The sequence below is a fragment of the Rhizobium sp. BK456 genome, assembly GCF_014194045.1.
Lineage (GTDB): Bacteria > Pseudomonadota > Alphaproteobacteria > Rhizobiales > Rhizobiaceae > Rhizobium > Rhizobium redzepovicii.
On sequence record NZ_JACIAO010000004.1, the window covers coordinates 172,054 to 229,020 of the forward strand.

The 56,967-nt window shown below is 60.7% G+C and carries 55 protein-coding genes (2 of these 55 cut by a window edge); 39 read left to right on the forward strand and 16 right to left on the reverse strand.

Annotated features, from left to right (window positions below):
- From FHX03_RS13635 to FHX03_RS13660, 6 genes are all read left to right on the forward strand, one after another.
- Positions 1-801, forward strand: partial view of an ABC transporter substrate-binding protein gene (locus tag FHX03_RS13635; protein WP_097628011.1) — the 3' end only. It extends 1,137 nt beyond the left edge of the window; the window shows 801 of its 1,938 coding nt (coding positions 1,138-1,938); the start codon falls outside the window, past its left edge; the stop codon is at positions 799-801.
- A gap of 122 nt (positions 802-923) precedes the next feature.
- On the forward strand, positions 924-1,910 hold the full coding sequence (locus FHX03_RS13640) for an ABC transporter permease (RefSeq protein WP_097628136.1): 987 nt from the start codon (positions 924-926) through the stop codon (positions 1,908-1,910).
- 9 nt (positions 1,911-1,919) lie between these two features.
- Positions 1,920-3,041 (forward strand): ABC transporter permease, encoded by a 1,122-nt coding sequence (locus FHX03_RS13645; RefSeq protein ID WP_097628010.1) that lies wholly within the window; start codon positions 1,920-1,922, stop codon positions 3,039-3,041.
- A gap of 7 nt (positions 3,042-3,048) precedes the next feature.
- Positions 3,049-4,800, forward strand: a complete 1,752-nt coding sequence (locus tag FHX03_RS13650) for an ABC transporter ATP-binding protein (protein WP_183854095.1) — start codon at positions 3,049-3,051, stop codon at positions 4,798-4,800.
- Positions 4,797-6,008, forward strand: a complete 1,212-nt coding sequence (locus tag FHX03_RS13655; RefSeq protein WP_097628008.1) for a mandelate racemase/muconate lactonizing enzyme family protein — start codon at positions 4,797-4,799, stop codon at positions 6,006-6,008. Before FHX03_RS13650 ends, FHX03_RS13655 begins: the two co-directional genes overlap by 4 nt.
- Before the next feature lie 12 nt (positions 6,009-6,020).
- Entirely contained in the window at positions 6,021-7,208 is a 1,188-nt protein-coding gene (locus FHX03_RS13660; protein ID WP_183854401.1) for a galactarate dehydratase, read from the forward strand.
- 68 nt (positions 7,209-7,276) lie between these two features.
- On the opposite strand, the gene FHX03_RS13665 is transcribed toward FHX03_RS13660, so the two are convergent.
- From FHX03_RS13665 to FHX03_RS13695, 7 genes are all read right to left on the reverse strand, one after another.
- Complete coding sequence (locus tag FHX03_RS13665; protein ID WP_012556237.1) at positions 7,277-7,849, reverse strand: NADPH-dependent FMN reductase; 573 nt, start codon at positions 7,847-7,849, stop codon at positions 7,277-7,279.
- An 82-nt stretch (positions 7,850-7,931) separates the two neighbouring features.
- On the reverse strand, positions 7,932-8,597 hold the full coding sequence (locus FHX03_RS13670; RefSeq protein WP_097628007.1) for a nitroreductase: 666 nt from the start codon (positions 8,595-8,597) through the stop codon (positions 7,932-7,934).
- A 191-nt stretch (positions 8,598-8,788) separates the two neighbouring features.
- Positions 8,789-9,148, reverse strand: a complete 360-nt coding sequence (locus FHX03_RS13675) for an ArsR/SmtB family transcription factor (RefSeq protein ID WP_097628006.1) — start codon at positions 9,146-9,148, stop codon at positions 8,789-8,791.
- Positions 9,149-9,358: 210 nt separating this feature from the next.
- A complete protein-coding gene (locus tag FHX03_RS13680; protein WP_183854097.1) occupies positions 9,359-10,051 on the reverse strand; it encodes a response regulator transcription factor in 693 nt (230 codons plus the stop codon).
- A 1-nt stretch (position 10,052) separates the two neighbouring features.
- The gene (locus FHX03_RS13685) at positions 10,053-10,430 is read right to left on the reverse strand and encodes a response regulator (protein WP_131710541.1); all 378 of its coding nucleotides are present in this window, start codon (positions 10,428-10,430) and stop codon (positions 10,053-10,055) included.
- A gap of 2 nt (positions 10,431-10,432) precedes the next feature.
- Positions 10,433-11,074 (reverse strand): response regulator transcription factor, encoded by a 642-nt coding sequence (locus FHX03_RS13690; RefSeq protein ID WP_097628003.1) that lies wholly within the window; start codon positions 11,072-11,074, stop codon positions 10,433-10,435.
- Positions 11,071-14,706 carry a PAS domain-containing protein gene (locus FHX03_RS13695; RefSeq protein ID WP_183854099.1) on the reverse strand — a complete coding sequence of 1,212 codons (3,636 nt, stop codon included), beginning with the start codon at positions 14,704-14,706 and terminating at the stop codon, positions 11,071-11,073. Before FHX03_RS13695 ends, FHX03_RS13690 begins: the two co-directional genes overlap by 4 nt.
- Positions 14,707-15,048: 342 nt before the next feature.
- Between FHX03_RS13695 and FHX03_RS13700 the strand changes: the two genes are divergently transcribed.
- The 13 genes from FHX03_RS13700 (at position 15,049) to FHX03_RS13760 (ending at position 27,657) form a co-directional block, all read left to right on the forward strand.
- On the forward strand, positions 15,049-15,801 hold the full coding sequence (locus FHX03_RS13700; RefSeq protein WP_097628001.1) for an SDR family oxidoreductase: 753 nt from the start codon (positions 15,049-15,051) through the stop codon (positions 15,799-15,801).
- 68 nt (positions 15,802-15,869) lie between these two features.
- Positions 15,870-16,103, forward strand: coding sequence for an AbrB/MazE/SpoVT family DNA-binding domain-containing protein (locus FHX03_RS13705; protein WP_097628000.1), 234 nt, complete (start codon positions 15,870-15,872; stop codon positions 16,101-16,103).
- Positions 16,100-16,504 (forward strand): type II toxin-antitoxin system VapC family toxin, encoded by a 405-nt coding sequence (locus FHX03_RS13710; protein WP_097627999.1) that lies wholly within the window; start codon positions 16,100-16,102, stop codon positions 16,502-16,504. Before FHX03_RS13705 ends, FHX03_RS13710 begins: the two co-directional genes overlap by 4 nt.
- A gap of 121 nt (positions 16,505-16,625) precedes the next feature.
- Positions 16,626-17,933 (forward strand): hypothetical protein, encoded by a 1,308-nt coding sequence (locus FHX03_RS13715; RefSeq protein WP_183854101.1) that lies wholly within the window; start codon positions 16,626-16,628, stop codon positions 17,931-17,933.
- 276 nt (positions 17,934-18,209) lie between these two features.
- The gene (gene repA / locus FHX03_RS13720; RefSeq protein ID WP_003591382.1) at positions 18,210-19,403 is read left to right on the forward strand and encodes a plasmid partitioning protein RepA; all 1,194 of its coding nucleotides are present in this window, start codon (positions 18,210-18,212) and stop codon (positions 19,401-19,403) included.
- 4 nt (positions 19,404-19,407) lie between these two features.
- Positions 19,408-20,409 (forward strand): plasmid partitioning protein RepB, encoded by a 1,002-nt coding sequence (gene repB, locus FHX03_RS13725; protein ID WP_183854103.1) that lies wholly within the window; start codon positions 19,408-19,410, stop codon positions 20,407-20,409.
- Positions 20,410-20,563: 154 nt separating this feature from the next.
- Complete coding sequence (repC, locus tag FHX03_RS13730; RefSeq protein ID WP_183854105.1) at positions 20,564-21,856, forward strand: plasmid replication protein RepC; 1,293 nt, start codon at positions 20,564-20,566, stop codon at positions 21,854-21,856.
- A gap of 105 nt (positions 21,857-21,961) precedes the next feature.
- A complete protein-coding gene (locus tag FHX03_RS13735) occupies positions 21,962-22,846 on the forward strand; it encodes a dihydrodipicolinate synthase family protein (protein WP_097627995.1) in 885 nt (294 codons plus the stop codon).
- Between the two features lie 6 nt (positions 22,847-22,852).
- Complete coding sequence (locus tag FHX03_RS13740; protein ID WP_375166017.1) at positions 22,853-23,530, forward strand: GntR family transcriptional regulator; 678 nt, start codon at positions 22,853-22,855, stop codon at positions 23,528-23,530.
- 55 nt (positions 23,531-23,585) lie between these two features.
- Positions 23,586-24,914, forward strand: coding sequence for an ABC transporter substrate-binding protein (locus FHX03_RS13745; RefSeq protein WP_183779695.1), 1,329 nt, complete (start codon positions 23,586-23,588; stop codon positions 24,912-24,914).
- On the forward strand, positions 24,914-25,855 hold the full coding sequence (locus FHX03_RS13750; RefSeq protein ID WP_097627992.1) for a carbohydrate ABC transporter permease: 942 nt from the start codon (positions 24,914-24,916) through the stop codon (positions 25,853-25,855). The genes FHX03_RS13745 and FHX03_RS13750 overlap by 1 nt, the downstream gene beginning before the upstream one ends.
- Positions 25,855-26,670: a carbohydrate ABC transporter permease gene (locus tag FHX03_RS13755; protein ID WP_003591396.1), complete on the forward strand. Its 816-nt coding sequence runs from the start codon at positions 25,855-25,857 to the stop codon at positions 26,668-26,670. Before FHX03_RS13750 ends, FHX03_RS13755 begins: the two co-directional genes overlap by 1 nt.
- An 18-nt stretch (positions 26,671-26,688) precedes the next feature.
- Positions 26,689-27,657 (forward strand): sugar kinase, encoded by a 969-nt coding sequence (locus FHX03_RS13760; RefSeq protein WP_097627991.1) that lies wholly within the window; start codon positions 26,689-26,691, stop codon positions 27,655-27,657.
- 47 nt (positions 27,658-27,704) lie between these two features.
- Here FHX03_RS13760 and FHX03_RS13765 read toward each other — a convergent pair whose 3' ends face one another.
- Both FHX03_RS13765 and FHX03_RS13770 read right to left on the reverse strand, forming a co-directional pair.
- On the reverse strand, positions 27,705-28,706 hold the full coding sequence (locus tag FHX03_RS13765; protein WP_097627990.1) for an inorganic phosphate transporter: 1,002 nt from the start codon (positions 28,704-28,706) through the stop codon (positions 27,705-27,707).
- Positions 28,706-29,347, reverse strand: a complete 642-nt coding sequence (locus FHX03_RS13770; RefSeq protein ID WP_064844982.1) for a DUF47 family protein — start codon at positions 29,345-29,347, stop codon at positions 28,706-28,708. Before FHX03_RS13770 ends, FHX03_RS13765 begins: the two co-directional genes overlap by 1 nt.
- Positions 29,348-29,581: 234 nt before the next feature.
- Here FHX03_RS13770 and ugpB point away from each other — a divergent pair, with 234 nt between their 5' ends.
- The 7 genes from ugpB (at position 29,582) to FHX03_RS13805 (ending at position 36,154) form a co-directional block, all read left to right on the forward strand.
- Positions 29,582-30,904 (forward strand): sn-glycerol-3-phosphate ABC transporter substrate-binding protein UgpB, encoded by a 1,323-nt coding sequence (gene ugpB, locus FHX03_RS13775; protein WP_097628135.1) that lies wholly within the window; start codon positions 29,582-29,584, stop codon positions 30,902-30,904.
- A gap of 65 nt (positions 30,905-30,969) precedes the next feature.
- Positions 30,970-31,854, forward strand: a complete 885-nt coding sequence (ugpA, locus tag FHX03_RS13780; protein ID WP_097627989.1) for a sn-glycerol-3-phosphate ABC transporter permease UgpA — start codon at positions 30,970-30,972, stop codon at positions 31,852-31,854.
- 12 nt (positions 31,855-31,866) lie between these two features.
- Positions 31,867-32,715, forward strand: a complete 849-nt coding sequence (gene ugpE / locus FHX03_RS13785; RefSeq protein WP_097627988.1) for a sn-glycerol-3-phosphate ABC transporter permease UgpE — start codon at positions 31,867-31,869, stop codon at positions 32,713-32,715.
- Between the two features lies 1 nt (position 32,716).
- Positions 32,717-33,763 (forward strand): sn-glycerol-3-phosphate import ATP-binding protein UgpC, encoded by a 1,047-nt coding sequence (locus tag FHX03_RS13790; protein ID WP_064844152.1) that lies wholly within the window; start codon positions 32,717-32,719, stop codon positions 33,761-33,763.
- Between the two features lie 52 nt (positions 33,764-33,815).
- Positions 33,816-34,565 carry a glycerophosphoryl diester phosphodiesterase gene (locus tag FHX03_RS13795; RefSeq protein WP_097627987.1) on the forward strand — a complete coding sequence of 250 codons (750 nt, stop codon included), beginning with the start codon at positions 33,816-33,818 and terminating at the stop codon, positions 34,563-34,565.
- 9 nt (positions 34,566-34,574) lie between these two features.
- Complete coding sequence (locus FHX03_RS13800; protein ID WP_088935962.1) at positions 34,575-35,360, forward strand: DeoR/GlpR family DNA-binding transcription regulator; 786 nt, start codon at positions 34,575-34,577, stop codon at positions 35,358-35,360.
- On the forward strand, positions 35,357-36,154 hold the full coding sequence (locus tag FHX03_RS13805; protein ID WP_097627986.1) for an HAD-IIB family hydrolase: 798 nt from the start codon (positions 35,357-35,359) through the stop codon (positions 36,152-36,154). Before FHX03_RS13800 ends, FHX03_RS13805 begins: the two co-directional genes overlap by 4 nt.
- Positions 36,155-36,195: 41 nt before the next feature.
- On the opposite strand, the gene FHX03_RS13810 is transcribed toward FHX03_RS13805, so the two are convergent.
- From FHX03_RS13810 to FHX03_RS13820, 3 genes are all read right to left on the reverse strand, one after another.
- A complete protein-coding gene (locus FHX03_RS13810; RefSeq protein ID WP_097627985.1) occupies positions 36,196-37,041 on the reverse strand; it encodes a carbohydrate ABC transporter permease in 846 nt (281 codons plus the stop codon).
- Between the two features lie 5 nt (positions 37,042-37,046).
- Positions 37,047-37,985, reverse strand: a complete 939-nt coding sequence (locus FHX03_RS13815) for a carbohydrate ABC transporter permease (protein ID WP_097627984.1) — start codon at positions 37,983-37,985, stop codon at positions 37,047-37,049.
- Positions 37,986-38,137: 152 nt separating this feature from the next.
- A complete protein-coding gene (locus tag FHX03_RS13820; RefSeq protein WP_097627983.1) occupies positions 38,138-39,385 on the reverse strand; it encodes an ABC transporter substrate-binding protein in 1,248 nt (415 codons plus the stop codon).
- Between the two features lie 373 nt (positions 39,386-39,758).
- Here FHX03_RS13820 and FHX03_RS13825 point away from each other — a divergent pair, with 373 nt between their 5' ends.
- Positions 39,759-40,793: a LacI family DNA-binding transcriptional regulator gene (locus FHX03_RS13825; RefSeq protein WP_054185277.1), complete on the forward strand. Its 1,035-nt coding sequence runs from the start codon at positions 39,759-39,761 to the stop codon at positions 40,791-40,793.
- 2 nt (positions 40,794-40,795) lie between these two features.
- On the opposite strand, the gene FHX03_RS13830 is transcribed toward FHX03_RS13825, so the two are convergent.
- Both FHX03_RS13830 and FHX03_RS13835 read right to left on the reverse strand, forming a co-directional pair.
- Entirely contained in the window at positions 40,796-41,749 is a 954-nt protein-coding gene (locus FHX03_RS13830) for an alpha/beta hydrolase (RefSeq protein WP_183854107.1), read from the reverse strand.
- Positions 41,746-42,882 carry a Gfo/Idh/MocA family protein gene (locus FHX03_RS13835; RefSeq protein ID WP_183854108.1) on the reverse strand — a complete coding sequence of 379 codons (1,137 nt, stop codon included), beginning with the start codon at positions 42,880-42,882 and terminating at the stop codon, positions 41,746-41,748. The genes FHX03_RS13830 and FHX03_RS13835 overlap by 4 nt, the downstream gene beginning before the upstream one ends.
- A 227-nt stretch (positions 42,883-43,109) precedes the next feature.
- Here FHX03_RS13835 and FHX03_RS13840 point away from each other — a divergent pair, with 227 nt between their 5' ends.
- Positions 43,110-43,928: a sugar phosphate isomerase/epimerase family protein gene (locus tag FHX03_RS13840; protein WP_097627980.1), complete on the forward strand. Its 819-nt coding sequence runs from the start codon at positions 43,110-43,112 to the stop codon at positions 43,926-43,928.
- Positions 43,929-44,016: 88 nt separating this feature from the next.
- Here the strand turns inward: FHX03_RS13840 and FHX03_RS13845 are convergent, their stop codons facing one another.
- Entirely contained in the window at positions 44,017-44,778 is a 762-nt protein-coding gene (locus FHX03_RS13845; protein ID WP_097628134.1) for a DeoR/GlpR family DNA-binding transcription regulator, read from the reverse strand.
- A gap of 247 nt (positions 44,779-45,025) precedes the next feature.
- Between FHX03_RS13845 and FHX03_RS13850 the strand changes: the two genes are divergently transcribed.
- The 8 genes from FHX03_RS13850 (at position 45,026) to FHX03_RS13885 (ending at position 52,711) form a co-directional block, all read left to right on the forward strand.
- Positions 45,026-45,826 (forward strand): class I fructose-bisphosphate aldolase, encoded by an 801-nt coding sequence (locus FHX03_RS13850; RefSeq protein WP_064844122.1) that lies wholly within the window; start codon positions 45,026-45,028, stop codon positions 45,824-45,826.
- A 3-nt stretch (positions 45,827-45,829) separates the two neighbouring features.
- Positions 45,830-46,771 carry a PfkB family carbohydrate kinase gene (locus tag FHX03_RS13855; RefSeq protein ID WP_183779697.1) on the forward strand — a complete coding sequence of 314 codons (942 nt, stop codon included), beginning with the start codon at positions 45,830-45,832 and terminating at the stop codon, positions 46,769-46,771.
- A gap of 328 nt (positions 46,772-47,099) precedes the next feature.
- Positions 47,100-48,245: an ABC transporter ATP-binding protein gene (locus FHX03_RS13860; RefSeq protein WP_183854110.1), complete on the forward strand. Its 1,146-nt coding sequence runs from the start codon at positions 47,100-47,102 to the stop codon at positions 48,243-48,245.
- Positions 48,246-48,299: 54 nt separating this feature from the next.
- Positions 48,300-49,376, forward strand: coding sequence for a Gfo/Idh/MocA family protein (locus FHX03_RS13865; protein ID WP_097627977.1), 1,077 nt, complete (start codon positions 48,300-48,302; stop codon positions 49,374-49,376).
- The gene (locus FHX03_RS13870) at positions 49,376-50,221 is read left to right on the forward strand and encodes a sugar phosphate isomerase/epimerase family protein (protein WP_183854111.1); all 846 of its coding nucleotides are present in this window, start codon (positions 49,376-49,378) and stop codon (positions 50,219-50,221) included. Before FHX03_RS13865 ends, FHX03_RS13870 begins: the two co-directional genes overlap by 1 nt.
- Positions 50,218-51,027, forward strand: a complete 810-nt coding sequence (locus tag FHX03_RS13875; RefSeq protein ID WP_097627975.1) for an alpha/beta fold hydrolase — start codon at positions 50,218-50,220, stop codon at positions 51,025-51,027. The genes FHX03_RS13870 and FHX03_RS13875 overlap by 4 nt, the downstream gene beginning before the upstream one ends.
- A gap of 4 nt (positions 51,028-51,031) precedes the next feature.
- A complete protein-coding gene (locus FHX03_RS13880) occupies positions 51,032-51,733 on the forward strand; it encodes a ribulose-phosphate 3-epimerase (protein WP_097627974.1) in 702 nt (233 codons plus the stop codon).
- Positions 51,734-51,745: 12 nt separating this feature from the next.
- Positions 51,746-52,711 carry an ROK family protein gene (locus FHX03_RS13885; RefSeq protein ID WP_183779701.1) on the forward strand — a complete coding sequence of 322 codons (966 nt, stop codon included), beginning with the start codon at positions 51,746-51,748 and terminating at the stop codon, positions 52,709-52,711.
- Between the two features lie 39 nt (positions 52,712-52,750).
- On the opposite strand, the gene FHX03_RS13890 is transcribed toward FHX03_RS13885, so the two are convergent.
- A complete protein-coding gene (locus FHX03_RS13890) occupies positions 52,751-53,764 on the reverse strand; it encodes a substrate-binding domain-containing protein (RefSeq protein WP_054185265.1) in 1,014 nt (337 codons plus the stop codon).
- A 269-nt stretch (positions 53,765-54,033) separates the two neighbouring features.
- On the opposite strand from FHX03_RS13890, the gene FHX03_RS13895 reads away from it, so the two are divergent.
- The 3 genes from FHX03_RS13895 to FHX03_RS13905 all read left to right on the forward strand — a co-directional run.
- Positions 54,034-55,293 carry an ABC transporter substrate-binding protein gene (locus FHX03_RS13895; protein WP_097627972.1) on the forward strand — a complete coding sequence of 420 codons (1,260 nt, stop codon included), beginning with the start codon at positions 54,034-54,036 and terminating at the stop codon, positions 55,291-55,293.
- A 69-nt stretch (positions 55,294-55,362) separates the two neighbouring features.
- Positions 55,363-56,349, forward strand: a complete 987-nt coding sequence (locus tag FHX03_RS13900) for a carbohydrate ABC transporter permease (RefSeq protein ID WP_183854112.1) — start codon at positions 55,363-55,365, stop codon at positions 56,347-56,349.
- Positions 56,349-56,967 carry the 5' portion of a carbohydrate ABC transporter permease gene (locus FHX03_RS13905; protein ID WP_003591439.1) on the forward strand. It continues 212 nt past the right edge of the window, so the window shows 619 of its 831 coding nt (coding positions 1-619); its start codon is at positions 56,349-56,351; its stop codon lies off the right edge, out of view. Before FHX03_RS13900 ends, FHX03_RS13905 begins: the two co-directional genes overlap by 1 nt.

A 56,967-nucleotide genomic window follows, 5' to 3' on the forward strand; every position in this document is an offset into this window, starting at 1 on the left:
GCGGATAAATCGTTCCGGCAGGCGCTATCGATCGGCATCAATCGTCCGGAGCTCATCGATATCGTCTATTTCGGACAGAGCGAGCCTTACCAGGCCGGACCGCGTCCGACCCATCCCTGGTACAACGAGAAATACGCGCGCCAGTTCACCGAATTTGACGCCGACAAGGCAGGCGCGATGCTCGATCAGGCCGGCTACAAGAAGGGCGGCGACGGTTTCCGCCTCCGGCCGGACGGCCAGAAGGTGTTCTTCTCGATCGACGTCATTCCGACGCTCTATCCCGACCTCGTCGACGCACTCGAGCTGGTCAAGACGCATTGGGCCCAGATCGGCATCGACATGAAGGTCAACACCATCGAACGGGCGCTTTATTACACCCGCGGCGACGACAATGCCCACGATGCGCAGGTATGGCCGGGCCCCGGCGGTCTCGATCCGATGCTCGATCCGCGCGATTTCTTCGCCTTCCATCCGCAAGGCTCGCGTTACGCCATTCCGTGGACGCTGTGGTACACCTCCAACGGTGCACGCGGCGAAGAACCGCCGGAGAGCCAGAAGAAGCGCATGAAGCTTTTCGACGAGGCGCGTTCGACGGCCGATCTCGACAAGCGCGGTGCGGTCATGAAGCAGATCTTCGATATCGCCGCGGAGGAATTCGAGACCGTCGGGCTTTGCCTTGCCGTCGGTGGCTTCGGCATCATCCGCAACAACCTGCGCAATGTTCCCGAAAAGGAGCCGGACAGCTGGTCCTGGCCCAATCCGGGGCCCGCGCTGCCGCAGCAGTTCACCTTCACGAGCTGATTTGGATCTCCGGCGCCGTGCCTGACGGTACGGCGCCTTCTTTCGGTTCGCCCTCCGAGATGCCTTGCCGGCCCTGACAGCCGGCAAGGCACGGAAGGCAGCGTTCAATGCAAGAGGCGCCCATGCTGGTCTTCATCGCCAAACGCTTGCTATGGATGATTCCATCGCTTTTTGCCGTCAGCTTCCTGGCTTTCGTGCTGATCCAGCTGCCGCCCGGCGACTATGTCACCACCTATATCGCGACGCTGGCAGCCTCCAACGAGATCGTCGATCAGAATACGGCGGCGCAATTGCGTGAGCGTTTCGGCCTCGACGATCCGATGCTCATCCAATATTTCAAATGGATATGGGGCATCCTCTCGCGCGGTGATTTCGGCATCTCCTTCGAATGGCAGCAGCCGGTCTCGGATCTCATCTGGGAGCGCATGGCGCTGACGCTTATTCTGGCTCTGTCGACATTGATCGCCACCTGGGCGATTGCGCTGCCGATCGGCGTCTATTCCGCCGTGCGCAAATATTCGATAGGCGACTATTTCTTCACCGCCTTCACCTTCTTCGGCCTGGCCGTTCCGTCCTTCCTACTGGCGCTGGTGCTGATGTATATCGCGGCGGTCGAATTCGGACAGGATGTCGGCGGGCTGTTTTCGCCGGAATACGAGAACGCGTCCTGGAGCTTCGCCAAGATGGTAGACCTCTTCTCGCATCTTTGGCTTCCCGTCATCATTCTTGCCGTCTCGTCGACAGCAAGCCTCATCCGCGTCATGCGCGCCAACATGCTCGATGAACTGCCGAAGCCTTACGTGACCACCGCACGGGCAAAAGGTCTGTCGGAATTCCGGCTGCTGATGAAATACCCCATGATGATCGCGCTCAACCCGTTCATCTCGACCATTGCCTGGCTGCTGCCCAACCTCATCTCCGGCTCGGTCGTCGTCGCGATCGTCCTCAACCTGCCGACGGCCGCACCCCTGCTGCTGCAGGCGCTGATGGCCCAGGACATGTATCTGGCGGGTGCCTTCGTTCTGCTGATCTGTGCGCTGACGCTGATAGGCTCTCTGATCAGCGATATCCTGCTTGCGCTGGTCGATCCCCGCATCCGGTTGGAATAGGAGCCTCACGTGGCCGACATTGCCGTTACAAATATTCAGCCGGATCGCGCCGCCGTCGCATCGCAATGGCAGCTGATCTGGTGGGCTTTCCGCCGGCACCGGCTGGCCATGGTGGCGCTCGTCGTCACCGTGATGATGTATATCGTTGCCCTGGTGCCCGGCTTCTTCGCCATCAACGATCCGAACCTGCAAAATGCGCGGGCGACCTTTCACCCGCCGCAGAAACTGCATCTGATCGATACCGAGAACGGGTTCTCTTTCGGTCCGCATTATTATCCGATGAAGCTGACCCGCGATCCGGAAACGCTGGCCGCCATCTTCAAGGAAGACACGACAAAGCGTGTCGACGTCCAGTTCTTCGGGCGCGGCTATGAATATTCCGTGTTTGGCCTCTTCAACACAAACATCCATCTGATCGCCTCGCCCGACAAGACCACGCCGCTGCTTCTCTTCGGCGCCGACCGGCTAGGGCGCGACGTCTTCAGCCGAACGGTGCAAGGCTCGCAGGTTTCGCTGTCGATCGGTCTCGTCGGCGTCTTCCTGTCGTTGATGCTCGGCATCGTGATCGGCGGCATCTCGGGATATTACGGCGGCCGCATCGATTTCTTCATGCAGCGGCTAATCGATTTCGTGCTGTCGCTGCCGACGATCCCGATCTGGCTGGCGATGGCCGCGGCCCTGCCGCAGGATTGGCCGGCGACGCTGCAATATATGATGATCACGATCATCCTGTCGCTGACCGGCTGGGCGCAGCTCGCCCGCGTCGTTCGCGGCCGCTTCCTGTCCCTGCGCACCGAGGAATTCGTCGCTGCCGCCAGGCTCGACGGCGTTCGTGAAGGACGCATCATCTTCCGCCATATGCTGCCGAGCTTCGCGAGCCACATCATCGCGTCGATCACCCTTGCCGTGCCGGCGATGATCCTGGCCGAGACCTCGCTTTCGTTCCTGGGGCTCGGTCTGCAGCCGCCGACCATCTCCTGGGGCGTGCTGCTGCGCGAGGCCCAGAACATTCGTTCGATCGCCACGGCACCCTGGCTCTTCATGCCGGGCTGCGCCGTCGTCGTTGCCGTGATGGCGCTCAACCTTCTCGGCGACGGCCTGCGCGATGCGGCCGATCCCTACAATAAATGAGGCCGGCATGACCGATATCGTTCCCATTGCCGGCAGGCCGCTGCTCCAGGTGAAAAACCTGACCGTCGAATTTCCGCTGCGCACCGGCGTCTTTTGCGCCGTCAGCGATCTGTCTTTCTCGATCGAACCGGGCAAGACGCTCTGTGTCGTCGGCGAAAGCGGATCCGGCAAGTCGGTGACGGCGCGTTCGATCCTGCAGATCGTCGACGCACCCGGCCGGATTGCGGCCGGATCGATCATCCTGAACGACCAGAACGGCGGCTCGACCAATCTGACCAGCCTCAATCCGCGCGGACGCCAGATCCGGGCGATCCGCGGCCGCGACATCGCCATGATCTTTCAGGAGCCGATGTCGTCGCTATCGCCGATCCACACCGTCGGCAACCAGATCGTCGAGGCGCTTCGCCTGCACACGCGGATGAGCAAGGCGGAGGCGCGCACCGAGGCCATATCGCTGCTCAAGCAGGTCGAGATTCCCTTTCCGGAAAAAGCCCTGGATCGCTATGCCTTCCAATATTCGGGCGGCATGCGCCAGCGCGCGATGATCGCCATGGCGCTCGCCTGCAAACCGCAGCTATTGATCGCCGACGAGCCGACCACGGCGCTCGACGTGACAACGCAGGCCGAAATTCTCGACCTGATCGCCCGCCTGCAGAAGGCCAACGGCATGGCCGTTCTGTTCATCACGCACGACATGGGTGTGGTGGCGCAGATCGCCGACGATGTGCTGGTGATGCATAACGGCGTCGCCAAGGAATATGGGCCGGTCGAGCAAATCTTTCATGCGCCGCAAGACGACTATACCCGCATGCTGATCGGCTCGGTGCTGAAGCTCGAGCAGAAGGCCGAAATCCGCCTCGCACGCCCCCCTCTCGACAGGACAAAAGCGCCGATCCTCGAACTGCGCAGCGTCTCGATGGATTTCGGTGAAGTGAAAGCGCTGGACGATGTTTCCATTTCGCTTCTGCCGGGCGAGACGCTCGGCATCGTCGGCGAAAGCGGGTCCGGCAAGACGACGATGGGCCGCTCGATCATGCGCCTGATCGATCCGACTGCTGGCGAAATCCTTTATCGCAATGCCGGCGGGGACATCATCGATCTGGCAACGGCAAAGGGTCCCACACTGGCCGCCGCGCGCCGCGAATTGCGCATGGTGTTTCAGGATCCGTTCGGCTCCCTCAATCCGCGCATGACCGTCTCCCAGATCATCGGCGAGCCGCTGCTCGTCAATGGCGTCGCCAAGGGGAAAGCGCTGGAAGAGCGGGTCTGCCACCTCATGGAGCAGGTGGGCCTCGATCCGAGGGCGCGCGAACGCTACCCGCACGCATTCTCCGGCGGCCAGCGCCAGCGCATCGGCATTGCCCGCGCCATTACGCTCAATCCGCGTGTGATCGTCGCCGACGAGGCGACCTCGGCGCTCGACGTCTCGGTGCGCTCGCAGGTGCTCGACCTCCTGATGCGGCTGCAGGACGAGCTCGGCCTCGCCTATATCTTCATCAGCCACGACATCGGCGTCATCCGCTACATGTGCGACCGTGTCGGCGTCATGTACAAAGGCCAGCTCGTCGAAATCGGCGAGGCGGAGCAGGTCTGCCGCACACCCGAGCATGCCTACACGCAGGCGCTGATATCGGCGATCCCACGCCCCGATCCGCGCGATCGCGATCATTCCAGGCGTTTCCGCTACGTCGCGCCCGTCAATTTGGAGCCCGGCAATCTGAAGCCAGACCATCTGAAAAATGGAAGTTCTCAGAGATGAAAATCACCGGAATCCGCACATTTCTCATGCAAGTCGGTCAGCCCGACCCTTCCAACTGGGCTTCCGATCATCGTCCCGGCGGCGCTACCTCTAAGCAATTCGGAGGCACCCGGAACTGGCTTTTTCTGAAAATCGATACCGATGAGGGCATTACCGGCATCGGCGAATGCTCGGGCTGGCCGCGTGTCGTCGAGACGGCGATCCACGACCTTGCGCCTCTCCTCATCGGGGAGGATCCGGCTCATATCGAACGGCTTTGGCAGAAGATGCACATCACCATGATGGGGCACGGCATGCTTGGAACGGTCGGCGGCGGTGCAATGACCGGGATCGATATGGCGTTGTGGGACATCAAGGGCAAGGCGCTTGGCGTGCCGGTCTGGATGCTGCTCGGCGGCAAGGTGCGCGACCGGATCCCGATCTATTCGCATGCCAATACGCCCGAGCGGGCGCTTGCGCTCAAGGCGCGCGGCATCAAGGCAATCAAGTGCGGCGGCGTCGCCGACCCGGTCCGCAAGGTCGCGGCGCTGCGCGATGCCGTCGGCGACGACATGGATATCGCCATCGATCTGCATGGGCCGCCATGGCTGACGCCTGCGGATGCCTGCCGGCTGGTGCGGGCGCTCGAACCCTATGAGCTGATGTGGGTAGAAGATCCGATCGCGCCGGAGAATTTCGACGGCTACCGCCGCATTCGCGACGCAGCGCATGTGCCGCTTGCGGCCGGCGAGCGTTCGGCGACCATCTTCGGCGAGCGCGAGCTTATCGAGAAGGAACTGGTCGACGTGATCCAGCCGGATACCGGGCGGGCCGGCGGCATCACCCAGATGAAGAAGATCGCCGCCATGGCCGAGGCCCATCATATCCAGATGGCGCCGCATTCCGGATCGCTGGGGCCGGTGGCGGAATATGCGGCTCTCCATCTGCTGGCGGCCATTCCGAACGCCCTCATTCTCGAGCGCCTCGACGATGACTGGGACGGCCGACGCCAGACGATCGTGCCGCATCCGCAGCAGGTCGACGGCCTGATCGCCGTTCCTGACGGCCCGGGGCTCGGCTGCGATATCGACGAGGAATTCGTGTCGCGCTTCCCGAGCGGCGGCAACGTCTCGGTGCCGCAAGCTGCCGGCGCCTACAATCCCGGAACCGACAAAGAGCATGTCTACGTGCAGACGCGCGTAGCGCGCCGCAGCTATTTCAATCGCTAGAAGGACAGAATGATGAAGATCGACCGCATGCGGGTTTTCATGACCCGCGACAAGGACCGTCCGCGCGTGATCGTCGCGCTCGATACCGATGACGGGCTGACCGGCTGGGGCGAATGCTACAATCACGGCCCCGACAAGGCACTGCCGCCGCTGCTCGATTACCTCTATGCCTTTGTGGCCGGCCAGGATCCGACACGGGTCGACTATCTCGTCAACTTGCTGGTTCAGCAAAGCCGTTTCCCGCCGGGCGCGCTCGGCCTTGCCGCTATCTCCGCGCTCGATCACTGCCTGTGGGATCTGGCGGCCAAGGCGGCGAACGTCCCGGTCTACAAGCTGCTCGGCGGCGAGGTGCGCGACCGCATCAAGGTCTATGCCGGGGTCTACACCGCGCCGGATGCGCCGGCGGCCCGCGACGAGTTCGATCGCCTGAAGGAGGGATGGGGGTTCACCGCCTTCAAGCTCAGCCCCTGGCGGATCGACATGCACGCCAATCGCTGGGGCAATGTCGTCAAAGCCTCGGCGGATTATTTCCGCTCGCTGCGCGAAACGGTCAACGACGAATACGAGATCGCCTTCGACGCCCATGCCAAGATTTTCGAGCCGATCGCCGCGCGCCAGCTCGGCAACGCGCTGGCGCCCTACGATCCGCTGTTTTTCGAGGAGCCGCTGCGGCCTGAAAACATCGAGGCCTGGGGCGATCTGAAACAGGGGCTCAACTGCGTGCTCGCCACCGGTGAATCGCTTTACAGCAGAAACGAGTTCCTACGGCTGTTGCAGGTCAAGGGCGCCGATCTGATCCAGCCGGATATCTGCGTCGTCGGCGGCATCAGCGAAATGCGCCGCATTGCGACACTTGCCGAAGCCTTCTTCGTCGGCGTGGCGCCGCACAATCCGATGGGGCCGCTGGCAACGGCGGTCAACGTGCATTTTTCGGCCGCGGCGCAGAATTTCCGCATCCTCGAATACCGGCTGCCAAAGGGCCAGGCCTATGTCTATGGCGGCAACGATATCGAGAAGCGGGAAGGGGAAACCCGCTACGTCGTCGATCCCTATCTGCCGAAGGACGGTTACCTCGAACTGCGCCCGGATCGGCCCGGCTGGGGCGTCGAGATGGACGAGAAGGCAATGGAGGAGGAAGGCTACATCCACTGGCAGCGACGGGTGCCGAAGCGGCCAGACGGTTCCTACGCTTTCGCTTAAAGACGTAGCTCGAAAAATGGAAACTGGCTGCTGCCGCATGGGAGCGGCCAGTTCCTTTTAAACGTCGTCTAGGCGTCTTTCGGCAGGACCGAGCGCACCCTTGCGATGAAAACATGGAAATCCTGCATGAATTTGCGAAGGAAATCCGCGGTGGCCTCGTTCGTGACTTCGCCGTCATCGGTGATCAGCCCCGGTGTGAACTGGATGTAGGCTTCCGGGGCATTCATCTGGGGCGAATTGCAGAAGCTGAGCACGCTGCGCAAATTCTGCTGGGCGACTGCTGTGCCTATCGCGCCCGGCGACGTGCCGATAACCGCTGACGGCTTGCGTGTGAACGAGTTGGTGCCGTAGGGGCGGCTTGCCCAGTCGATTGCGTTTTTCAGCCCGCCGGGTATCGATCGATTATATTCGGGCGTGACGAACAGCACGGCGTCGACGGCGGCGATTGCGGCCTTGAATGCCTTGCCGGCCGGAGGGTAGTCGGCGTCATAGTCGTAGCTGTAGAGCGGCAGGTCCTTGAAGGATATCTCCGACATTTCAAGTTCCGGCGGGGCGAACCGCACCAACGCCTTGGCGAGTTTGCGATTGATCGAGCCCTTGGCTAGGCTGCCGATGAGATAGCCGACTTTATGCGTGGTCATGGCGTTCTCCGATATCGCGCGTGATAGGACGTATCATGCGCAGGAAACATGGAAGGGGTCTCTCGTCCTCTGAGCGCAGCAGCTAATCGTCGACGAACGTGACCGTCTCGGCAAGCGGGGCGCGGCCCGTACGGGCAAAACTGACCGCGGCGTCCTCGTACCCGATCGACATGCCGCAGAAGAGGATAAGCCCGTCCGGGGGCGACAGGACCTCCGCGACCGTCTCGCGAACCTGTGACCACGCCATCTGCGGGCAGCTGTGCAGTCCCTCGGCGCGGAGCAGCAGCATGACGGTCTGCAGGTACATGCCGACGTCGGCCCATTGGGGCGGACCCAGCTCACGGTCGATATAGCAGAACAAGGCGGCGGGCGCGCCGAAGCAGTTCCAGTTGGCGATCGCTGCCCGCTGGCGCGCCTCCCAATCCTCGCGCGCAATGCCGAGCGCGCTGTAGCGCTCCTTGCCGAAAGCGGACCGGCGCTCCCCGTAAGGGGACTTCAGCGCCGGAGGATACATCTCGTACTGCCGCTTGTCCCAGGCATCGCCGTGGGCCACGCGCTCGACGGCTGATGTCTTGAGCTCGGCCAGCGGCGCGCCGGTCATCACGTAGGTATTCCATGGCTGGATATTCGATCCCGACGGCGACCAAGCCGCGGCGGACAGCACGCGCTCAAGGATCTCCCTTGCCACAGGCCTGTCTTTGAATCCGCGCACCGACCGCCGGCTGGTGACTGCCTCATATACGTCCATGATCGCCTCTTCCTGACCGTTTCGTTGCTGATGTGATTGATTATCTCCATTCGCAACGGAGGCGTAATCACACCGTGGTCTAGGAGGCGTACATCAAACGTCCATCAGGGCTCGATGTGACCTGATTGGCTGCAAGGTCATCCTATCCTCGATAATTGGCGACCAATCACGAGTGCGGGAGCGAGGCTTGGTCATTTCGTCAGGCGCCCGGCTTGGACGCGTTCTGCTGGGGATCGACGGCGCGATCCGAAGATGTCGGCGAGAGTATCGAGCATCGTCCTCGCCGTGCCGGATTGAAGTGAATAGAAGATCGTCTGGGCAGCCCTTCGCGTCTGCACGAGTCCTTGTTCTCGAAGAATTGCCAGATGCTGGGAAGTCGAAGATTGGCTCAATCCCACTTCCTCGGCCAGGTCGCTCACCGACACTTCTCCTTCGGTCAAGACATGCAGGATGTGAAGCCGTTTGGCGTTCCCCATGGCCGACAAGAAGTCTGCTTCGATGTCGAAGGCGGTGGTTTCTGGGGAAGGTGCGGTTAGCGATCGGTTGTTCAGGCGTGATCTCCTTTATGGAATCTAGGCCGGGCATGAGGTCATGTCCCTGAGCTTTAATTTAGAGATAACGCATGCGGGCGACGGCGAAACCCATTGCCGGCGCCGCGTCGTCTTTTTCAACGCGAATCGGATACGCGGCGCATCAAATGGACAGGCAACTGATGTTCGAGACCGGAATACCTCAACCATTGGAAAGCGCCCGGCAGAAAATTAACGCGAGCCAGCTTGCCGCATTTGCGCCGGCAGCGTCTCCCAGGCTCGGATCAGTTCGCCGATCGAGGCGGCCTCCATCTTGTGCATGACGTTGCTGCGATGCAGCTTGACCGTCACTTCGCTGATGCCGAGATCGAAGGCGATCTGTTTGTTGAGGCGTCCGCGCGCCACTTCGTGCAGAACTTCACGTTCGCGCTGCGTCAGTGTCTCCAGGCGTTTGACATTACGTTTGGCGATTGCGGCTTCGGCCCGTCGTTCTGCATCCATCGCAATGGCCGCAGTGATGGCGTCGAGCAGCGTCTGGTCCCGCACCGGCTTAGTGAGAAAATCCACAGCACCCGCCTTCATCGCCTGGACGGTCATCGGAATATCGCCGTGGCCGGTCAGAAAAATGATCGGCTTGGAAATGCCGTTTTCGGCCAGTTGGCTCTGCAGGTGGAGGCCGCTTGCTCCGGGCATGCGCACATCGAGGATCAGACAGCCGGGGTTTTCCAAGATATCGGCGTCAAGCAATTCACGGGTCGAGGCAAAACTGACCGACTGAAAACCCGCCGACAGGATTAACTCCGACAGCGCTTCGCGAACCGACGCGTCGTCATCGACGATAATGACGAGCGGCTGATCCTCTTCATACCTGCCCTGCAATGATAACGGCGCCGATCTCCGCAGCAACGGCTGGTCAACTCTCATGTTACCCTCCATCTCTCGATTGGTGTAAAGCATTGGCGATAGCCGCCAGCAGGGCCTGGGCATCGAACGGCTTGCGGAAGAAACCGCCGCCTCCCTGAGCGCGGCCCTGATCGGCTATCTCATGGCGGCCCGTAATCAGAAACACCGGCAACTCGGGACGTGATTTTCTCACCAGGTCACGAAGCTCGAAGCCGTCGATGCCGGGCATTCCGATATCGGTGATGAGCAGGTCGAGGTCCGACAGCCCGCTGACGAGCAGCGAGCCCGCCGATGGGAAGCCGCGGGCCACATAACCCGCCGATTCCAGAAGGTCGCCCATCGATTCAAGCAGTCTTGGATCGTCATCGACAACGGCGACGACATGTCTTGTTTCGTTCATGTTCAATTCCCCCCCACCCGGCGCGAGTGGGTAATCGGTATTTCCAGTTTCTCCGCGATCCGCACGAGGTCGGCGAGCGACGCCGCCGCCATTTTTTGCATCACGTTTCTTCTATGGATCTGCAGCGTGACTTCGCTGATTCCGAGTTCGGCTGCCGCCTGCTTGTTGAGAAGACCGCTGACCACGAGCGGTAGCACTTCGCGCTCGCGCGGCGTCAAGTCGAGATAGTGTCGTTTGAGCATGTCGAGCTCGGCGCGTCCCGATCGCTTTTCCCGATCCTCGGCGAGCGCTGCATGGATTGCCGTCAGGAGATCCGCGTCACTGAACGGTTTGGTCAGGAAATCCACGGCGCCGCTTTTGATCGCACGCACGGAGGACGGGATGTCGCCATGTCCGGTAATGAAGACGATCGGCGGATGATCGCCGTCGGCAATCTGCCTCTGCAGATCGAGGCCATTGATGTCGGGCAGCTCGATATCGAGGATAAGGCAGGCGGGCACATCGGGCTTGTCCGCTGTCACGTAATCGCCGGCGGATTCGAAGGCGATGGCGCGCATGCCATGCGCGTCCATGAGCTCGCTGAGCGCCTCCCGGACACGTTGGTCGTCATCGACGATGAAGACAATATGGTCGTCTTCCGTCATGACGCCACCTTCGTTTCTATTGGCAAGGTGAAGATCAACGTCGCGCCGTGCGGATCGTTCTTCTCTGCCCACAATCGTCCGCCGTGCAGCTCGACGATCGAGCGGCAAATCGCCAGACCCATGCCCATGCCATTTTCCTTGGTCGTGAAGAAAGGTTCGAACATCTTCTCGGGGAACTCGATACCCTGACCGCGATCGCTGATTTCGGTCTGAATGGCATTCCCGATATGGCGCACGCGCATCCCGATCACCCTGTCGCCGTCGACCGTGTCCATCGCCTCGATGCCGTTGCGGACGAGATTGATCAGAACTTGCTGGATCTGGATGCGATCGATGGCAATGAGTGGAAGGCTGCCATCAACCTCCACTTCCATACGGGCGCGACGGCGAGCCGCTTCTTCGGCCATGAGGTTGCGTGCTTCACTAACGACGCCTGAAAGCGTCGTATGAACTCTCCTGTCCGCGGATTGTTTGAACAGGGCGCGGATGCGGCTGACGACATCGGCGGCCGAGTTGGCGTCGCGGATGATGCGCTCGACCGTCCTCTGCGCCCGCTCCATATTCGGCGGTTCGGCCATCAGCCAGCGCTGGCAGGCATGCGAGTTGGCGACGACAGCCGCGAGCGGCTGGTTCACCTCGTGAGCGATGGAGGCCGAAAGCTCGGCAAGGCTCGCCACCTGGCTTGCCCGCGCAAGACCCTCGCGCGCCTGGCGTAGATCTTCCTCCGCCCGAACTTCAGCGTCGACATCGAGGCAGATGACGTTCCACTGGACAATGACGCCTTCGGCATTTCGCATCGGCGCAGCGCGCGTCTCGACCCACCGATATTCGCCATCGTAGCGCCGCAGACGATGCCGGCGCGCATAGGGCTCGCCGGTGGACAATGAATGGGCATAATTCTCTTTGACACCCGCCACGTCGTCGGGATGAACGCCGGCGTCGAGCGTGCCGTCCAGCCGGGTTTTCCCCGTTCCATCAAGCTCTTCGAGCTTATATCCGAGAAAGTCGCGGAGCTGGGGGTTGCGATAGACCGGCTCTCCGTCGGGAGCCGCGCAATCGATCATGGCCGGCAGCGTTTCGACGATCTGCCAGAGCGAGCGCTCTCTTTCTCGCAGCGCTTCCTCGACACGCAGCTGATCGTCGATGTCGTGCGAGAGACCGTACCATTGAACAATCCGGCCGCTCTCATCCCGCAGCGGCTCGGCGCTGCCTCTGACCCAGCGATAGATGCCGTCGGCGCGTCGCAGGCGATACTGCTTGGAGAAGCGCTCGCCGGTGGCGAGAGAATGGTTGAGTGCTTGGGCGAGACTGGAGGCATCGTCGGGATGGACGGCGGCCTCGATGAGGTCCGTAAGCCGGCTCAACCTCGGCGTTTCCCTATTAATGATGTCGAGACCAAGAAAATCCTTCAGGCGCTGGTTGAAGAAGGTCGGCGTCCCTTCCGGATCGAGCCGCCAGAGCAGGCTCGGAACCATGTCTACCAGTTGCGAGAGCTCGCGTTCCCGGTCGCGCAATGCTTCCTGGGCGCGCATCTCGTCATCGATATCGACCGAGATGACATACCATTGCGTGATCGTGTCGTTCTGATCCCGCAGCGGCTCGGCGCGGCCGTCGACCCAGCGATAGGCTCCGTCGAAACGGCGCATGCGGTATTTGATCGAGAAGGGATCGCCGCTGGTGAGGGAATGGTGAATCGTCTGGAGCAGTCTCGGTGCGTCGTCGGGATGAACGAGAGTATTGATGACAGCCGACAGGCGGCTGACGCCCGGCTTATCCATGTCGCCGACGTCGAGACCGAAGAAATCGATCAGGCGTTTGTTGAAGAAGACAGGCTCTCCCGTCGGTGTCAGCCGCCGGATCTGGGCCGGGACCATGTCGACGAGCTGCGAGAGCTCGCGCTCGCGCTCACGCAATGCCTCGAGTGCACGCACCTCCTCGTCGATATCGAGAGACACACCGTACCATTGCACGACCCTTCCGTCGTCGTCGCGTCGGGGTTCCACTCGGCATTCCGCCCAGCGGTAGACGTCGTCCTTTTCGCGCCAGCGAAACCGCATGGCGGTACCGCCGCCGCTTTCGAAACAATTGCGCAGCGTGCGCTGGACGTCGGGCGCGTCTTCAGGATGGATCAGCTGCCGCAGCAGGTCTTCGATGCGCGGCTCGCCGAGAGCGTCGAAATCGGCGATGACGGCACGGAAATGATCCTGGTAGCGTTTGTTGAAATAGACCGACCCGCTCGCCGGCTCAACGCTCCAGACGCGAACCGGCACCGCGTCGATCATCTGCTGCAGCGCTCGCTCGCTTTGGCGCACCGCCTCTTCGGCACGGACCTGATCGTCGATGTCGTGGCAGAGGCCGTACCATTGGACGATGATGCCGGTCTGATCCCGCATCGGTTCGGCGCGGCTCGACATCCAGTGATAGACGCCGTCGGCGCGGCGCAGCCGATACCGCAAGGCGAAGTTTTCGCCGGTGACGAGGCAATGATTGAGCGCATCCTGGAAGCCTGCTGCATCATCGGGGTGAATGACGGCCTCGATGACCGCTTCCAGCCGGCTCATGCCGGGCCTGTCCGCATCCGCGACCTCGAGGCCGAGGAAGTCGACCATCCTTCTGTTGAAGAAGGTTGGTTCGCCCTCGGGTGTCAGACGCCAGACGTGGCTCGGAACCATATCGACGAGCTGCGAGAGCTCTTGCTCCCTGTCGCGCAACGTCTCAATGCTTTGACGCAATGTGTGCACGGCCAGCTGATGCTGCCTGGATATGGCAGCGACGATCAGCGCCGAAAATGCCGAGATCGCCAGGAAAAGCTGCAGCATGATCTGCTTGTGTTTCTGGGATTCGGCATCGCCGACAGATTGGCCGGCGCCTGTTATCGTGAAGACGGCCGTGATCAGGGCCAGGAGCACGAGCGATATGGCCGCACCCTTGAATTCGAAGCGGACCGCCGCCCAAAGAAGGGGCGGCATGATGATGTAGGCGAAGGGAAGGTAGCCGCTGAGCGAAAGAGCGGCGACACCGAGAAAAATCAGCCCAAGGACGCAAGCTTCCACCCATTGCGCCGCCGAGAGGCGGGTCTTGCCGCGCCAGTTATGGAAGACGGAGAGCGCCAGCGGCGCGACGATCAGGACACCGGTTGCATCACCGATCCACCAGAGAGGCCAGGCGGTCACGAAGGATTGCGATTGGATGCCGAACCATGCGAGCGTCGCGCTTCCCACGGTCGCGCTGACGATCGGCGCAATTCCGGCGCCCAGGACGACGAATGCGAGAACCTCCTGCAAGGTTTCCAGCTGGGCCGGCCGCGTCAAGGCCCGATTGACCAGCCATGCCGCGACCACTGCTTCAAGAGCGTTGCCGACATATATCAGAAAAGCCGCCGGCAGCGGACTGTAGAACCAGAGGGCATTGCTGAACAGCTCAGCCGCACAGCCTCCCATTATCCACCACGGCCAGCTGCGCCTGGGGGCGAGGATGAGCGTTGCAATGAAAAGCCCGCCCGGAGGCCAGATGGAAATTCCCGTTCCCGGCACGATTGCGAGTGATTGGGCAAAACCGCAGCCGAGCACATACGCGGCGACGAAAAGCCCCAGATACAGGGCGCGGGGGCGGTGCGACCACAGGCTCGTCATCCACCATTCCTGCCGGGCAGACAAGGCCGGGGGATCATTCGCATTTGGTGCAGCACTCGTTCTTGATGTCGGGGCTGGCGAGCTCATGCTGCGAACCGTAGTCCCGTCAAAGCACAGCCGCAACTCATGGAAATCCATACATTGCGCGGAGGGGTAGTGTTGCACCGAGCCCGGATCCTCGGCGCGAAAGAGCAAGTGTGAGATCGCTGCCGTTCCGGTGGGTCATCCTAGACCTTAGGTCTACTCCGCTATACCTAAGGCGAAGGCGCCGAGCCACACGCATGATGGAAGGGTTTTGGGCTTCCGGTCATTGTCGATCCAATCGATCGCGAGGATGCCGACATGAAAATCACCGTGGTGGGAGCAAGCGGCCTCATCGGAACGCGGCTCAGCGAAAGGCTGCGCCGGTCGGGCCACGAGGTTACGGACGCGTCCTTGTCGTTTGGCGTCGATACGGTGACCGGCAAAGGCCTTGACGCGGCTATCGCGGGAACCGACGCGGTCGTGGATGTGACCAACGCCGCATCGTTCGGTGACAGCGCGGCACTGGATTTCTTCAGGGCGTCGACGAAGAATTTGCTTGCCGCCGCCTCCGAGGCAGGCGTCGGGCATTATCTCGCCCTCTCCGTCGTCGGCACGCCCCGGCTCGTGGAAAGCGACTATTTTCGCGCGAAAATGGTGCAGGAAAATCTCATCCGAGCCTCAGATCGCCCCTACACGATTCTCCGCTCCACCCAGTTTTACGAGTTCATAAACGGATTGATCGACATCGGTGCGCAAGGCGACGTCTTTCGGCTGCCTCCTGCCTTGATGAGGCCGGTCGCAGCCGCTGAAGTCGCCGCTTTTCTGGCCGAATTGACCCTCGCAACGCCTTTGGGCAGGATCGTTGAAATCGGCGGCCCGGAACAGTTCGGTATCGATGACGTCGCACGGATCTATCTCGCCGCGAACGAAGACGAGCGGCCGGTGATAACGGACCCGTCGACCCCGTATTTCGGCGTCGAATTGACCGATGACGCATTGCTTCCGGACGCAGCCGCGCGGGTGGCGGCGCAGACGCTAGCTGACTGGCTCTACCAATCGATGGCGGATTAGCGGCAGCCTTGAAATTTGTCGAATGAAGTAATACTTTCTGTCAAAAGAGTATTACAAAGGCGCTCGCTATGGCCACAACCGTTACCGCGAAAGGGCAGGTGACCATTCCCCGGCGCGTGCGGGATATGCTTGGCATCGTTCCAGGCAGCAAGGTCGATTTTCATCGTGCTGCCGACGGCAGTGTGGTTCTGACGCGCGCCGACAAGAAACGGCCGGCCAGCCGCTTCGAGAAGCTGCGCGGTCATGCTGGCGAGGGCCTCGATACGGAAGCCATCATGGCTTTGACACGCGGCAATACGTGACACTCGTCGATACCAATGTGCTCCTGGACCTCGTGACCGACGATCCGAAATGGTCGGATTGGTCTATTGCTCAGCTCGAGGCAGCGAGTATCGAAGGTCCGCTGCTGATCAACGATGTAATCTATGCCGAACTTGCGGTTCGATATGAAAGGATCGAGACGCTGGAGGCTTTTGTGGAAGAGGCTGGCCTCGACATGAGGCCTATACCCAAGCCCGCTTTGTTTCTTGCGGGCAAGGTGTTCACGCAATATCGCAAGGCTGGCGGGACGCGCACCGGCGTGCTTCCCGACTTCTTCATCGGCGCTCACGCTGCCGTGCAACAATTGCCGCTCCTGACGCGGGATGTCGGCGGCTATCGCAGCTATTTCCCCTCGCTGAAATTGATTGCGCCCGGTTCCTGAGTCGGAGGCCTGCATAGTCTATGCGAGAGTTTGAGAAATCTTCATGGAAGCTCCGGGTTGAAAAGCTTTTGCGCGGCTCCAAATCCCGTCGGCGGTAGTCGAAGGAAGAGGAGAGCGGCGCATGGGCTGCGCGCATGTCGATCGAATTGGCAAAGTCAAATCAGCCTTCAGCTTCGTTCTCGTGTTTTTCTGTCTTCTGTCCTCCTCCCAGGCATTGGCAGCGCCTGCCGATATCGGCGGCCTGACGGTGACGCTGCCTGATGCCGGCTGGCGGAAGGCCAGCAAGGGCGATCTCTTCATGCTGCAGAAGGATTTTCCGGAAACGGATGAAGACAAGCGCGGCAGTGCCCTGATCCAGATCACCAAGCCGCTGTCGAGCCCGCGCGCGTCCCTCCCGGCCGGAATGAAGACCTTCGTCGCGACGTTGCCTGACATGGCCAAGGAAGATATCCTCATCAAGCATTACGGGATTACGATAAACGGCCACGACATCCGTGTGGAAGAACGCTGCTGCATCAATCAGAAGAATGTGAGCATCAGCCAGATCGTCGTCGGCGTCGCCAGCGACAAGCGGCAGGTCTATCTGCAGCTCGTGCTCTTGAACCTGAATGGCGACCGAAGCGAAAGTGCCGAAGCCGATTTCGAGGCGCTGGTGCGTTCGGTCAAGCTTGATCCCTCCGATAAGGATTTCGATCTTGTGCCGGCAGGCGGCGACGGCGGGCTCGACGGCGTCTTCACCCATCTCGATACCGGTGTCCGGCCGAATGTCTTCGGCGGCGTGGATTTCTATTCCGATAGCGAGATCACCATGTTCGATCCGAGGGGCCTGTTCAGTACGGAGCTGCCGAAGGACGGCCGGAGCATGGCCGAACACTGCAAGGAAGACCCGGCCGACTGCGGCCTTTACAAGCTCACCGGCGGCGGCTTCTTCTCCTCCGCCGGGTCGATCGAGATGCGCAGCGTCTCCTCTGCCTACGGCACGATCGAGATCGAGACGAAGCCATTTTCGAAAAAGGGCGACGACCTGGTGATCGACGAGGATGACCATCGTGCAGTGCCGCCGTTTGAGGATGGCGCGACGCTCGACGGCGAATGGGTCTCCACCTTCGCCTCGAGCGGCATGACCGCGACCTCGTCGGGATCGGTCGCTTCCAGCCACACGCTGACGCTTCATTCAAACGGCACGTTCGAACGCACGGGCTGGTCCGGCGCCTCGATGACGAACGAAATCGCCGGATCGCGATCGGGCGTCACCACGTCGGGCAACCGGCCGGGCGCCAGCGGACGCTACACGCTTTCCGGCTATCGCCTCGACCTCACCGACGCGAGTGGCAAGACGGAAAGCCTGAGCATATTCGAACCGGACAAAGCCTCCGACGGGCTCCTGGTGATCAACGGCAGCAACTACCTGAAGGATGACGGACAATAGGCAGGCCGAGCCTTTCCGTCCGCCGGCGGCATCACATAAAATTCAATGAATTTCATGTGCATAACGAGAGCGCCGGCCTTGCCCGTCAGCACTGCGGGTGGGTGCGAATCACCCGCCGATTGGCCTGCGAAACCGCCAGATTCGCGCGCTCGTTTGACATGCCTCGAGCCGCCTTTTGGTTAAGCATTTGTAATTCGGTCACGAATCGCGGCATATAGCAACTGCGCAACTGAAGCGCTTTTGTTCAAAATTGCGCAGTTATTTGGGAAACAGATCATGCAGCCGAGTCTTGCTCTTCAGGACGATCAAGAGCATCTCCCGTCGCTTCTGGCAACAGACGCGAAGGAGTTGTCCTATCAACTTCAGCAGCATCAGGCTAAAATCTTCCCGCCGCTATCCCAAAAGACCATCAGAACATTTTCGCCGGCTGAGGCTGCGGCCTTCATCGGCATCGGCGAAGGTTATCTTCGGCAGGTGGCTGCCGACGGCCACGGTCCCGATCCGCTGGCAAACGGACGGCGGCTCTACAGCGCAACCGATATGGATCGGATTCGCCGCGTCCTCGACGAGCGAAATGGAACGCCGAAATATGTCCCGGCCCGCAGGCCGGGGGAAAAGCTCCAGATCGTCTCCGTCATGAACTTCAAGGGCGGTTCCGGCAAGACCACGACCGCGGCCCATCTGGCGCAGTTCATGGCGCTGAGGGGTTACCGCGTGCTGGCCGTCGATCTCGACCCGCAGGCGTCCCTGTCCGCCTTGTTCGGCCATCAGCCGGAATTCGACGTCGGCGAGGGCGAAACGATCTACGGCGCAATCCGCTACGAGCAGCCGCGCCCCATCGCCGACATCGTGCGCGCCACCTACACGCCCAATCTGCATCTCATCCCAGGCAATCTCGAGCTGATGGAATTTGAGCACGAGACGCCGAAGGCGATGTCTTCAGGTAGGGCGGAGACGATGTTCTTTGCCCGCATCGGCGAGGTCTTGACGGAGATCGAAAGCCTTTACGACGTCGTTGTCATCGACTGCCCGCCGCAGTTGGGTTTCCTGACGATGTCGGCGCTCTGCGCAGCGACCTCGGTCCTGATCACGGTTCATCCGCAGATGCTCGATGTAATGTCGATGTCGCAGTTCCTGACGATGACGAGCGAATTGATGTCGGTGGTCGAGAAGGCCGGCGGGCGCACCAGCTATGACTGGATGCGCTATCTGGTGACGCGGTTCGAGCCGAACGATGGGCCGCAGAGCCAGATGACCGGTTTCATGCGGGCGATCTTCGGCAATCGGATGCTTCACAATGCGATGGTGAAATCGACGGCGGTCTCCGACGCCGGTGTCACCAAGCAGACCCTTTATGAGGTTGAGCGGTCGCAGTTCACCCGCGGCACCTATGACCGGGCGCTGGAGTCGCTCAATCTCGTCAACAGCGAGATCGAGGCGCATATCCGCTCGACCTGGGGGAGGAAGTAGATAGATGGCGCGCAAGAATCTCATCGAAATCTCCGCTCCGAACCCGGCCAGGGTGGAAACTGTCGCACCGCGCGACAATCGCCCGATCGCTGGATTCGTGCCGCAGGAGCGCAGTACGGCCCCGGTCGGCGGCATTACCAAGACACTCGGCAACATTACCGAAAAGATGGAGCGGGCGAGTGAGCTGGAACGGCAGCTCGCCGCCGGCCAGGCCATCGTCGAACTCGATACCGGCCTGATCGACGCGTCTTTCGTCAGCGACAGATTGGCGATCGACGCGGCCGAGTTGGCACAGCTTGTCGAACAGATCCGTGAGCATGGGCAGCAGGTTCCGATCCTCGTCCGCCCGCATCCCGAAACCAGGGGACGCTACCAGGTCGCCTACGGTCATCGTCGCCTGGCCGCCACCAAGGAGCTCGGCATCAGGGTGCGCGCGGTCGTCCGCGACCTCACCGATGGTCAGCTGGTCGTCAGCCAAGGCCAGGAAAACAGCGCCCGAACCAATCTCTCATATATCGAACGCGCGCTCTTCGCCTCAAGGCTCGAAGACCGCAGCTTCGGCCGCGATGTGATCATGGCGGCGCTCGGCGTCGACAAGGCGGCGCTGTCGAGAATGCTGATTGTGATACGGCAGGTTCCCCTTGATCTCATCAACGCCATCGGTGCGGCGCCCGATATTGGCCGCCGGCGGTGGCTGGAACTGGGCGAGCGGCTTGAAGGTGCCGATATCGAGAAGATCATCGCCGAGTTGTCCGCGGACGACGCTCGAAGAATTCCAAGCGACGAGAGGTTTCAGCGCGCACTGGTGCTGGCAACCAAGCGGACGGCGGCGTCGAAGCCGGCGATTGCCAAGACCCAGGTCAGCGGCGTGCCGGTTACGATCAAAAAGACAGCGTCCGGGGCAACCTTCGTTTTCGACGGCAAGACCGCACCCGGTTTCGATCAATTCGTCCAGGAAAGGCTGAAGGGCCTGTTCCAGGAGTTCAACAAGGACAGAGGAGCGTAACGCGCAAAAGAAAAAGGCCCCCAACGACGGCGTCGTGGAAGCCCTTCTCAGATCTTAAGCACATCGAGAATCGCATTTCCACGAATCACAGTCAAGCGTCTTAGGCACCAAATTGGTGGATGGTTTTCTTTTGCCTGAACGAAGGTGAAGGCAAATGGAGAGTGGATATGTGACGACGCCCTTTGGGCGGCGGCCGATGTCGCTTGGCATGCTGGCAAGCCAGCAACTGGCCGAGACCATCGAGCCGGGGATGAAACGCAGCAAGTGGAAGCTGTTCAGGGCAATCTGCGAAGCGAGGCCGGCGCTCGGCGTGACCGATCGGGCGCTGACGGTGCTCGACGCGCTGCTGACCTTCTATCCCGATGACGAGATCTCCGAGGAAAAAGGCCTGATCGTTTTTCCGTCGAACGTGCAGCTTTCACTCCGCGCCCGCGGCATGACGCCGGCCACACTCCGGCGGCATCTGGCCGTGCTGGTCGAGGCTGGCCTGATCCTGCGCAAGGACAGCCCGAATGGAAAGCGTTATGCCCGCCGCGACAGGGCTGGCGCCATCGGCGAAGCCTTCGGCTTCAGCGTCGCGCCGCTGCTTGCCCGTGCGGCCGAGATCGAAGGCCTTGCCGCCCAGGCGATTGCCGACCGGGAACTGCTGAGAGCAACCCGGGAACGGCTGACGGTTTGCCGGCGAGACATTTCCAAGCTGATTTCAACGGCGATCGAAGAAGCGGTTCCGGGCGACTGGGAGCAGATGACGATGATGTTTCGTGCGATCGTCGCCAGGATCCCGCGCGTCGCGAGCATCGAAGCGCTGGCATCGCTGCTCGACGAGATGGGCCTACTGCGAGACGAAGCCGTCAACTTGCTGGAAAGGCAGATTAAAAGAAAAAAAATAGACGCCAATGAGTCTCATATTGAGCGTCACAAACAGAATTCAAACCCCGACTCAATTAATGAACTTGAACCACGCTTCGAAACGAAGCAGGGCGAAAAGGCAGCGACAAACAACGAGGCTATGGCCGAACCGCCGGGTGAGCAAAGGCCGAGGCCGCTCAAGCCGTCGGTTGGAATGGTTGGCAAGGCAGCTCCGGTGTCCGGCCCAGGTCTGAAATCCTTCCCGCTTGCACTTGTTCTCCAAGCCTGCCCACAAATTCTCGATTATGGACCGGGCGGAACAATCGGCAATTGGCGAGATCTGATGTCGGCCGCGGTCTTGGTGCGCTCGATGCTCGGCGTCAGCCCCTCGGCCTATGAGGAAGCTTGCTCCGGCATGGGGCCGGAAAATGCCGCGACCGTCATCGCCTGCATTCTGGAAAGGGGAGGGCATATCAATTCTCCCGGTGGTTATCTCAGAGATCTCACCCGCAGGACCGAAAGAGGCGAGTTTGCGATCGGGCCGATGCTGATGGCGCTGGTGCGAGCAAATGGGCCGACAGCAAGACATGCCGGTTGAGGGAGTTCCGTGCGCGACAATCGTATAGTGCTCAGCCTGCAATCATCTCTTTACAACTAACATGTCACTCTGCTACATCGATCTCGATAATCGGGAGGGATATATTTGACCCAGAAATTCGGGCTGTCAGTCGCTCTCGCCACGCCGTTCGACGGCAATGGCGATATCGCGATCGAGGTTATGATCGCGCAGGCAAGACGGTGCCTTGCTGCCGGATGCTCCAGCGTCACGCTGTTCGGGACGACGGGTGAAGGCTCCTCGATCGGGAGCCGGGAACGGGACCGCGTCTTTGCGGCCTTCCTCGATGCCGGGATCGCCGCGAAAAACATCATCGTCGGCGTGCTGGTCGACGCTGCCGAGGACGCGGCGATGCAGGCCGATCATGCGCTTTCCGAGGGTGCTCGCAATATCCTTCTTGCCCCACCGTCCTATTTCAAGAACGTCAGCGACGACGGTGTCTTCCAGTGGTTTTCGGCCGTCTTCGCCATATTGGGCGACAAGGCGCGGGATATCATCGTCTACAACCTTCCTTCGCTCACCATGGTTCCGCTGACCGTGTCGCTGATCGGAAGGCTGCGGAGCGCCTTCCCCAAGATCGTCACAGGCGTCAAGGATTCTTCCGGCGACTGGCCGTATACCGAAAGCCTGCTCAAGGCGCATAGCGATCTCATCATCCTAGTGGGTGATGAACGGCATCTGGCCAAGGGCGTGCGGCTCGGCGGCCAGGGGGCTATCTCCGGGATGGCGAATTTTGTACCCCGCGACGTCAAGCTGATGGCAGAAGAAGGCCAGGACGACCCCCGCATCGAGGGGTTCGTGGCCGAACTGTTGAAATATCCTGTCGTCCCGGCCGTGAAGGCGATGGTGGCGCACGTGATGTCGGAGGAGATCTGGCTTGCGGTTCGCCCACCGCTCGGTTCAATATCCGGCGAAGGGCAGGCGCAACTCGTTATGGCTTTCGATAAGCTTTTCCAGTCGAAAGCGGCATAGTCGAGCATGCTGCGGGAAGAGGCGATGGACGGAATGGACGAGCAGCCGACGCTGCGGGAAAAGGCGTATGCGAGCTTCACGCGCCATCTTCTTGCGCGTGACGTACGTCCTGGCCAGTTCGTGTCGCAACGCCGTCTGGTGGAACTGACCGGACTGACGCTTGGCGCCATCCGTGAGCTCATCCCAAGGCTTGAAGCCGAGGGGCTGATCAAAACGGTGCCGCAGCGGGGATTGCAGATCGCCCACATCGATCTCAATCTGATCCGCGAGGCGTTTCAGCTGCGCGTGTTCCTGGAGAAGGAAGCCGTGGCGCTCTTCACCCGGTCGGCTTCGGACGAGACGATCGCCGGGCTTCTGAAGCAGCATCGGGATATCGCCGACGCCATTCGAAGCGGCGATGGCTCGCATGAGCTCGAACTGCGCGCGCAGGCCGTCGACTGGGGCATGCACGACGCCTTTATCGATGCGCTTGGCAATACCATCATTTCGAACGCCTACCGCGTGAACTCGATCAAGATGCGCCTGATCAGCCAGGACCGGTTTCGCATCGACGGTCACGTCGGGCCCGTCATGGGCGAACACCTGAAGGTGCTCGAAGCGATCGAACGACGATCGGCCGAGGACGCCGTCAACAGCCTTGTCGCACACATCAACGGTGCAAGGGATCGTGCGCTGAGGATATAATCGGGAATAATCAGCCGGAGGTGAGGAGACCGCCGGCAAAAGGAGGAGGAATACCATGCCATCATTTTTGAATCCGACGAGACGCGGCTTTCTGGCGGGCACGGCCGCTTTCGGGGCGAGCAGCATGCTCGGCTTGCGCTCGGCGTCGGCTGCCGTCGACTGGAAGCGCTTCGCCGGCACCACGCTCGAGGTCAATCTGGTCAAGAGCCCGCGCAGCGAAATACTTCTGAAATACCTGCCCGAATTCGAGGAGCTCACCGGCATCAAGGTCAATGCCGAAGCGACGCCTGAGCAGCAGCAGCGCCAGAAGACGACCATCGAGCTCAGTTCGGGAAAGCCGAGTTTCGACGTGGTGCATATGAGCTATCACGTCCAGAAGCGGCAGTTCGAAAAGGGCGGCTGGCTTGCCGATATCGGCGGCTTCCTCAAGGATCCTGCGCTGACCGACCCATCGCTGACGGAGGGTGATTTCGCCGAAGCCGGCCTCGCCTTCGCCAAGGACGCCGGCGGCGCTCTGCGTTCTCTTCCCTTCTCGGTCGATTACTGGATCATCTACTGGAACAAGGCGCTGTTCGAAAAGAAGGGTCTTTCCTACCCGACGACGTTCGAAGAGCTGGCAAGTGCGGCCGAAGCCCTCACCGATCCGTCGACCAACACCTATGGTTTCGTCGCCCGCGGCCTGAAGAACGCCAACACGCCGGTCTGGACGTCGCTGCTGCTCGGTTATGGTTCGAGTCCGCTCGGCCCGGACGGCAAGCTGCGCACGACTTCGCCGGAAGCAGTCGATGCCGCAAAGCTCTACCAGAAGCTGATGACCAAGACCGCCCCTCCCGGCGTCTCCGGCTTCAACTGGGCCGAGGCACAGTCGGCCTTCCTGCAGGGCAAGATCGGCATGTGGCTGGATGGCGTCGGTTTTGCGCCGCCGATCGAGAATCCGGAAAAGTCGCGCGTCGTCGGCCAGGTCGGTTACGGCATCATGCCGAAAGGCCCGAAAGCACAGGCCGCGGGAACCTTCGGCGACGGGCTCGGCGTCGTCGCGGCCAGCCAGAAAAAGGAAGCCGCCTATCTCTTCTGCCAATGGGCGATTTCGCATGACATGGGCGCCCGCCTGCTGCAGGCTGGTGCCGGTGTTCCGTTCCGCCAGTCCGTGCTCGAGGATGCGAAAGTCCGCGAAGGCGTCAAGATGCCTGGCGCATGGCTCGATGCCGTCGTCGGTTCCGGCAAGATCTCGCAGCTCGCACTGCCGGTCATCATTCCGGTCACCGAATTCCGCGACATCTATGGCGTCGGTCTTACCAATATGATTGGCGGCGCCGATCCGGAAGCCGAACTCAAGGCCGCGACGGCGCAGTTCGAGCCCGTCCTGGCGAAAAGCGAGGGATAATGACCTCGGCAAGCATCGAAACGGCCGCAGCCGCCAAGGCCGCCTCGAAGGCAAGGAGCAACGCGGGTCGCGTTGCTCCCAACTACTGGCCCTTCGTCATCCCGGCGCTGATCGTCATTGCGGCCGTCATCGTTTTTCCATGGGTGTTTACCCTTTGGATGAGCGTCAACAGCTGGACGCTCGGCCAGTCCCAGGTCTTTGCCGGGCTGGACAATTATGCCCGGCTGGCCGTGGACATGCGCTTCTGGGAGTCGCTGTGGCATACGGTGCTCTATACGACGCTCTCCGTGGTGGCGCCGCTTTTCCTGGGGACGCTCGCCGCGCTCATTTTCGATGCGCAATTTCCGCTGCGCGGCCTTCTGCGCGGCATATTCGTGATGCCGATGATGGCGACACCGGTCGCCATCGCCCTGGTCTGGACCATGATGTTCCATCCGCAGCTCGGCGTCCTCAATTATCTTCTTTCCTTCATCGGTATCGGCCCGCAGGAGTGGATCTATAATCAGAACAGCGTCATCCCCTCGCTGGTGCTGGTCGAGACCTGGCAATGGACGCCGCTTATAATGCTGATCGTGCTCGGCGGCCTGGCGGCGGTTCCGCGCGAGCCCTATGAAAGCGCCGAGATCGACGGCGCCAATGTCTGGCAGAAATTCCGCTATCTGACGCTACCGATGATCGCGCCCTTCCTGATGATCGCCGTGATCATCCGCAGTATCGATGCGGTGAAAAGCTTCGACATCATCTATGCCATGACTCAAGGCGGCCCGGGCACGGCGTCGGAAACGATCAATATCTATCTCTACAACACCGCTTTCGCCTATTACGATATCGGTTATGGCTCGGCCATGGCGGTGGTGTTCTTCATCCTCATCGTGCTGCTCTCCTTCGTCCTTCTGATGCTGCGGCAGCGCGCCAACTGGTCCGATGGAGAGGCACGCTGATGAAGCGCAAGACACTCGATCGCATCGGACTGCTGTTCGTCGCCCTGGTGATGATCTCACCGGTCGTGCTGTTCTTCCTGTGGATGATCTCGCTGTCGCTGAAATATGAGATCGACAACGGCGCCTATCCGCCGATCTTCATTCCGGAGCGGTTCGCCTGGACGAATTATCTGAAGGTCTTCGAGGAGAACAATTTCTTCCTCTATCTCTGGAATTCCGTGCTGGTGACGGGTGCCGCCACGCTTCTGGCGCTGCTGATCGGCGTGCCGGCCGGATACGGCATCGCGCGGCTGAAGGCGGAGAAGTCTGCGATGGTCATCATGATCGCGCGCATGACGCCCGGCCTTTCCTTCCTGATCCCGCTCTTCCTGCTGTTTCAGTGGCTGAACCTGCTCGGCACGCTGATGCCGCAGATCATCATCCATCTCGTCGTCACCGTGCCGATCGTCGTCTGGATCATGATCGGCTATTTCGAGACGACGCCGATGGAGTTGGAAGAGGCTGCAAGCATCGATGGCGCGACGCCCTGGCAGATTTTCCGCCTGGTCGCTTTGCCGATCGCCAAACCCGGCATTGTCGTCGCCTTCATCCTGTCGGTCATTTTCTCCTGGAACAACTTCGTCTTCGGCATCGTGCTCGCCAGCCGCGAAACGCGTACGCTTCCGGTCGCGGTCTACAACATGCTGTCATTCGAACAGGTTAGCTGGGGCCCGCTTGCGGCGGCGGCGTTGATCGTCACCTTGCCCGTGCTGATATTGACGGTGTTTGCGCAACGGCAGATCGTGGCAGGGCTGACGGCCGGCGCCGTCAAGTGAGCAGGTGAGACGACGGTTTTGACGACTTCCTATGCCTTCGATCCGGAGCGCCGCATTTTGTGCGTCGGCGCTGCCGTCCTGGATACGCTGTTTCGCGTGCGCTCGTTGCCGACCGGTCAAGGCAAGATTCTCCCCTACGATATGCTGCAGGTCGCCGAAGGTATGGCGTCGAGCGCGGCCTTTGCGGTCGCCCGGCTGGGCGGCCATGCCAGCCTCTGGGGTGCGGTCGGTGATGATGCTACCGGCGAACGCATCATCGCCGACCTCGGCAACAGCGGCATCGATACCAGCGGCATGGTCCGTGTGGCAGGCGCCCGCTCGGCCGTCTCGACGATCCTTATCGATGATCAGGGCGAGCGCTTGATCGTGCCCTTCTACGATGCGGCCCTGCACGAGACGGTCAAACCGGTGACAAAACAGGACGTGTCTGCTTTCGATGCGGTTCTGGTCGACGTCCGCTGGCCGAAGCTGGCATTGCGGACGCTGCTCGCCGCCGGAGAGGCGGGCAGACCAGCCATTCTCGATGGTGACGTTGCAGGCGACGGCGTAATCGAGATGCTGGCACCGGCGGCCAGCCACATCGTGTTCTCGCAGCCGGCCGCCGAGCGCCTCACTGGAACTGCCGAGCCGGCGAGGGCCGTCGGCCTTCTGAAGCGAAAGTTCGAGCACGCCTTCATCAGCGTTACGTCAGGAGAAAACGGCTCCTTCTGGTGCGACGACCGAAGCGGCGAAATCTTCCATCTTGCCGCTCCGAAGGTGAGGGCCGTCGATACGCTCGCGGCAGGCGATATTTTTCATGGCGCTTTCGCTCTGGCGATCGCAGACGGCGTGCCGACCGCCGAGACGATGCGCTTCTCGTCCATGGCGGCGGCGCTCAAATGCCAGGTCTTCGGCGGCCGCATCGGCGCGCCGGGCAGAGCCGATGTCTGCGATGCGCTACGGAGCTGGGACGCACCGGTGACGAAGATGAATCCTGTTCTAAATTAAAGAGTTAGAGCATGATGTCATGAGAAAACCGCTCACGGCATCACGCTCTAGAAGAAGTCCGAAAGCCAGTAGCAGAGCGCTGAAATGGTCGCGGCGGCCGGGAGTGTGACGACCCAGGCAATAACGATATTGCCGGCCAAGCCCCAGCGAACGGCTGACAGTCGACGGGCGGCACCCACGCCGATGATGGCGCCGGTGATCGTGTGCGTCGTCGAGACCGGGATGCCCAGCCAGGTTGCGCCGAACAGTGTTAAGGCTCCCCCGGTTTCGGCACAGAAGCCCTGCATTGGGTTGAGGCGCGTGATCTTCGATCCCATCGTGTGGACGATTCGCCATCCGCCGCAAAGTGTGCCGAGCGCCATTGCGCCCTGGCATGAGAGAACGACCCAGAGCGGCACATGGAAGCCGCCGGACAGATAGCCTTGCGAATAGAGCAACACGGCAATGATGCCCATGGTTTTCTGAGCGTCGTTGCCGCCGTGGCCGAGGGAATAGAGCGAGGCGGAGACAAACTGCAAGATCCGGAATGTCCGATCGACAGCGAACGGCGTCTGCCGCACGAAGATCCACGACACGACCAGGATGAGCAGCAGCGCAAGGAAAAATCCGACCGCCGGCGACATCACGATGGCGCCGGCCGTTTTCAACAATCCGCTCCACACGATCGAACTGAAACCTGTCTTCATCAGACCGGCACCGACCAACCCGCCGACCAGCGCATGCGATGAGCTCGAAGGGATACCGAAGACCCAGGTGACGATGTTCCAGACGATCGCGCCCACCAGCGCCGCGAAGATGACCTGCGGCGTGACGATCGCCGGATCGATAATGCCGGTCCCGAGCGTTTCTGCGACGTGCAGACCAAAGAACAAGAAGGCGATAAAATTGAAGAAAGCCGCCCAAAACACCGCATATTGCGGGCGCAGCACCCGCGTCGACACGATCGTGGCGATAGAATTGGCGGCATCGTGCAGGCCGTTCAAGAAATCAAAGAAGAGGGCAACAGCCACGAGCGCGGCAAGGAGGGGAAGGGCGAGGGTGGCTTCCATCAAACGTTCTCGATGACGATGCCACTGATTTCATTGGCGACATCCTCGAAACGGTCGACGACCTTCTCAAGCTCGCCATAGATCTCACTGCCGATAAGATAAGCCATCGCATTTGAGGCGCCGTGGCGGCGGAAAAGATCCTTCAGGCCCTGCTCATGCAACTCGTCGGACCGGCCCTCGACGCGCGTTACTTCTTCCGCCAGCGCGGCCAGACGCGGGGCGTTGGCGCTGATCCGGTCGAGAAGGGGAAGGGCTTCGGCGATCAGATGTGCCGCCTGGACGATCGTCTTTCCCATTTCCTGCATTACAGGGTCGAAGCTCTTCTGCTCGAACAGCCGGATGGTCTTCACGGTTTTCTGCATCATGTCGATCGCATCATCCATCGACTGGATGAGATCCTTGATGTCGCCGCGATCGAAGGGCGTGACAAAACTGCGGCGCACGGCAAGCAGCACTTGCCGGGTAATCTCGTCCGCTTCATCCTCCAATTGAACGATCCGGGCGCAATGGCCTTCAATGTCCGTGCCGCCCAAAAGTTCGTTGAGCGCTTCGGCCGCACCGACGACGGTTTTTGAGTGTTGAGCGAAGAGATCGAAGAATCGATCTTCCCGCGGCATGAGTTTTCGAAACCAGCTTAACATCGGCACTCCATGGACTGTCACAAAATCGTCATAAAGCACGACGGCTGCCATGGAAAGCCGCGAGACCGGAGAAGGGAAGTCATTGACAGGAATCGCAATCCGTTGATTGCGCCGTCCTGCCGCTTTCGGTAAATGTTCATTTGAACATTTCATTATTGCAAAGTGAACTATGGCTGTTACCATTGCCGGACGTCTGGAGCGGGAGGCTGCGGACCGAGACCAATGGGAGTGAAGATGAACAAGATCGCTTTTTTCCTGTCTGCAGGATTGACCAGCCTGTCCTTATCCGTCCCGGCCATGGCCGCCACGAAGATCCAGTGGTGGCATGCGATGGGCGGCGAGAATGGCGCGAAGCTTGAACAGATCGCCAAGGGCTTCAACGCATCTCAGTCCGATTATGAGATCGTGCCGGTCTATAAGGGCACCTATGACGAGACGCTGACCGGCGCGATCGCTGCGTTTCGTGCCAAGCAGCAGCCGGCAATCGTCCAAGTCTATGAAGTCGGCACCGGCACGATGATGGCCGCACAGGGGGCGGTCTACCCGGTTTACCAGCTGATGAAAGACGAAGGCGAGGCCTGGGACCAGAGCAAATTCATTGCCCCGGTCGTCGGTTATTACTCGGACACCAGCGGCAATGTCCTATCGCTGCCCTTCAATTCCTCGACGCCGATCATGTATTACAACAAGGACGTCTTCAAGAAGGCCGGGCTCGATCCGGAAACGCCGCCGAAAACATGGGCGGAGGTGGAATCCTTCTCGCGGACCATCATGAAATCGGGTGCGGCCAAATGCGGCTTCACCAGCGCCTGGATCTCCTGGATCCAGACCGAAAATCTCAATGCCCTGCACGACAAGCCGTACTCCACCAAGGCTAACGGTTTCGGCGGCCTGGACGCCGAATTCACCTTCAACAACGATCTGACAATCCGCCATTGGGACAATTTGAAGAAGTGGCAGGACGAAGGCCTGTTCAAATTCGGCGGGCCTGTCGGCGGCGACAATGCGCCTCCGATGTTCTATTCGCAAGAATGCGCGATGTATATGAACTCGTCGGCCGGCCGGGCCGGCGTCATCAACAACGCCAAAGGCTTCAAAGTCGGTTTTGCACCGCTTCCTTTTTACGATGACGTCATCAAGCAGCCGCTCAATTCGATCATCGGCGGCGCCACCCTCTGGACGCTGAAGGGCCGTCCGGAAGAGGAATATAAGGGTGTGGCGAAGTTCTTCACCTACCTGCAAAAGCCGGAGGTTCAGGCCGACTGGCATCAGTTCTCCGGCTACCTGCCGATCACCGAAGCTGCCTATAAACTCGGCCAGGACCAGGGTTACTATGAGAAAAACCCCGGCGCCGACATCGGCATCAAACAGCTGACGCGGGTGACGCCCACCGACAATTCCAAGGGCATCCGCTTCGGCAATTACGTCCAGGTGCGCGGCATCATCGACGATGAGTTTGCCGCTTTGCTGGGTGGAAAGAAGACGGCGAAGGAAGCGGTCGATTCCGTCGTCGCACGCGGCAACGAACAGCTTCGCGATTTCGAGTCCGCCAACTAATGGGCACCGCGACGGGGGCTGGCGAAAGACCGGCCCCCGTTTCCCATCCGTCAGTGTGAGGGCTCATGCAAACCAAACGGACCGTATTTCCCAACAAGCTTTTGCCTTACCTGCTCATTGCCCCCCAGATTTGCGTGACCGTGGTATTCTTTCTCTGGCCTGCGGCAACGGCCTTCTGGCAATCCTTCCTGCGCGAGGATGCCTTCGGCTTCAAGACGATCTTCGTCTGGTTCGAAAACTACCGGCGGCTTTTTGCCGATCCGATCTATATCAATGCCTTCGGCCACACGCTGATCTTCGCCATTCTGGTGACGGTGCTGTCGACGTCGATCGCGCTGCTTCTGGCGGCCGCGGCAATGCGCGTGCTCCGCACCTCCCGAATTTATTCGACCCTGCTGATTTGGCCCTATGCCGTCGCCCCGGCGATTGCCGGCATTCTCTGGTGGTTCATGTTCAATCCGTCGATCGGCATCGTCGCCTATATGCTGCGGTCGATGGGCGTCGATTGGAACCATCTGATCAATCCCAACGACGCGATGATCCTGATCGTGATCGCCGCCACCTGGAAACAGATATCCTATAACTTCTTGTTTTTCCTGGCTGCGCTGCAGTCCGTGCCCCGCTCGCTTCAGGAGGCCGGCGCCATCGATGGGGCCGGGCCGACCAAGCGTTTCTGGACGATCGTCTTCCCGCTGATCTCGCCGACGACCTTCTATTTGATCGTCATCAATATCGTTTACGCGATGTTCGATACGTTCGGGATCGTCCATGCGACCACCCAGGGCGGGCCGGCGCGCGCAACCGAGATCCTGGTCTATAAGGTCTATTTCGACGGTTTCATCGGGCTGAATCTAGGCTCGTCGGCGGCGCAGTCCGTCATTCTGATGGTGATCGTCGTCGCCCTGACGGCGGTGCAGTTCCGCTTCATTGAACGCCGCGTGCAATATTGAGGGAGCCCGAGGATGGTTGAAAATCGCCCTTTCCTGAATTTTCTGGCCCATCTTGTGCTGATTCTCGGCGTCACAATCGTTGTGTTTCCGGTCTACGTCGCTTTCATCGCATCGAGCCACGGGCCCAATGACTTCTTGTCGGGCGTCGTGCCGCTGACCCCGGGAAGCCACATCATCGAGAACTATTCGACGATGCTGTCGTCGGGGATGACAAGCTCGGGAGCGCCGCCAATCGGGCCGATGATGATCAACTCGCTGATCATGGCGGTCGGCGTCGCCGTCGGGAAGATCGCCATCTCGATCCTTTCGGCCTTTGCCATCGTCTATTTCCGGTTTCCGTTCCGGACCTTGGCATTCTGGATGATTTTCATCACGCTGATGCTGCCGGTCGAGGTGCGCATCGTGCCAACGTACAAGGTCGTCGCCGACCTCGGGATGCTGAACAATTACGGCGGCCTCATCATTCCGCTGATCGCCTCGGCAACGGCGACCTTCCTGTTTCGCCAGTTCTTTCTGACGGTGCCTGACGAATTGATGGAGGCCGCGCGTGTCGACGGGGCAGGGCCGATGAAGTTCTTCCGCGATATTCTGCTGCCGCTGTCGATCACCAACATCGCCGCCCTGTTCATCATCCTCTTCGTGCTCGGCTGGAACCAGTATCTCTGGCCGCTCATCATCACCACCGACCAGAGCTTCTATACCGTCGTGATGGGAATTCAGCGCATGGCAGCGGTTGCCGATGCCGAGCCGCGCTGGAACCTCGTGATGGCAGCGGTCATTCTGGCCGCCCTGCCGCCCATCCTCGTCATCGTCGCCATGCAACGCCTTTTTGTCAAAGGCCTGGTCGAAACGGAGAAATGAAATGGCCACGATCAATATCATCGACGTCAAGAAGAACTATGGTGCCGTTCCGGCTGTCAAAGGCATTAACCTGTCGGTTGCAGACGGCGAACTGATCGTGCTCGTCGGTCCCTCCGGCTGCGGCAAATCAACCCTGCTTCGCATGGTTGCCGGGCTGGAAACGATCAGCGAAGGCGATGTCGAGATTGCCGGCCGCAATGTGAACAAGGCGGAGCCGGCCGACCGCGACATTGCGATGGTCTTTCAAAACTATGCGCTTTATCCGCATATGACCGTGCGCGGAAATCTCGAATATGGTTTGAAAAACCGCGGCACCGAACGGGCGGAAATCAACCGCCGCGTGGCGGAGGCCGCCGAGATCCTGGAAATCGGACCGATGTTGGATCGCAAACCTCGCGAACTCTCCGGAGGGCAGCGCCAGCGTGTGGCGATGGGGCGCGCCATCGTCCGCGAGCCGGCCGCCTTTCTGTTCGACGAGCCGCTCTCCAATCTCGATGCCAAGTTGCGGGTGCAGATGCGCGTCGAAATTCGCCGGCTGCAACGGCGTCTGAAGACCACCAGCATCTACGTCACCCACGACCAGCTTGAAGCGATGACCCTTGCGGACCGGCTGGTCGTGATGAACGGTGGCCTCGTCGAACAGGTCGGCACGCCGGTGGCGGTCTACGATCGACCGGCGAGTTTGTTTGTCGCCAGCTTCATCGGCTCGCCGCCTATGAACCTTGTGCCGGTCGACGTGCTCAGGGCCGCCGACAGAGCAGGCACCCTGGCATTGCCTGCCGGCACCGACATGGTCGGCCTTCGCCCCGACGCGTTGCTCGTCACCGAGCCGGCGGAGCCGACCGTTCGCCTGAATGCGACGGTCGAGTTGCTCGAGCCGATCGGCGGAGAAAGCCACCTGCATGTGCGATTGGGTGAGAGTCAGCGGACAGTCGTCCTGACGGTGCCGGGCCGCCCGGACTTTGCCGAGAATGCGAATATCGACGTTTTCGCCCGTGTTGATGCGATGCACCCTTTTAACAGCAATACCGGAAAACGCACGGATTGACGCGGGATTTTTATTTCTTCATCCAGCAGAAGACGACGAAAGAGATGAGACGATGACGACCGTAGAGCCGCGATCAGGCCCGCCACGCAGTGAAATTCAGGCGCATCGGGGCGCCTCTGCGGTGGCGCCCGAAAATACCATTGCTGCCTTTCGGGCAGCCGCCGAACAAGGCGCGGAATGGGTCGAACTCGACGTCGCCCTTCTTGGCGATGGCACCCCGGTGGTGATCCACGATGTTTCAATCGATCGCTGCTCATCGTCAAAGGGAAATCTTGCCGACCTCACTGCGTCGGATCTCAAGACCATCGACGCCGGCGCATGGTTCGGCTCGCAATTCGAGGGGGAACCGCTGCCGACGCTGGCGCGGGTCGTCTCGGCCCTCGGCGAATTTGGCCTCAACGCCAATGTCGAGATCAAGCAGCATGCCCATCACAAATCGCTCGACCAACTGGTCAATGTCGTCGATCAGCATCTGAAGGCACGGGCGCCGCACACCAGGATCATGATCTCGAGCTTTGATGCCGCTGCGCTGAAAGGAATGCATGCGCTCGATCCAAGTTACGAGCTCGCCATGCTGTGGAGCAAGGTGCCTGCGGATTGGCTGGATATCCTTCGGTCGATCCCGGCAACGACCATCCATCTTGACTATAAGGCTCTCAGTATCGGGTTTCTCGAAGAGGCCGTTCGTTGCGGCATCAAGGTGCGGGCGTGGACCTGCAACGACCCAAGGCGGCTCGCATCTTTCTGGGACGCGGGTTTGACCGGCGTGATAACAGACGATCCCAGTGTCTACCTCACCTAAGGAGCGGCGATGGGGCAGCGGATCATATCGAGCCGGCAACGCGAGATCCTTGCGCTGATCGAGACCGAAGGTGTTCAGTACATCGAGGAGCTGGCACGTCGGTACGATTTGACGACGCAGACCATTCGTCGCGATATCAATGCCTTATGCGATCTGGGGCATGCGCGGCGCTTCCACGGCGGCGTCGACCTGCCGGTCGAGGGCAGCAACATCTCGCTCAATGCCCGCGCCCAGCTCAACCGGCGGGCCAAGCGGCTTATCGCAAAACGCGTCGCCGCCGACATCGGGGCGGAGGCGACCGTGTTTCTCGGCATCGGCAGCACGGTGCAATTCGTTGCCGACGCGCTGCGCGATCACCAGGGTCTGACGGTGATCACCAACAACATTCACGTCGCCTTGAGCCTGTGCGACGCCCCGAGTGTCGAGGTCCATTTGACCGGCGGTCTTTTGCGACACGATGACCGCGACGTGGTCGGCACGGATGTGATCCGGTTCGTCGAAAAATTCTATGCAACCCACGCCGTGGTCGGCGCAGGTGCTCTGAGCCCGCTCACCGGCCTGATGGATTTCAGCTACAGCGAAGCCCAGATCACCAACGCGCTTCTTGAAAATTCACAAACACAGATTCTCGCCGCAGATGTCAGCAAGTGGACACGCACCGCCTCCGTGCGGGTTGCGCCATTCAGCAAACTCACCCGTTTTTACACGGATCGACTGCCCGGCGAAGCGTCGGCCGCCAATGCCCTCGCCGAAAGCGGGTTGGACGTGGTGACATGCAGCGAGGAGACGACATGAGCTACGTGGACCTGGCGCCATCAGCGCGGGAGCTGCAGGACGTGCGCTACCTGTTCACCGACATCGACGATACCCTGACGACAGAGGGCAAACTTCTGCCGCAGACCTTTGAGGCTTTGTGGGATCTCAGCCGGGCCGGCATTGCCGTCGTGCCGGTCACGGGCGGCTCAGCCGGCTGGTGCGAACATATCGTCCGCGCCTGGCCGGTGGCCGCCGTCATCGGCGAAAGCGGCGCATATTGCGTCACCCGCCGGGATGGCGACGTCGTCTTCGACTTTTGGGAGGATGGCGTCCTGCAGGGCGAGCGCCAACGCCGGCACCTGCAGGCGATCAAAGCGCTGATCACGCAAAAGAGCAGGCCGTTCAGGATCGCCCACGACCAGGTCTTCCGGCTGGCGGATGTCGCAATCGACATACAGGGTCACGATCCGCACGAGGTCGAGGATCTGGCGTCCAGCATCAGGGCCATGGGCGGAACGGTGGCGATCAGCTCCATCCACATCAACACCTGGATCGGCGACTACAACAAGAGATCGATGAGCGAGCGGGTTCTGACCGGCCTGTTTGGTGTCGATCCGACTGAGACGCCCACCGTGACCGCCTTCGTCGGCGACTCTCGAAACGACGCGCCGATGTTCGGCTTTATCCGCAATTCCTTCGGGGTCAACAATATCATCCCGGTCCTGCCGCACCTGCAATTCGCGCCCAAGTGGGTCTCCTCGCAGCCCGCCGGACTTGGCTTTGCCGATATTGCCCACTCGATCCTGCACGCGGTCGGCGAAGTTTCGCAATAAGCCGTGGCGGATATCAACGCTTAAGAAGAATTGGTCCCTCCTCAGCTTTTGACCGAGCCGGCGGTCATGCCCGCCAGGAAATAGCGTTGGGCAACCAGGTACAGCACCAGCAGGGGCAGGGAGCCGAGCACGCTCATCGCCATCATTTCATTCCATTCGAAAGCGTGCTGGCCCATCAGCAGCTGGATGCCGATCGGAACGGTTCTGAGATCCATCGACTTTGTCAGCGTCAGGGCGAAGAGGAATTCGTTCCACGCCAGCAGAAACGTGTAGACCGCCGTGGCGACGATCCCGGGAATGGAGACGGGCACGATGACACGCCAAAGCGCCGTCCAGCTCGAGCCGCCGTCGACAAGCACGGCCTCGTCCAGCTCTTTCGGCAGGGTGTTGAGATAGCCCGTCATCAGCAGCACCGCGTAAGGCAGTGTGAAGACCATGTAGGTGAGGATCAGTGCCAGATAGGTGTCGAAAATCCTGAACGCGACGACCATGCCGAAATACGGAATGAGAAGCGTGATCGGCGGAACGGTCTGGGTGCTGATGATGAAGATGTTCAAGGTGTTCTTGAAGCGGAACGAATAGCGGCTGAAGCCGTAGGCAGTCAGGATGGCGATGACGAGGGTCAGGCAGGTGACGACGCCGGCGACGAAGTAGCTGTTGATGAAGAACCGTACCTTCACCGGATCGTTGAAGATTGTCAGATAGGCGGCCACGGTGAAATCCTCCGGCAGAAGCCGCGGCGGAAGGGCGAAGATTTCCGTGTTCGATTTCAGCGAGCTGAAAAACATCCACACGATCGGGAAGGTCGAAAAGACGAGGCCGACCGCCAGCCCGAGATAGGTCAGGATGGTCGGCAGGGCCGAGCTTTTGAAGGAACGCTTTGCCATGGCGGTCACCTGCGCTGCTGGTGTTTGATGTAGAAGTAGGTGACGCTCATCGAAATGATGAGGATGATCATCGCACTCGCCGAAGCCAGAGAGAATTCATACTGGGAGAAGGCGAGCTTGTAGGTGAAGGTGGACAGAACCTCCGTCGAATAGATCGGGCCGCCACCGGTCGTCATCCAGACGAGCGGAAAAACCTGCATCGTCCAGATGAAATCGAGAAGCGCGATGCTGATGATGATCGGCATCAGCTGCGGAATGGTGATGTACCAGAATTTTTCCAGTTCATTGGCGCCGTCGATCCCGGCCGCCTCGTAAAGCTCCTTCGAAATGCCCTGGAGACCGGCGAGCAGGCTGACCATGTAAAGCGGATAACCCGCCCAGATGTTGGCAAAGGTCAGGGCGTGAATGGCGGTGTGGGTCGACGAGAACCACTCGACTTTGAAGTTGATGATATGGAGCGCCATCAGCACGCTGTTGACGACGCCGTTCGGGTCGAGCAGCAGGCGCCAGATGATGGCGATGATGACGGCCGTGAACAGCCACGGCAGGATGAAGAGCACACGTAATATGCTCCGGATCAGCGGATCGACGCGGTTGGTGTTCAGCAACAGCGCAAAGGCCAGGCCGATGATGAAGTGGAAGACGACGCTCATGATCGTGAAATACATCGTCTGGCCGACCGACTGCCAGAAGACCGGATTTTCGAAGATGGTCAGGTAATTCTGGACGCCTGCGAATGCAGCGTCCTTTTTCATGATGGCGCCGTCCATCAATGAATATTTGAAGACCATCACCATCGGGAACAGCATCAGCAGAACAAGCAAAAAGGTGGCCGGCGACACGTAGAAATACGGCACCAGCTTCCTCAAGGTGCTGTAACGAAGCCATCTTTTTTTCCGCGCGTTGAGTTGCGCAACCACCAGAGCCGGAGCGGAATGATTCATGAGCTGTGACTTCCCATTCTGCCGAGATTTGACGACTTACGCCGGCAGCGCCACGTCGCGCTGCCGGCGGTCTCGTGAAAGTGATGTGCTTAGTCTTTGGTTTGATGCATCTCGTTATCCCGCAACCGCTGCGCACTTCCGGGCGACAGGCATCAGAACTTCGCGAGCCAGGCCTTCTCGGTATTGGCAGCCGCGTCCTTGGCCGACTGGCCACCGTCGAACATCTTCTGAACTTCGACGTTCATGTCGCGCATCAGTTCTTCGGCAACCGGAAGGCCGACGAATTCGTTGGCAGGATAGCCGCTCTGGAAGATTTTGAAAGCTTCGGCGAAGATCGGGTCCGATGCCACGAAGTCCGGCTTGGCATGGACGTTGCCGGGGAAGGCGTTGGCAATCGACACCAGGCGGCCGTTGACGTCCGGGCTCATCAGATATTCCACCAGCTTCCAGGCTTCTTCCTTGTGCTTGCTGCCCTCGCTGATGCCGATGCCCCAGGATGCATAGGGCATGCCGCGTTTGCCCGTATAGCCGTCGGTGGCCGGCAAGGCGGAGATGCCGAATTTGAGCTTCGGATTGCGTTCGCGGATGAGATTCACATGGGCGAGGGAATCGACCATCATGCCGACGCGGCCGTTGACGAATTCCTCGACCTTGTCCTGTTCCTTCTTGGCGAAAATGCCGGGAGAAATAACGCCTTCCTTGTTGAGGGAAGCCAGATAATCGAGCGTGCCGACGACGGCCTCATTTTCGAGGTCAGGCTTGCCGTCCTTCATCATCGAGGCGCCGGAGGCCCAGACCCAGGACATCACGTCGTTCTGGATTCCGCTCGGAGACTGCAGCGATAGCGGCAGAACCCAGCCATACTGGTTCTTTGACGCGTCGGTCATCTTCTTGGCGGCTTCGGCAAATTCCGTGCGCGTGGTCGGCAGCTTGTCGACGCCCGACGCCTTGGCGATATCGAGGTTGACGAAGACCGGATAGACGAAGGATGCCAGCGGGAACATCACGCTCTTGCCGTCGACCTTGACGATATCGGTGATCTGGCTCTTGTCGTATTTCGCCTTCTCCATCAGTTCGTCCATGGAGGCGATCGCGCCCTGCTTGGAGAGACCGTTGACCCAGGCGCCATCCAGGCCGACGACGTCGCTTAAGGTCCCGGAGGCGGCGCCGACGACGATCTGGTCACGGGTCGTGGCATAGGGACCGCTGACGAGCGTCACCTTGATGCCGGGATTTGCCGCCTCGAAATCGTTCATGATGCCGCGCAGTGCACCGGACGGCATTTCCGGTTCCCACCATTGAATGAATTCGATGGTGGTGTCGGCGAATGCCGAGGTGGCGCAAAGCGCCCACACCGCCACGGCAGCCCGCATGGTCACGCTGAATTTTCTGATATTCATCTGTGCCTCCCATAGATTTTCAGTGATCGATCCTCCTCAAGACCGTAGGCAAATTAGGTTCCCTGAGGTGCCTGTCTGTCAATGGAGAAATGCGATGCGGAAAAAAATCGACGTCCGCATGGGTGATGTATCCTTTGCTAAATATTTGATAATAAAACATATTATGAAGCATCGAGGCCGATATTTTTTCGGAGAATTTGTATTGCTTGTGATGCATTTTTTCTTTACTTTCGTAAACAAATGAAAGTTTTCAGCCACCGGCATAGGAGGGGAACAGACGGAGGGAGGCAATTATTTCCTGTTTAGAAAGGCAGTGCCGCCAGTGCGATTATCAAATAGATCCAGCGTGATCATCCCGTCGTTAAGGAACTGAATGGCCAAGAAGAGTTATAAATCGATGGATGATTTCGCGACCGCCTCCGGCGTGTCGCGTCCGACGCTGTCGAAATATTTCAATGATCCCTCGCAGATTAAAGAGGTGACACGCAAACGTATCGAGGCGGCTCTCAAGAAGTCGAATTTCGAGCCGAACCTTTTCGCGCGGCATCTCAATCGCAAACGGACCAGGAATATCGGGATCCTGGTCCCGACCATGTCGGACCCCTTTTATGTGCAGGTCGTGTCGCTGATCGAGCTCGAGTTGCGCGACAAAGGATTTTGGCCGGTCCAGATCTCGTCGCACACGCGGCCGGAACTGGAGGCGGAGGCGGTGCGGACCTTGCTGTCGCTGAAGGTGGCCGGCGCGATCGTGGCGCCGCTCGGGGCCGGTTCGCGCCGCTCCGCGCTGGAAAGGCTGAAAGACGCGATCCCTGTCGTCTGCTTCGACAATCCTGCCAGCGGCGATCTTCCTTACGTCGGCAACGACAACGCCCAAAGCATGGCAGCCATTGTGCAATATCTCTGCCGGTCCGGTGAGCCGCCGATATTCCTGGAAATTCCGCATCTGACGGAAAACGCCGGCGAGCGGCAGGCGAGCTACCGTGCGACCATGACAAGGGAAGGGCATTCGCCGCTGGTCATCGATTGCGACGCACCGCCGTCCTGGGAGTTCGAGCGCCTCGGATACGAGCAGATGCAGAGGATTCTCGCGCGTGGCGGCCTACCGGGCAAAACTCTGCTCTGCGCCAACGACCGCTTCGCTTTCGGCGCCATGGCGGCGGCCTTCGCATCCGGCCTGAAAATCGGCCGCAGCGACGGCTGCGATGTGCGGATTGCCGGGCACGACGACCACCCGCTCAGCCGATATACCTGCCCGTCGCTGACGACGATGGCCCAGAACGCACCGGAGATCGCGGCAAAGTCCGTGGAACTGTTGCTTTCTCATATTGAAAGCGAGGACGAGGGGACTACCCCTTCAACGAACAGGGTGATCCTGGAAGCGACGCTGGTGATGCGCGACTCGGCTTGAGATCAGTCGTCGGTTGCAGCTGAACGGGCCAGCGCAGGGTCCATGGCGCGCCATGCCGTTGCAATGGCTTCAAGAGCCTCCTGGGCCTCCGGAATGGCCCGCCGCTTCGAGACGAAGCCATGGATCTGTCCGGGCCATGTCCGGCTTGTCGCCTGGGCTTCCGAACTGAGCCGCTCGGCATAGAGGGCTCCTTCGTCGAAAAGCACGTCGTGACCGGCAAGGATGACGACGGCGGGCGCCACGCCCGCCAGCGACGCCGCCCGCAGCGGCGAGGCTCGCCAGTCGGACCCGCTTGCGGTGTCCGGCAAATAGTGGTCGCGGAACCATCGCATCGCCGCTGCCGTCAGGCCGAAGTCTTCTGCGTAACGCAAATAGCTGTCGGTTGCCTGCAACTGGTCGGTCACCGGATAGATTAGCACCTGGCCGATGACGGCAGGCACCTGTCCGTCCCGCGCCAGAAGAGCGATGACAGCGGCGAGATTTCCGCCGGCGCTGTCGCCGCCAACGACAATTCGTGCCGGATCGATGCCGAGTGCATCAGCCTGATCCCTCATCCAGATGAGCGTGGCCGCACAGTCCTCGATCGCTGCCGGAAATGGATGTTCCGGGGCGAGGCGATAGTCGGGCGAAACCACGACGGCGCCAGCCATATTGGCAAGGCTCCGGCAGATGTCCTCATGGGTTTCAGGCGCGCCGATTACAAAGCCGCCGCCATGAAGATACAGCAAGGCGGGGGCCTGCTGGCGCGGCGCGGCGCGGCCGCGCCAGATCTTCAAACGGGTTGCGCCGACATGTCTTTCCAGGATCTCCGCCACATCCTCGAGCGGCCACTGGATATCTGCGAAACCGTCCAGATACTGTTGCCGCGCCAGCGCCGGCGTACAGCTTTCCACCGGCTCCTGCGACTCGCCGGGCCAGGCCAGTGCGCGTCTTGCGGATTCATCCAGTTGCGTCATGCGAGCAGGCTCCTTGCTTCGTCTTCCCGCAATTCGCTTGGCTGGGCGACAGTATCCGGAATGGTCTGGGCGACACCGGTTTCACCTGCCCGGAGGATTGCTTCCATGACATCGAGCACATGCAGCGCGAGATCGCCTGAAGCACGTGGCGCTCGGCCTTCGATGATGGCGCGGGCGAGCTCGGCAAGGCCAAGCATGCGATAATTGGCGCGGTCCGGTGCCGCGATCGGCCAGTTGACGGCACCGAAGAGTGCGACTGACGTATCGGTTTCCTCCCAAGGCGCGCCACGGTTGGAGAGCGCAATGCGGCCGCCGAAATTGTCGGGGTCGGGCAGGCGCAGCGAGCCTTCGGTGCCATGCAGTTCGATGGGGTGGTTGGAATGGCGGAAGACGTCCCAGGAAGTGCCAAAGGTAACCGTGGCGCCGCAATCGAATTCCAGCAGCGAAAGCACGCTGGTCGGTGTGCCGACTTTGAACGTGGTGCCCTGTTTCGGCCCTTCGGCGGTAATGAGCCGCTCTTCCTGCCCGCTTGTGGCGACGGCCTGCACACGGCGGATCGGCCCCATCAGATTGACCATCATCGTCAGATAATAGGGGCCCATGTCCATCACCGGGCCTGCGCCGGCCTGGTAGTAGAAGCCGGGGTCCGGATGCCAATGCTCCATGCCGCGGCCCATCATGAAGGCTGTTCCCGTCACCGGCCTGCCGATGGCGCCGGCTTCCATCTGCCGCCGGGCATAGCGTCCGGCCGCTCCCAGGAAGGTGTCCGGGGCCGAACCGAGCATGAGATCCTTTTCGGCAGCAGCGCCCACCAGCAGGCGGCCTTCCGCGGCCGTGACGCCGAGCGGCTTTTCGGTGAACACATGTTTGCCCGCCGACAGCGCCCGCATCGACACGTCGAAATGCGCGGTCGGGATCGTCAGGTTGAGGATCAGGTCGATATTCCTGTCGTCGATAAGGGCATCGACCTCTGCTGCCCGCAGGTTGAACTCGGCTGCACGGCGCCTGGCGGCGTCTGCATTGATGTCCGCACAGGCGGTGATTTCGACGCCGCGAAACAGCGGCGCGTTGCGCATATAGGCGAGCGAAATGCTGCCGCATCCCACAACGCCGATCCTGAGTGTCTGTGCCATTGAAGAACCTGACCTTGCCGTTCCAAGCGCGGAGTGCCGCGGATGCACGTTGAATTCGCGAGCAATAAATTATGTTGACGCACGCTAACATTTTCCCCTACGAAATGACAAGACGTTGGGAAGCGTCGCAATTCCCGGAGGCAAAGCCCTTCGTAGGGCCGCGATGATCGCCTGCGTGGAGCTCCTTCGATTTCGGTTGTCATCAACGAATAGGTCAGGACCAAGTTATGCACGATGCTGCGCTGAAGATCGGCTGCCAGACATTCACTTGGGAGATGCTGGGCAAGGGGTGGAGCGGCGGGCCGGACGATCTGGTGCGCGCCATCGCCGATGGCGGATATGCCGGTCTCGAAATCACCGACACGATGATCGGTCACTACGCGCTTAAGCCTGTCGACTTTGCCCGGACGCTTGCGGAGGCCGGTTTGACACTGGTTTCCTTTGCCTTCGGCTCCGCCAGCGGTTTCACGGTGACGGAAAAGATCGCTTCCGATCTGGAGACGGCCCGGCGATGGGTGGATTTCGCGGCGAATTTTCCCGGTGCGATGGTCTCGATGGGATCGGCCACAGTCGTTTCGGATGGGCCGCGCGAGGACAAGTTCGCCATCGCGGCGGAGTGCTATAATCGCGCGACCGAGATCGGACGGTCGGCCGGCGTCGCCGTCGCCGTCCACCCTTCCTCGCACCACAATACGCTGCTCTTCACCAGAGCCGACTATGACCGGCTGTTTGCTCTCCTGGAACCACGCGTGGGTTGGGTGCCGGATACCGGCCATATCCTGCGGGGCGGCCAGGAGATCGGCGATACGCTTTCGGCCTACCGGGACCGTATCCGCTACGTGCATCTGAAGGATGTCGACGCCGGCGGGATCTGGGCGATGCTCGGCGAAGGCGTCTGCCACGTGCCCGCCGTGATTTCGGCAGTTCGGGCGGCGCCGGAGTTTACCGGCTGGATCGTGGTGGAGGAAGAGTCGGGCCATGCCGGAACCGATCCTGCCGCCGCCGTTCGCAAGAATCGCGAGACGCTTCGACGACTGGGGTTTTAGCCGATCTCGTCCCCCTGGCGCCGAGCGCCATAGAGCCGCGGCAAAGCCTCTCCCGGCTCGCTTCTCCCGTGAAGAGAGAGGCTGAAGATCACGCGTAACGGACCTCCACGCCGAGTTTCTCCAGCCGGTGGCGGATGCTGTGCGGCATGTTGCTGTCGGTGATGATCAGGTCGACGCGCGACAGCGAGAAGGCTTTCGAGGAGGCGCCGATATCGAACTTGCTCGAATCCGCCACCAGCACGACGCGCCGGGCCATGCGAACCAGGTTGCGCTTGGTCCGCGCAATATCCTCGGAGACATCGACGACGTCGAAGGCCTGATCGATCGCATGGGCGCTGACGAAGGCCTGGTGGGCGACGAGCCCGCCGACCGCCTTGTCGGAATCCGAGACGATCGTGCTGACGGTGCTGGGAAACACCCGGCCGCCAATCATGTGGACGTCGAGCCCCGGCCGGTACATCAGATGCTGGGCGATGTTCATCGCCGTCGTCGCCACCACGACGTTGTTGACCGGCGGCATCTGCATGGCCACCTGCAGCAGCGTCGAGCCGCTGTCGAAGACGATCGACTGGTTGTCGATGATCTGCCGCGCTGCCACCTGAGCAATGCGCCGCTTCGCATCGAAATTGCGCTGCATGCGCTCCTCGAAGGCTGCGGCCGGCGAGTCGGACGGCAGGGCGATTGCTCCGCCATGCGTTTTGATCAGCTGCTTCTTCGCGTCCATGATTTCGAGATCGGAGCGGATCGTGACTTCCGAAACCTCAAAGAATTCCGCGAGCTGGCGGGTGCGGGCCTGACCGACTCGTTGAAGTTCCAGCATGATCTGCTGCCGCCTCTGTTCTGCAAGCATGTTCGATCCCGGCTGCGGCGCGCCTCGTTGTGATAAGGCGACTTTTGAAAAACGAAAGACAACCGCCTGATGCTGCGGCTTATGCTGCATAAATAGCCTTCAGCAGCAAAAAATGCACGTCAAAAATTCTCTTTCCGCGTGAAAACGAAAGAATTCGAAATATTGAACATTTGTTTGTTTTCGAGTTAGGGTTTTTCAACAACGCCGCCGGCATTTTCGACGCCGCAATCGCAAAGGAAGCATCGCCATGGGTCTCGGAACGAAAGTCCGCCTCGCACGCCTGTTCTCAAACCCATCGGGGCATTTGTTTGGGGGCGCGGTCGATCATTTTGTCGGTTATGGCAATGTTCGCGAGGGCGGGCTTGCCGATCTGCCGGGCGCGCTCAGACGCGTGATGGCGGGAGGCCCCGACTACATCAGCATCCAGCCCGGCGCGGCGCGCCACCTCTGGTCGGATTATGCCGGAAAGGCCGCCCTCGTCATTCAGGGCGGCTGCTTCACCGCCGACGACCGGATTCGCCAACTCATCGCCACTCCGGAAGACGCGGTGCGTTATGGTGCGGACGCGCTGGCCGTCGCCATTCCGGTGCGCGGCGCCACCGAAGGAGAGTATATCCGCTGGCTGACCGACACGGTCAACGCTGCCGCCCGCTTCGAAATGCCGGTCGTCGCCCATGTCTATCCCCGTGATTTCTCCGACGGCGGCAAGATCGTGTTCACCCCGGATGAGATCGCCTATGCGGTGCGCATCGGTTTCGAAGCCGGCGTCGACGTGATCAAGGTCGGCTACACCGGGGATTTCGAATCCTTCCGCGAGACCGTCGCGACCTGCCCGATTCCGGTGGTGATTGCCGGCGGCCCGAAGACCGATACGCTGCTCGGCGCGCTCGTCCAGACATCGGAAGCCTTGCGCGCCGGCGCCAAGGGCGCGGTCGTCGGCCGTAACCTCTGGGGTCACGGCGATACGACCATGGCCGCGCGCGCCTTCAAATTCGTTATTCACAATGGCATGGCGCCGGAGGAAGCGCTGGCGGCCGCCGGTGCTTGAGACGTGTCGCGCCCGCTCCAGGTTCTAGGCTTCGGCGCCCTTGCCATCGATGACATTATCTATGTCGATCGCGGGCTTTCGGCCGGCAAGGGGAAGGTGACGAAACGGGCCACGGACCATGGCGGCAATGTTGCGACGGCCCTTGTTGCCGTCGCTCGGCTTGGCGGGCGCGCCGGCTTTATCGGCTGGCTCGGCGAGGATGCTGCGACCGATCCGGCCGGCGCCGAACTCGAGCGTGAGGGCGTCGACATATCCCTGGCGCCCCGCCACGCCGCTGCCGCGCCGATCCGCTCCGTGATCACCGTCGCTCCTAACGGCGACCGGTTCATAGCCTATGACGACGATGTGCTGCACGGAACATCCGATGCGCTGCCCGATGACGTTTTGATGCGGGCCCCAGTCCTGCTGATCGACGGTTATGCCACGCATTCGGAAAGCGTCGTGGCGCGGGCGCGAGCACTCGGGCTTGCCGTGATAGCCGATATCGAATGGACGGTGGGTGCCGCGACGGACGGGCTCCTCGCCTTCGCCGACCATCTGGTGCTGCCACTCGCTTTCGCCAGAGAGTACACCGGTGAAGATGATCCAACGATCATCCTGGAGAAGCTCTGGTCAGCGGAGCGGTCCGCTGTCGTGCTGACCGATGGCGAACGAGGAACCTGCCTCCGCCAGAAAGGCGATCCCACCCGCTGGCTTTTGCCGGCCTATCAGGTCCAGGCGGTCGACACGACCGGCGCCGGCGACTGTTTTCATGGGGCCTACGCTCTTGCCCTTGCCGAGGGCAAAACCCCGCTTGATTGTGTAGCCTATGCCACAGCGGCGGCTGCCATTTCCGTGACCGCACGCGGAGGGCGCCGGGGCCTGCCGGACAACCGGACCTGCCTGGCATGGATGGCGGGGGAAAATGCGCCGGTGCCGCGCCCGATTCCGGGATGCCACGATTAGCGTGCAACTGGTCGGTGTCGAATTTGTGGGCCGCCTGAGCAAAACAACATCTTGATCGCAGGGTTTAAAGGTCCTTAACGGCGACCGCGCTGGCCATAAAAGTTACGCGCGTAAAAATATTTTAGCGCGCATAATAATTCTATTTTTCGGATCAAACGTGATATATTTCAAATGGATACGGTGAGATACCCGACAAGGTGCGCGCGGAATGCGATCGATTCTTTTGTTGACATTGAAGCTCAGGCCTGAGCTTTCTTGTCGAAAGGCTCGGAGGTGGCGGGAAGAGCGCCGGTCGAAACGTGAGCGGTGTGACACGGGAGGATGAGACGTGGCTGTGGTTGTACTGGATAAAATCTGCAAGACCTATGGAAACAGCTACCATGCGATCAAGGATCTAAGCCTGACGATCCATGACGGCGAGTTTCTGATTCTGGTCGGTCCGTCCGGATGCGGAAAATCGACTGCGCTCCGCATGATTGCCGGGCTTGAGGAAATCAGCAGTGGAACCTTGAGCATCGGCGGTCAGGATGTCGTCGATCTTGCGCCCAAGGACCGCGACATTGCCATGGTTTTCCAGAGCTATGCGCTTTATCCGCACATGACGGTGTTCGACAACATTGCCTTTTCGATGAAGCTGGCCGGAAAGACCAAGGCCGAGCGAACCAAGCGCGTTCACGAGATTGCCAAGATACTGCAGCTGGAAAGCCTGCTCGGCAACAAGCCCGCCCAGCTTTCCGGCGGCCAGCGCCAGCGTGTTGCGATGGGCCGCGCCATGGTCCGTGAGCCCGCGGCATTCCTGATGGATGAGCCGCTCTCCAACCTCGATGCCAAGCTGCGTGTTCAGATGCGCGCCGAAATCGCAAGCCTGCAGCGGCAGTTGGGGGTGACGACGATTTACGTGACGCACGACCAGACCGAAGCCCTGACCATGGGCGATCGCGTCGCGGTGCTGAAGGGCGGCGTGCTTCAGCAGGTGGATGCGCCCAAGGCCCTCTATCACCGCCCGGTCAATGCGTTTGTCGCAGGCTTCATCGGCTCGCCGTCGATGAACCTGTTCGAAGGGCGTCTGGAGGGCATGCGGATCCATCTGCCGGGCTTCTCCATCCCGTTGTCCGACGGCGCCTTCGAGCGGGCTCCCGGCCTTTCCGCCTTCGAGGGAAAGGCGCTGATCTTCGGCGTTCGGCCGGAGGACCTCTACGACAGCCGGTTGCCGTCCGGGTCCTCCCATCCGACGATCCCGGTCGTCGTCAAATCGATCGAGGAGCTTGGCTCCGAGTTGATCGTGCATTTGAAAATCGACGCAGTTCGGATCGACTCGGGCGACCCCGACGCCGTCGAAGACCTAAGCGGTGCGGCCAACGCCGTCGCCCGCTTCGAAGCTGTCAGTACGGTCGAGGCAGGCCAATCGATCAATCTGGCAATCGATCCGGCGAAACTTCATTTTTTCCATCCTCAAACCCATGTGGCGCTGTGAAGCGAAGACGAAACCGGCGTTCATCTTCAACATCCGACCTAGAGGGGGTTATCGATGCCAGCAAAACAGGAACGGCGCCTTCGCATCGGCGTATTGGGGGCCGGCCAGATTGCCCAGGCGGCGCACTTCGAGAGCTGCACGAAGGCTGTGAATGCCGATCTCCATGCGATCTGCGACGTCGCCGCGGATCTCCGCGAACGAATGGCGATCACCCATGGAGCGGAAAAAACCTACGACGACTATGACAGGATGCTGGCCGACCCCGACCTTGATGCCGTGATCATCGCCACCGCCGATGCCTTTCACGTTCCGGCCTCGATCCGCGCCCTTCAGGCGGGCAAGCATGTGCTGTGCGAGAAACCCGTCGGTGTCACCGTCGAAGAGTGCCTTGAATTGAAGGCTGAAGTCGAGACGTCGGGAAAGGTGTTTCAGGTCGGGCATATGAAGCGTTTCGACGCCGGGCTTCAGGCGGCGAAATCCTTCATCCGCGACGAGATGGGCGAGATGGTTGCGTTGAAGGCGTGGTATTGCGACAGCACCCACCGCTATCCGATGACCGATGCGGTCCAGCCGCTGATCGTTTCAAGCGCCAATGCGCGAAAGCCCGCTGCCAATCCGAAAGCCGACCTGCGCCGCTACTACATGCTGGCGCATGGCTGCCACCTGATCGACACGGCGCGTTATTTTGCCGGCGACATCGTTGCCGTCACCGCGCGCCTGTCCGAGCGGGCCGGCATCTGGTGCTGGTTCGTCGATGTGGAGTTTGCCTCCGGCACGCTCGGCCATCTCGATCTCACCGTCCAGGTGCGCATGGACTGGCACGAAGGTTTCCAGATCTATGGTAAGAACGGCAGCATTTTGGGCAAGACCTATAACCCCTGGTACTACAAGACCAGCGAAGTCGACATTTTCCGGGAAGCCGACGGCGCGACCCATCGCGTTCTCGGCGCCGACGGTCATTTTTATCGCCGTCAGGTCGAAGGCTTCGCCCGCACCATTCTGGATGGCGCAGTGATGGAAGGTGCCGACATCGATGATGGCCTGGCCTCCGTCCGGGCTATGGTCGCCGTCGCGCGTTCTGCCGAAAGCGGCAAACCGGTCGCGCTGGCTGATGTCACGGGTGGCGTGTGATGAAGCTCGGCATCTTCGCAAAGACCTTCGAGGGAACGGAACCGGTAACCGTTCTCAACTCGGTCGCCGCGGCCGGGTTCACCTGCGCGCAATACAATATGGCCTGCTCCGGCCTTCCGCCGATGCCGAAGATCATCACGGAAGCCCAGGCCCGTTCGGTTGCCGAAGCGGCGCGCGAGAGCGGCGTCGAGATTGTCGCCGTTTCCGGCACCTTCAACATGATCCACCCGGATCCTGCCGTTCGCGAGGCCGGCCTTCGCAACTTGGCGACTCTGGCCGAGCGCAGCGCCGGCATGTCGACGACCTTGATCACGCTCTGCACCGGCACACGCGACCCCATCGATCAGTGGACGGCGCATGCCGACAACAATACGCCGGAGGCCTGGCAGGATCTCCTCGAGGCCATGGGGGCGGCCATCGAGATCGCCGAGCGCTACGAGGTCGATCTCGGCATCGAGCCCGAGCTTGCCAATGTCGTCGACTCGGCTGAGAAAGCCCATCGGCTGATCACGGCACTGAAGAGCCCCCGCATCAAGATCGTGCTCGATCCGGCCAATCTCTTCGAGGTCGCGACGCTGGATGAGCAGCGGAGCATCGTGTCTTCCGCCATCGACCTTCTGGCCGATCGGATCGTCATGGCGCATGCGAAAGACCGCAATCCGGACGGTAGTTTCGCGACCGCCGGCAAGGGTGTCCTCGACTACACGCATTATCTCGGCCGTCTCAAGGCGATTGGTTTTAACGGCAGTCTCGTCACGCATGGTCTTTCGGCCTCGGAGGCGGCCGGTGTAGCGGCCTTCCTGAAGAATATCCTCAATGGTCATTCTGCGGGGGCAGGAAGATGAGACGGGTTCAACCGTTCGAAACTAGCGACGGGGTCACTCTCAATGTGGATATGGCGGGCGAGGGTGCGTCTGTCATATTCCAGCATGGCCTATGCGGAGACGCGGCGCAGACCGATGAAGTCTTTCCGCTCGACGCGGGGTTTCGCCGGGTTACGATCGAAGCGCGCGGCCACGGACACTCCCAAGCCGGCAATCTGGAGCGGTTGTCGATCGCGACCTTCTGCGATGATATCGCCGCCTATATCGAGAAGAACCTTACGCCGCCGATCATGATCGGCGGCATCTCGATGGGTGCGGCGATCGCCTTGCGTCTCGCGGTCAAGCGGCCCGATCTCGTCAAGGCTCTGATCATCGCAAGGCCGGCCTGGCTGACGGCACCCGCGCCGGAGAATATGGCGCCCAATGCCGAAGTCGGGCGGCTTATGAAAACTCTGCCACTGGGCGAGGCAAAGACCACGTTCCTGGCAGGACCGATAGGCGTGCGGCTCGCCGCCGAGGCGCCGGACAATCTGGCCTCGCTTGCCGGCTTTTTCTCGCGCACGCCTCTGGATGTGACCGCCGAAATGCTGACCAGGATTTCCAACGATGGTCCTGATGTGACCGATGATGAAGTCGGCAATCTCGCCCTTCCGACGCTGGTCATCGGCCATGATCGCGACAGCATTCATCCTCTTGGTCACGCACGCGCTCTTGCCGCGCGGATTGCCGGCGCGCGTTTCGTGCAGATCACGCCGAAAACCGAGAGCCGTCCGCAATATGTCGCCGACTTTCGGCTTGCCGTCGGCAACTTTCTGAAGGAGCTTTGAAACGATGCCTACCCCCTCCAAGACCTGGATCGACGATCTTCCGAAGGATCGGCTGATTGCCGAATTCTCCGTCTGGTCGGCCGATCTCATGCGTCTCGCCGATGATCTCGGACGTGTCGATCCTCATGTCGACATCCTCCATATCGATGTCGCCGATGGCCATTTCGCGCCGGCGATGTTGTTTTTCCCCGATCTCGTGGCCGGCGTGCGCAAAGTCTCCACGCGCCCCATCCATGTTCACTTGATGGTTGCCGATAGCATCATCCTGTCGCAGATCGAGCAGTTCGCCGATGCCGGCAGCGACCTGATCAGTCTTCATGTCGAAAACGAAAGCGTCGCGAACGAGGCTCTCGATCTTCTCGATCGCCGCGGTGTCGCAGCCGGCATGGTTCTCAAGGTCGATACCCCGGTCGAGCGGATCGAGAGATACGCTTCCCGGCTGCGTTTCGTGACGCTGCTTGGCACGGCGATCGGCGTAAAGGGCCAGGGCCTCGACGAGAAGGCCGGCGCCCGGCTTCAACAGGCAAAGCGGATCATCGCCGGCTGCGGTGCGGCCGATCGGATCGTGCTGGCGGCCGATGGCGGCATTCGCGAGCACACTGTGCCTCTCTTGCGCCAATCCGGCGCGGAAACGGTGGTTCTCGGTTCCCTGGCTTTCAATGCGCCGTCGCTCGATGAGCGAATGGCATGGATGCGCGCGCTCTAACGGGTGGTTCACATGCAGCAGGTTGCCATTGGTATAGACCTCGGCGGAACGCAGGTGCGCGCTGCCCTTGTCGACGAGCAAGGCAGGATCCTGACGCGTTTGGCCGAACCAACGGATGCGCTGGCCGGCCCCGACCGGGTGCTCGCCCAGATTTGCGGCCTCGCCGATCGGCTGCTTGCAGCATCGAAGCCTGCTTCGGTGGTGGGCGTCGGCGTATCCGCCCCGGGCCCGCTCGATACGGTCGCCGGTGTCGCAACCGATATTCCGACCCTTCCGGGCTTCGTTGATTTTCCGCTGAAGGCAGAGTTGCAGAAGCGGTTTGCGTTTCCGGTCGATCTCGAAAACGACGCCATTGCCGCGGCGATCGGCGAATGGCAGTTCGGTATTGGCAAGGGCCTTGATAACCTCGTCTATGTCACGGTCAGCACCGGGATCGGCGGCGGCGTTATCTCGGACGGTCGCGTGGTGCGCGGTCGCAAGGGCATGGCCGCCCATGTCGGCCACATGTCGGTCGTGCCGAACGGCGAGCTTTGCCCTTGCGGCAACAGGGGCTGTTTCGAGGCCTATGGATCCGGGCCGGCTTTTGCGCGGCGCGCGCAAATGCGGGCGGTGGAAAGCCGAGAGACGACGATAGGCAGCGGTGGCGGCACCATCGACAGCCGCAGCGTTTTTGCGGCGGCTAGAAATGGCGATCGTCTCGCAAATCAACTGGTCGACGAGGAAGCGGAGGTTCTCGGTCGCGGCTTCACCAGCCTGATCCACATCTTCAGTCCCGATATCATCGTCATGGGGGGAGGGCTCTCCCACGAATTCGAACGTCTGCAACCGGGCATTCAAGCCTATATCAGCCAGTGGGCAATGCCGGCATTCAAGGATGTCAAGGTGATGCTGGCGGCATTGGATCAGAACTCGGGCCTTGTCGGCGCGGCGGCTCTGGCATTCTTGGCGGGGAAGGTCGCTCCGATCGATCATCTTTAGAAGACACTCGGGTTCTGTACGCGTCGAGAGGTTGCTCCGTCAGGGCGGTGGGGCGGTACTTTCCCTGAGAATCAGTTCGACCGGCCACAATTCATGGACCTCATCCGCGGCACGTCCGGCAATAAGCTGTAGCGTTAACTCAGCACAGCGCGTGCCCGCAGCACGCATCGAGGATCGCGTTGTCGAGAGCGACGGCACCATGTTTTCGGCCGTCAGATAAGGGAAGACGTCGTCATGGGCGATGACCGAGACATCCTGTCCCACCGTCATCCCAAGCGAACGGACGGCGCGGTAAACACCAAGCGCCGTCATCGTGGAGCCCGCGACGATGGCGGTCGGCGCATTCGCTCTCTCGAGGAAGGAGCGGGCATGGCGAAAGCCGCTTTCGTCGGAAAATTTATCGCAGACCATCAGGTTGGGATCGGCAGTCAGCCCACGCTCTTGATGCGCCAGCCGAAAACCCTGCTCGCGGTGGATCGAATAGGTCTTGCCCCTGAGGCCGTTGATCATGGCGATGCGCCGGTGCCCGAGGTCGAGCAGGTGTTCGGTGGACCTGCGCACAGCATTTTCATTATCGATATCGAGCCAGGCGTGAACGTGCTCGGTCTCCGAGCGGCCGTGAACCAGGAAAGGCACGCCGAGGCTGTTCAGCATCTCGATCCGAGGGTCCCGGGGACGTGGCGAATGAATGATCACTGCATCCACCCGGCGGCTTTCGACCAGGCGTCGATAGGCCTGGATCTCGTCGTCATCATTGTGCGCGGTGATGGGCGTGATGAGAATATCCGTATCGGCCGTTTCCAGGCGCTGCGCCATTCCCGACACGAATTCAGCGAAATGAATTTCTCCTGAACGTCCCATCATAACGCCTATCGCTCCGGCTCGTCCGGTCTTTAGCCGCACGGCATTGATATCGGGGCGATAGCCAAGCCGCATTGCTTCGCTTGCAACCCTGGCGCGCGTGGCTTCGCTCACCTCTGGGTAGCCGCTGAGCGCACGGCTGACCGTCGTCGGAGAAAGCCCAAGCTGCTTTGCAAATTCACGAAGTTTCATCGGATGTCTTCTTTATCTAGGCAATCAATGGACGATGCTTTGGCGATGCGCAACGGGTAAGCGCCTAATTCAGCGGCGATTGAAATCGATTTCAATACGGCCGACTTGGGGCATCGCCTGCAGACACCAGAAATTGCCTCTTAAGCTGTATATGATGCCATGATTGATATGTTGTACAACTGTGAAGTGCTGATTTGTCGGCTTGACGCCGCCAAGGCCTTCTGCAATGTTCTGCGGGCCAAATCGATTTCAATTTCTGGGAGGAGATCATGAAACAGTTTGCCTTAGCCTTATCCGCGCTCGCCGTCGCGGTCGCCGGCCCGATCCGCGCCGCCGAAATTTCGTTCGCCGCCAACACCACCGGGAAAAGCATCGAATTCCTTCAGAAGCAGGTGGCGGTTTTCGAAAAGAACACCGGCAATCATGTCAAGCTCGTCACCATGCCATCATCGAGCAGCGAGCAGTTCTCCCAATACCGCCTGTGGCTTGCGGCCGGAAACAAGGACATTGATGTCTATCAGACCGACGTGATCTGGGCGCCGCAGCTTGCCGACCAGTTCATCGATTTGAAGGAGGCAACCAAAGACGTGGTCGGCCAGTTCTTCCCGTCGATCATCGCGTCGCAGACCGTCAATGGCCGGCTCGTGGCGCTGCCGTTGTTTACCGATGCTCCGGCGCTGTTTTACCGAAAGGACCTGCTCGACAAATACGGCAAGCAGCCGCCGAAGACCTGGGACGAGATGGCCGCCACCGCCAAAGAGGTTCAGGATAAAGAACGTCAGGCCGGACAGAAGGACCTCTGGGGCTACGTGTTCCAGGGCAATTCCTACGAAGGGCTGACCTGCAACGCGCTGGAATGGGTGAAGTCGTCGGGCGGCGGCCAGATCGTCGAGACGGACGGAGCGATCTCCATCAACAATGAGAAGGCGGCTGCAGCACTCGAGCGCGCCAAGGGCTGGATCGGCACGATCTCACCGCCAGGCGTGCTCGCCTATCAGGAAGAAGAATCGCGCGGCGTCTGGCAGACCGGCAACGCCGTCTTCATGCGCAACTGGCCCTATGCCTATTCCCTCGGCAATGGTGCCGACAGCGCCGTTAAGGGCAAGTTCGACGTGATGACGCTACCGGTCGCAGCCGCCGGCGACAAGCCGTCTTCGACGCTCGGCGGCTGGAATCTGGCGGTGTCGAAATACTCCGAAAAGCAGGAAGCGGCCATCGCGCTGGTAAAATTCCTGGCGTCGAAGGACGTTCAAAAGGCGCGTGCCGTCGAGCTGTCCAATTTGCCAACGCTGACGGACCTTTATGACGACAAGGATGTTGCCGCGGCACAGCCCTTCATGCCGAACTGGAAGCCCATCTTCCAGGACGCGGTGCCGCGCCCTTCGGCGACGGCCAAAGTCAAGTACAATGAAGTGTCCTCGAAGTTCTGGACTGCAGTCCACAATACACTGTCCGGCAGCGGCTCAGCTGCCGAGAACCTCGAGCTTCTCGAAGCCGACCTGACGACCCTCAAGGGCGACGCCTGGTGACTATCGGGACCGGCGGCTGTCAAGCCGTCGGTCCGGTCTTCGGCCTGAGTCAATGAGGAGGGGCGTTTCATGACAGAAATCGTAGTTCCACAAGCGATTGAACCAAGGGTTTCCAAGCTCAGAGCCTCTACGGAGCTGCAATCCGAACGCATTCGCTCTGCCTGGGTGTTTCTGGCGCCGACGCTGTTGATCCTGGCGATCGTCGCCGGATGGCCGCTGTTCAGAACAATCTATTTCAGCTTTACCAATGCGTCCCTCAACGACCTTGGCAACGCGCAGTTCGTCGGCTTTTCCAATTATCTGTCGTGGGTGACGCTGAAGAGCGGAAGAACCGTCTATCGCGGGCTGCTTGCCGATCCGGTCTGGTGGCATGCTGTCTGGAATACCGCCAAGTTCACCGTCCTTTCGGTCCTGATCGAGACCGTGCTCGGGCTGATCGTCGCCCTGGTGCTGAATGCCCGGTTCGTCGGACGCGGGGTCGTACGGGCCGCAATCCTCATTCCTTGGGCGATCCCAACGATCGTCTCGGCCAAGATGTGGGCTTGGATGCTCAACGACCAGTTCGGTATCTTGAATGACATTCTGCTCGGCTTCGGCCTGATCAGCGAGAAGATCGCCTGGACCGCCAATCTGGAAACGGCAATGATCGCCGTTTTGGTCGTCGACGTATGGAAGACGACGCCTTTCATGGCGCTTCTGATCCTTGCGGGACTGCAGATGGTTCCGAGCGACATCTATGAAGCCGCCAAGATCGACGGCGTCAATCCGATCAAGGTGTTCTGGCGTCTGACGCTGCCACTGATCCGGCCGGCTATCATGGTTGCCGTGATCTTCCGGATGCTGGATGCGATGCGCATCTTCGATCTGATCTATGTCCTGACGCCCAACAATGCGCAGACGAAAACCATGTCGGTGATGGCGCGCGAGAACCTGTTCGACTTCGACAAGTTCGCCTACGGCGCCACCGCCTCAACGGTGCTTTTCCTGATCATCGCCTCCGTCACCGTCCTTTATATGTGGCTCGGCCGTGTCAAGCTCGGTGGGGAGGAACGCTGATGCTGCTTTCGATCACCAAGAATACGCTCTTCTACCTGCTCGTCACGATCATCGTCATCATTGCGGTGTTTCCGTTCTACTATGCCATCCTGACGAGCCTGAAGACCGGCACGGCGCTTTTCCAAGTCGATTACTGGCCGACCTCGATCTCTTTCGCCAACTACACTTCCGTGATGGGCCAAGGCGGGTTCGTTCGCAGTCTTGCGAACTCCGCGATGGTCGCCTGCGTCGTGGTTTCCGCATCGCTGTTGCTTTCGATCACCGCCGCATTCGCGCTAGCGCGGGTGAATTTCCGCGGGCGGGCGCTGTTGATGCTGACCATCCTTTCGGTGTCGATGTTTCCGCAGATCGCCGTTCTTGCCGGCCTCTTCGAACTCATTCGCTGGTTCGGCATCTTCAACACGCCTTTCGCGCTGATCTTCTCCTACATGATCTTCACCCTGCCGTTCACCGTCTGGGTGTTGACGACCTTCATGCGGGAATTGCCGATTGAGATCGAGGAGGCGGCGATCGTCGATGGCGCGTCGCCATGGGTCATCATCACCCAGGTGTTCATGCCGTTGATGTGGCCGGCGCTGGTGACGACGGGGCTGCTTGCTTTCATCGCCGCGTGGAACG

Excerpts from the sequence above, each read along its gene's own strand:
- FHX03_RS13640 (WP_097628136.1), top strand. The coding sequence starts at position 924 with ATGCTGGTCTTCATCGCCAAACGCTTGCTATGGATGATTCCATCGCTT.
- FHX03_RS13650 (WP_183854095.1), top strand. The coding sequence starts at position 3,049 with ATGACCGATATCGTTCCCATTGCCGGCAGGCCGCTGCTCCAGGTGAAA.
- FHX03_RS13655 (WP_097628008.1), top strand. The coding sequence starts at position 4,797 with ATGAAAATCACCGGAATCCGCACATTTCTCATGCAAGTCGGTCAGCCC.
- FHX03_RS13660 (WP_183854401.1), top strand. The coding sequence starts at position 6,021 with ATGAAGATCGACCGCATGCGGGTTTTCATGACCCGCGACAAGGACCGT.
- FHX03_RS13665 (WP_012556237.1), bottom strand. The coding sequence starts at position 7,849 with ATGACCACGCATAAAGTCGGCTATCTCATCGGCAGCCTAGCCAAGGGC.
- FHX03_RS13670 (WP_097628007.1), bottom strand. The coding sequence starts at position 8,597 with ATGGACGTATATGAGGCAGTCACCAGCCGGCGGTCGGTGCGCGGATTC.
- FHX03_RS13680 (WP_183854097.1), bottom strand. The coding sequence starts at position 10,051 with ATGAGAGTTGACCAGCCGTTGCTGCGGAGATCGGCGCCGTTATCATTG.
- FHX03_RS13685 (WP_131710541.1), bottom strand. The coding sequence starts at position 10,430 with ATGAACGAAACAAGACATGTCGTCGCCGTTGTCGATGACGATCCAAGA.
- FHX03_RS13690 (WP_097628003.1), bottom strand. The coding sequence starts at position 11,074 with ATGACGGAAGACGACCATATTGTCTTCATCGTCGATGACGACCAACGT.
- FHX03_RS13695 (WP_183854099.1), bottom strand. The coding sequence starts at position 14,706 with ATGACGAGCCTGTGGTCGCACCGCCCCCGCGCCCTGTATCTGGGGCTT.
- FHX03_RS13700 (WP_097628001.1), top strand. The coding sequence starts at position 15,049 with ATGAAAATCACCGTGGTGGGAGCAAGCGGCCTCATCGGAACGCGGCTC.
- FHX03_RS13705 (WP_097628000.1), top strand. The coding sequence starts at position 15,870 with ATGGCCACAACCGTTACCGCGAAAGGGCAGGTGACCATTCCCCGGCGC.
- FHX03_RS13715 (WP_183854101.1), top strand. The coding sequence starts at position 16,626 with ATGGGCTGCGCGCATGTCGATCGAATTGGCAAAGTCAAATCAGCCTTC.
- repA (WP_003591382.1), top strand. The coding sequence starts at position 18,210 with ATGCAGCCGAGTCTTGCTCTTCAGGACGATCAAGAGCATCTCCCGTCG.
- repB (WP_183854103.1), top strand. The coding sequence starts at position 19,408 with ATGGCGCGCAAGAATCTCATCGAAATCTCCGCTCCGAACCCGGCCAGG.
- repC (WP_183854105.1), top strand. The coding sequence starts at position 20,564 with ATGGAGAGTGGATATGTGACGACGCCCTTTGGGCGGCGGCCGATGTCG.
- FHX03_RS13740 (WP_375166017.1), top strand. The coding sequence starts at position 22,853 with ATGCTGCGGGAAGAGGCGATGGACGGAATGGACGAGCAGCCGACGCTG.
- FHX03_RS13745 (WP_183779695.1), top strand. The coding sequence starts at position 23,586 with ATGCCATCATTTTTGAATCCGACGAGACGCGGCTTTCTGGCGGGCACG.
- FHX03_RS13750 (WP_097627992.1), top strand. The coding sequence starts at position 24,914 with ATGACCTCGGCAAGCATCGAAACGGCCGCAGCCGCCAAGGCCGCCTCG.
- FHX03_RS13755 (WP_003591396.1), top strand. The coding sequence starts at position 25,855 with ATGAAGCGCAAGACACTCGATCGCATCGGACTGCTGTTCGTCGCCCTG.
- FHX03_RS13765 (WP_097627990.1), bottom strand. The coding sequence starts at position 28,706 with ATGGAAGCCACCCTCGCCCTTCCCCTCCTTGCCGCGCTCGTGGCTGTT.
- FHX03_RS13770 (WP_064844982.1), bottom strand. The coding sequence starts at position 29,347 with ATGTTAAGCTGGTTTCGAAAACTCATGCCGCGGGAAGATCGATTCTTC.
- ugpB (WP_097628135.1), top strand. The coding sequence starts at position 29,582 with ATGAACAAGATCGCTTTTTTCCTGTCTGCAGGATTGACCAGCCTGTCC.
- ugpA (WP_097627989.1), top strand. The coding sequence starts at position 30,970 with ATGCAAACCAAACGGACCGTATTTCCCAACAAGCTTTTGCCTTACCTG.
- ugpE (WP_097627988.1), top strand. The coding sequence starts at position 31,867 with ATGGTTGAAAATCGCCCTTTCCTGAATTTTCTGGCCCATCTTGTGCTG.
- FHX03_RS13790 (WP_064844152.1), top strand. The coding sequence starts at position 32,717 with ATGGCCACGATCAATATCATCGACGTCAAGAAGAACTATGGTGCCGTT.
- FHX03_RS13795 (WP_097627987.1), top strand. The coding sequence starts at position 33,816 with ATGACGACCGTAGAGCCGCGATCAGGCCCGCCACGCAGTGAAATTCAG.
- FHX03_RS13800 (WP_088935962.1), top strand. The coding sequence starts at position 34,575 with ATGGGGCAGCGGATCATATCGAGCCGGCAACGCGAGATCCTTGCGCTG.
- FHX03_RS13805 (WP_097627986.1), top strand. The coding sequence starts at position 35,357 with ATGAGCTACGTGGACCTGGCGCCATCAGCGCGGGAGCTGCAGGACGTG.
- FHX03_RS13810 (WP_097627985.1), bottom strand. The coding sequence starts at position 37,041 with ATGGCAAAGCGTTCCTTCAAAAGCTCGGCCCTGCCGACCATCCTGACC.
- FHX03_RS13815 (WP_097627984.1), bottom strand. The coding sequence starts at position 37,985 with ATGAATCATTCCGCTCCGGCTCTGGTGGTTGCGCAACTCAACGCGCGG.
- FHX03_RS13820 (WP_097627983.1), bottom strand. The coding sequence starts at position 39,385 with ATGAATATCAGAAAATTCAGCGTGACCATGCGGGCTGCCGTGGCGGTG.
- FHX03_RS13825 (WP_054185277.1), top strand. The coding sequence starts at position 39,759 with ATGGCCAAGAAGAGTTATAAATCGATGGATGATTTCGCGACCGCCTCC.
- FHX03_RS13830 (WP_183854107.1), bottom strand. The coding sequence starts at position 41,749 with ATGACGCAACTGGATGAATCCGCAAGACGCGCACTGGCCTGGCCCGGC.
- FHX03_RS13835 (WP_183854108.1), bottom strand. The coding sequence starts at position 42,882 with ATGGCACAGACACTCAGGATCGGCGTTGTGGGATGCGGCAGCATTTCG.
- FHX03_RS13840 (WP_097627980.1), top strand. The coding sequence starts at position 43,110 with ATGCACGATGCTGCGCTGAAGATCGGCTGCCAGACATTCACTTGGGAG.
- FHX03_RS13845 (WP_097628134.1), bottom strand. The coding sequence starts at position 44,778 with ATGCTTGCAGAACAGAGGCGGCAGCAGATCATGCTGGAACTTCAACGA.
- FHX03_RS13850 (WP_064844122.1), top strand. The coding sequence starts at position 45,026 with ATGGGTCTCGGAACGAAAGTCCGCCTCGCACGCCTGTTCTCAAACCCA.
- FHX03_RS13865 (WP_097627977.1), top strand. The coding sequence starts at position 48,300 with ATGCCAGCAAAACAGGAACGGCGCCTTCGCATCGGCGTATTGGGGGCC.
- FHX03_RS13870 (WP_183854111.1), top strand. The coding sequence starts at position 49,376 with ATGAAGCTCGGCATCTTCGCAAAGACCTTCGAGGGAACGGAACCGGTA.
- FHX03_RS13875 (WP_097627975.1), top strand. The coding sequence starts at position 50,218 with ATGAGACGGGTTCAACCGTTCGAAACTAGCGACGGGGTCACTCTCAAT.
- FHX03_RS13880 (WP_097627974.1), top strand. The coding sequence starts at position 51,032 with ATGCCTACCCCCTCCAAGACCTGGATCGACGATCTTCCGAAGGATCGG.
- FHX03_RS13885 (WP_183779701.1), top strand. The coding sequence starts at position 51,746 with ATGCAGCAGGTTGCCATTGGTATAGACCTCGGCGGAACGCAGGTGCGC.
- FHX03_RS13890 (WP_054185265.1), bottom strand. The coding sequence starts at position 53,764 with ATGAAACTTCGTGAATTTGCAAAGCAGCTTGGGCTTTCTCCGACGACG.
- FHX03_RS13895 (WP_097627972.1), top strand. The coding sequence starts at position 54,034 with ATGAAACAGTTTGCCTTAGCCTTATCCGCGCTCGCCGTCGCGGTCGCC.
- FHX03_RS13900 (WP_183854112.1), top strand. The coding sequence starts at position 55,363 with ATGACAGAAATCGTAGTTCCACAAGCGATTGAACCAAGGGTTTCCAAG.